The sequence below is a fragment of the Streptomyces sp. D2-8 genome (assembly GCF_023184515.1).
Taxonomy (GTDB): domain Bacteria; phylum Actinomycetota; class Actinomycetes; order Streptomycetales; family Streptomycetaceae; genus Streptomyces.
Map to the genome: position 1 here is coordinate 169,042 of NZ_JAAHBP010000021.1, position 41,860 is coordinate 210,901.

37 protein-coding genes and 5 pseudogenes (1 of these 42 cut by a window edge) are annotated in these 41,860 nt (G+C 73.1%); 23 read left to right on the forward strand and 19 right to left on the reverse strand.

The window, feature by feature from the left end:
• Window positions 1-626, forward strand: partial view of a DUF1918 domain-containing protein gene (locus G3I77_RS31185; protein ID WP_248508892.1) — the 3' portion only. 304 nt of this gene lie to the left of the window's left edge; only the last 626 of its 930 coding nucleotides appear in the window; its start codon lies off the left edge, out of view; its stop codon occupies window positions 624-626.
• A 25-nt stretch (window positions 627-651) separates the two neighbouring features.
• Here G3I77_RS31185 and G3I77_RS31190 read toward each other — a convergent pair whose 3' ends face one another.
• Window positions 652-1,317, reverse strand: a complete 666-nt coding sequence (locus G3I77_RS31190; RefSeq protein WP_248508894.1) for a CBS domain-containing protein — start codon at window positions 1,315-1,317, stop codon at window positions 652-654.
• A gap of 18 nt (window positions 1,318-1,335) precedes the next feature.
• Window positions 1,336-1,797: a Crp/Fnr family transcriptional regulator gene (locus tag G3I77_RS31195; protein WP_248508896.1), complete on the reverse strand. Its 462-nt coding sequence runs from the start codon at window positions 1,795-1,797 to the stop codon at window positions 1,336-1,338.
• Between the two features lie 213 nt (window positions 1,798-2,010).
• On the opposite strand from G3I77_RS31195, the gene G3I77_RS31200 reads away from it, so the two are divergent.
• From G3I77_RS31200 to G3I77_RS31220, 5 genes are all read left to right on the forward strand, one after another.
• Complete coding sequence (locus tag G3I77_RS31200; protein ID WP_248508898.1) at window positions 2,011-2,886, forward strand: universal stress protein; 876 nt, start codon at window positions 2,011-2,013, stop codon at window positions 2,884-2,886.
• A gap of 62 nt (window positions 2,887-2,948) precedes the next feature.
• On the forward strand, window positions 2,949-5,348 hold the full coding sequence (locus tag G3I77_RS31205) for a glycoside hydrolase family 65 protein (protein ID WP_248508900.1): 2,400 nt from the start codon (window positions 2,949-2,951) through the stop codon (window positions 5,346-5,348).
• 65 nt (window positions 5,349-5,413) lie between these two features.
• Window positions 5,414-6,139 (forward strand): hypothetical protein, encoded by a 726-nt coding sequence (locus G3I77_RS31210; RefSeq protein WP_248508901.1) that lies wholly within the window; start codon window positions 5,414-5,416, stop codon window positions 6,137-6,139.
• A gap of 136 nt (window positions 6,140-6,275) precedes the next feature.
• Window positions 6,276-7,193, forward strand: a complete 918-nt coding sequence (locus tag G3I77_RS31215) for a potassium channel family protein (RefSeq protein WP_248508902.1) — start codon at window positions 6,276-6,278, stop codon at window positions 7,191-7,193.
• Window positions 7,193-9,823 carry a cation-translocating P-type ATPase gene (locus G3I77_RS31220; RefSeq protein ID WP_248508906.1) on the forward strand — a complete coding sequence of 877 codons (2,631 nt, stop codon included), beginning with the start codon at window positions 7,193-7,195 and terminating at the stop codon, window positions 9,821-9,823. Before G3I77_RS31215 ends, G3I77_RS31220 begins: the two co-directional genes overlap by 1 nt.
• Window positions 9,824-9,829: 6 nt before the next feature.
• On the opposite strand, the gene G3I77_RS31225 is transcribed toward G3I77_RS31220, so the two are convergent.
• Complete coding sequence (locus G3I77_RS31225; protein ID WP_248508910.1) at window positions 9,830-10,444, reverse strand: CBS domain-containing protein; 615 nt, start codon at window positions 10,442-10,444, stop codon at window positions 9,830-9,832.
• A 441-nt stretch (window positions 10,445-10,885) separates the two neighbouring features.
• Between G3I77_RS31225 and G3I77_RS31230 the strand changes: the two genes are divergently transcribed.
• The 10 genes from G3I77_RS31230 (at window position 10,886) to G3I77_RS31275 (ending at window position 19,228) form a co-directional block, all read left to right on the forward strand.
• Window positions 10,886-11,344, forward strand: a complete 459-nt coding sequence (locus G3I77_RS31230; protein ID WP_248508912.1) for a hypothetical protein — start codon at window positions 10,886-10,888, stop codon at window positions 11,342-11,344.
• The gene (locus G3I77_RS31235) at window positions 11,341-12,273 is read left to right on the forward strand and encodes a V-type ATPase subunit (RefSeq protein ID WP_248508914.1); all 933 of its coding nucleotides are present in this window, start codon (window positions 11,341-11,343) and stop codon (window positions 12,271-12,273) included. The genes G3I77_RS31230 and G3I77_RS31235 overlap by 4 nt, the downstream gene beginning before the upstream one ends.
• On the forward strand, window positions 12,260-13,657 hold the full coding sequence (locus G3I77_RS31240; RefSeq protein WP_248508915.1) for a V-type ATPase 116kDa subunit family protein: 1,398 nt from the start codon (window positions 12,260-12,262) through the stop codon (window positions 13,655-13,657). The genes G3I77_RS31235 and G3I77_RS31240 overlap by 14 nt, the downstream gene beginning before the upstream one ends.
• Complete coding sequence (locus G3I77_RS31245; protein WP_248508916.1) at window positions 13,654-14,079, forward strand: ATP synthase subunit C; 426 nt, start codon at window positions 13,654-13,656, stop codon at window positions 14,077-14,079. Before G3I77_RS31240 ends, G3I77_RS31245 begins: the two co-directional genes overlap by 4 nt.
• A 1-nt stretch (window position 14,080) precedes the next feature.
• The gene (locus tag G3I77_RS31250; RefSeq protein WP_248508918.1) at window positions 14,081-14,302 is read left to right on the forward strand and encodes a V-type ATP synthase subunit F; all 222 of its coding nucleotides are present in this window, start codon (window positions 14,081-14,083) and stop codon (window positions 14,300-14,302) included.
• Entirely contained in the window at window positions 14,299-14,826 is a 528-nt protein-coding gene (locus G3I77_RS31255; RefSeq protein WP_248508921.1) for a V-type ATP synthase subunit E family protein, read from the forward strand. The genes G3I77_RS31250 and G3I77_RS31255 overlap by 4 nt, the downstream gene beginning before the upstream one ends.
• Window positions 14,814-16,550, forward strand: a complete 1,737-nt coding sequence (locus G3I77_RS31260; RefSeq protein WP_248508923.1) for a V-type ATP synthase subunit A — start codon at window positions 14,814-14,816, stop codon at window positions 16,548-16,550. Before G3I77_RS31255 ends, G3I77_RS31260 begins: the two co-directional genes overlap by 13 nt.
• A gap of 36 nt (window positions 16,551-16,586) precedes the next feature.
• Entirely contained in the window at window positions 16,587-18,044 is a 1,458-nt protein-coding gene (locus tag G3I77_RS31265) for a V-type ATP synthase subunit B (protein WP_248508925.1), read from the forward strand.
• Window positions 18,041-18,682, forward strand: a complete 642-nt coding sequence (locus tag G3I77_RS31270) for a V-type ATP synthase subunit D (protein WP_248508927.1) — start codon at window positions 18,041-18,043, stop codon at window positions 18,680-18,682. Before G3I77_RS31265 ends, G3I77_RS31270 begins: the two co-directional genes overlap by 4 nt.
• A 126-nt stretch (window positions 18,683-18,808) precedes the next feature.
• Window positions 18,809-19,228 (forward strand): CBS domain-containing protein, encoded by a 420-nt coding sequence (locus tag G3I77_RS31275; protein ID WP_248508928.1) that lies wholly within the window; start codon window positions 18,809-18,811, stop codon window positions 19,226-19,228.
• Window positions 19,229-19,264: 36 nt separating this feature from the next.
• On the opposite strand, the gene G3I77_RS31280 is transcribed toward G3I77_RS31275, so the two are convergent.
• The 5 genes from G3I77_RS31280 to G3I77_RS31300 are packed head-to-tail and all read right to left on the reverse strand — an operon-like array spanning window position 19,265 to window position 27,785.
• Window positions 19,265-19,921 (reverse strand): TrkA family potassium uptake protein, encoded by a 657-nt coding sequence (locus tag G3I77_RS31280; RefSeq protein ID WP_248508929.1) that lies wholly within the window; start codon window positions 19,919-19,921, stop codon window positions 19,265-19,267.
• Window positions 19,918-20,577, reverse strand: a complete 660-nt coding sequence (locus G3I77_RS31285; protein ID WP_248508930.1) for a TrkA family potassium uptake protein — start codon at window positions 20,575-20,577, stop codon at window positions 19,918-19,920. The genes G3I77_RS31280 and G3I77_RS31285 overlap by 4 nt, the downstream gene beginning before the upstream one ends.
• Window positions 20,574-23,390: a cation-transporting P-type ATPase gene (locus G3I77_RS31290; RefSeq protein WP_248508931.1), complete on the reverse strand. Its 2,817-nt coding sequence runs from the start codon at window positions 23,388-23,390 to the stop codon at window positions 20,574-20,576. Before G3I77_RS31290 ends, G3I77_RS31285 begins: the two co-directional genes overlap by 4 nt.
• Before the next feature lie 25 nt (window positions 23,391-23,415).
• Window positions 23,416-26,103 carry a formate dehydrogenase subunit alpha gene (gene fdhF, locus G3I77_RS31295; RefSeq protein ID WP_248508932.1) on the reverse strand — a complete coding sequence of 896 codons (2,688 nt, stop codon included), beginning with the start codon at window positions 26,101-26,103 and terminating at the stop codon, window positions 23,416-23,418.
• The gene (locus G3I77_RS31300) at window positions 26,100-27,785 is read right to left on the reverse strand and encodes an NAD(P)H-dependent oxidoreductase subunit E (protein ID WP_248508933.1); all 1,686 of its coding nucleotides are present in this window, start codon (window positions 27,783-27,785) and stop codon (window positions 26,100-26,102) included. The genes fdhF and G3I77_RS31300 overlap by 4 nt, the downstream gene beginning before the upstream one ends.
• Before the next feature lie 173 nt (window positions 27,786-27,958).
• Here G3I77_RS31300 and G3I77_RS31305 point away from each other — a divergent pair, with 173 nt between their 5' ends.
• Entirely contained in the window at window positions 27,959-28,099 is a 141-nt protein-coding gene (locus tag G3I77_RS31305; protein WP_248508935.1) for a hypothetical protein, read from the forward strand.
• Window positions 28,100-28,108: 9 nt separating this feature from the next.
• Here the strand turns inward: G3I77_RS31305 and G3I77_RS31310 are convergent, their stop codons facing one another.
• Entirely contained in the window at window positions 28,109-28,483 is a 375-nt protein-coding gene (locus G3I77_RS31310) for a hypothetical protein (protein ID WP_248508937.1), read from the reverse strand.
• 92 nt (window positions 28,484-28,575) lie between these two features.
• Window positions 28,576-28,818 (reverse strand): annotated as a pseudogene (locus tag G3I77_RS31315) (cbb3-type cytochrome c oxidase subunit I); the annotation flags it as partial.
• Between the two features lie 530 nt (window positions 28,819-29,348).
• Here G3I77_RS31315 and G3I77_RS31320 point away from each other — a divergent pair.
• The 3 genes from G3I77_RS31320 (at window position 29,349) to G3I77_RS31330 (ending at window position 32,513) form a co-directional block, all read left to right on the forward strand.
• Window positions 29,349-30,443, forward strand: coding sequence for a glutamate--cysteine ligase (locus tag G3I77_RS31320; protein ID WP_248508939.1), 1,095 nt, complete (start codon window positions 29,349-29,351; stop codon window positions 30,441-30,443).
• A 274-nt stretch (window positions 30,444-30,717) separates the two neighbouring features.
• On the forward strand, window positions 30,718-31,818 hold the full coding sequence (locus G3I77_RS31325) for a winged helix DNA-binding domain-containing protein (protein WP_248508941.1): 1,101 nt from the start codon (window positions 30,718-30,720) through the stop codon (window positions 31,816-31,818).
• A 113-nt stretch (window positions 31,819-31,931) separates the two neighbouring features.
• Entirely contained in the window at window positions 31,932-32,513 is a 582-nt protein-coding gene (locus G3I77_RS31330) for a hypothetical protein (RefSeq protein ID WP_248508942.1), read from the forward strand.
• Window positions 32,514-32,709: 196 nt separating this feature from the next.
• Here the strand turns inward: G3I77_RS31330 and G3I77_RS31335 are convergent, their stop codons facing one another.
• From G3I77_RS31335 to G3I77_RS31365, 7 genes and pseudogenes are all read right to left on the reverse strand, one after another.
• Window positions 32,710-33,165 (reverse strand): hypothetical protein, encoded by a 456-nt coding sequence (locus G3I77_RS31335; RefSeq protein ID WP_248508943.1) that lies wholly within the window; start codon window positions 33,163-33,165, stop codon window positions 32,710-32,712.
• 169 nt (window positions 33,166-33,334) lie between these two features.
• A pseudogene (locus G3I77_RS31340) lies at window positions 33,335-33,819 on the reverse strand (allantoin permease); the annotation flags it as partial.
• Window positions 33,820-33,873: 54 nt separating this feature from the next.
• Complete coding sequence (locus G3I77_RS31345) at window positions 33,874-35,169, reverse strand: hypothetical protein (RefSeq protein ID WP_248508944.1); 1,296 nt, start codon at window positions 35,167-35,169, stop codon at window positions 33,874-33,876.
• Window positions 35,166-36,440: a bifunctional glycosyltransferase family 2/GtrA family protein gene (locus tag G3I77_RS31350; protein ID WP_248508945.1), complete on the reverse strand. Its 1,275-nt coding sequence runs from the start codon at window positions 36,438-36,440 to the stop codon at window positions 35,166-35,168. The genes G3I77_RS31345 and G3I77_RS31350 overlap by 4 nt, the downstream gene beginning before the upstream one ends.
• Window positions 36,441-36,577: 137 nt before the next feature.
• The gene (locus G3I77_RS31355) at window positions 36,578-37,102 is read right to left on the reverse strand and encodes a cellulase (protein WP_248508946.1); all 525 of its coding nucleotides are present in this window, start codon (window positions 37,100-37,102) and stop codon (window positions 36,578-36,580) included.
• Window positions 37,103-37,113: 11 nt separating this feature from the next.
• Window positions 37,114-37,620, reverse strand: coding sequence for a SigE family RNA polymerase sigma factor (locus G3I77_RS31360; protein ID WP_248508948.1), 507 nt, complete (start codon window positions 37,618-37,620; stop codon window positions 37,114-37,116).
• Window positions 37,621-37,812: 192 nt separating this feature from the next.
• A complete protein-coding gene (locus G3I77_RS31365; protein ID WP_248508950.1) occupies window positions 37,813-38,175 on the reverse strand; it encodes a DUF6479 family protein in 363 nt (120 codons plus the stop codon).
• Window positions 38,176-38,294: 119 nt separating this feature from the next.
• On the opposite strand from G3I77_RS31365, the gene G3I77_RS31370 reads away from it, so the two are divergent.
• Window positions 38,295-38,669 carry a ferredoxin gene (locus tag G3I77_RS31370; protein WP_246111694.1) on the forward strand — a complete coding sequence of 125 codons (375 nt, stop codon included), beginning with the start codon at window positions 38,295-38,297 and terminating at the stop codon, window positions 38,667-38,669.
• A gap of 135 nt (window positions 38,670-38,804) precedes the next feature.
• Window positions 38,805-39,983 (forward strand): acyl-CoA dehydrogenase family protein, encoded by a 1,179-nt coding sequence (locus tag G3I77_RS31375; RefSeq protein ID WP_248508951.1) that lies wholly within the window; start codon window positions 38,805-38,807, stop codon window positions 39,981-39,983.
• A gap of 41 nt (window positions 39,984-40,024) precedes the next feature.
• Here the strand turns inward: G3I77_RS31375 and G3I77_RS31380 are convergent.
• Window positions 40,025-41,034 (reverse strand): annotated as a pseudogene (locus G3I77_RS31380) (2-hydroxyacid dehydrogenase).
• Window positions 41,035-41,233: 199 nt separating this feature from the next.
• On the opposite strand from G3I77_RS31380, the pseudogene G3I77_RS31385 reads away from it, so the two are divergent.
• Window positions 41,234-41,643: pseudogene (locus G3I77_RS31385) on the forward strand (GAF domain-containing protein); the annotation flags it as partial.
• Window positions 41,644-41,728: 85 nt separating this feature from the next.
• Here the strand turns inward: G3I77_RS31385 and G3I77_RS31390 are convergent.
• A pseudogene (locus G3I77_RS31390) lies at window positions 41,729-41,860 on the reverse strand (IS481 family transposase); the annotation flags it as partial.

The following is a 41,860-nucleotide window of genomic DNA, read 5'->3' on the forward strand; positions in this document are numbered from 1 at the left end:
GACGTCGCGTCGCCACCGAACGCGCACGTCAGGGACTGACCCGCGAGGAGACGGCCCGCCGCGCCGGAATGGCGCCGGAATACCTGGCCTATCTCGAGGAGCAGCCGGCCGACCCGACCGTGGCCAGTCTTGTCCGCCTGGCCGACGCGCTGGGTACCACCAGCGGCGCTCTGCGCGGCGGCGGTGTCGACCTGCCGCCCGGCCGGGGCCAGGCACTCCCGCACCCCCGGCTGGTGGAACTGGGCCGTGACGCATGCCGCGCCCTGCTCTCCACGCACGGCGTGGGGCGCGTCTCGGTGTCGACACCCGACGGGCCGGCGGTGGTGCCGGTGAACTACGAGGTCGTCGACGACGCGATCGCGTTCCGGACCGCGCCGGCCCTGGTCCCGGCGATGGCCGTGGGATCGGACGTCGCCTTCGAGGTCGACCAGGTCGACACGGCCATGAGCCAGGGCTGGAGTGTGCTGGTCGTCGGGCCCGCGCGGGAGGTCACCGACCCCGCGGAGGAGGAAAGGCTGGCCGGACGCGCCCACACCGGGCCGTGGCCGGGAGGTGAACGCGCGATGTGGGTGTCGATCCGGCCCACGCGCATCACAGGGCGCCGTATCACGCCGGCCGAGCACTAGGCCGTGTCCGCCCCTGCCGACGCACCTACTGCGGAGGTTCCGAGTCCGACTCGCCCGTGAGATGGGGATCGACGTCCACGACGCCCTCCACGGCGCGGATGAGCCGTACGGCGACCGAGATCAGCGAGGTGTCGCGGATGTGGCCGCGGAGGGTGACGACTCCCTCGTGCACATTCACGTGGATGCCGTGGCTGAAGCCCGGGAACAGGTAGGACACCACGGTGCGCCGTACCTCCTCCTCGATCTCCTCGTCCGGCCGCAGGAAGACCTTCAGCAGATCGGCACGGCTGACGATGCCCTGGAGCATGTCGACTTCGTCGACCACGGGCAGCCGTTTGACGTGCTTGACGGCCATGATCCTGGCCGCCTCGGCCAGCGTGGCGCCGGGGTGGACCGTGATCGCGGGTGTGCTCATGAGCTCCTCGGCCGTCACGGCCCCTGCCTTGGCGATGTCGGCCAGGCGCCGGCGCTGCTCCACGAGGCCGGGGTCGCTGTCGTGGAACTCCTCCTTGGCCAGCAGGTCGGCCTCGGAGACGACCCCGATGACACGCCCTTCTCCCTCCAGCACCGGCATGGCGCTGACCTTCCACTGCTCCATGGTCCGGACGATCTCCTTGAACGGAGCGTCACGTCCGACCGCCACGACCGTCTGCGTCATCACATCGCTCACGATGTGAGGGGTCTCGGGCACTTGGGCCTCCTCGCCTCGTCAGGGCACCTCGCCCGCGCCGTAGGGCGCGTACAGGTCGAGCAGCCGCACCCGGGCGGACCTGAGCCGGCGTGCCAGCACACCGAGGACGTAGGTCGTGAGTTCGTGATCCAGCTCCGGGTCGGCGGCGCACAGCTCACGGACCGCAGCCGCGTCGAACTCGTAGGCCCGCACCGGGCTGCCGGCCTCGGCACCCAGATGCCACTGGTGGGGAGGCAGCAGCCAGGACCAGCCGAGCAGCCGTCCGGCGCCCAGGGTCTCGATGACCGCCGCCTGCCTGCCGGGCACGTGAAGGTCGAGGGACACCGTGCCCGTGTGGATGATCCAGAAGCGGTCGGCCTTGCCGCCCTCCTCGAAGATGCGCTCGCCCATCGCGAACGACACCTCGCGAGCGAGGGTCATGAGCCGCTCACGATGCTCCTTGGTCATGGCGCCGAAGACGCCGGTCCTCGCAACCACCATGGACTTCCCTTCGCCATGACCTCGAAGCGGAGGCGGGCTCGTGTCCGGTCACGGACGGCCGCATGACTCCACGATCGTCGCAATTCGGCACGGTGCAACCCGGGCCGAGATCTCCGACCGGGTCCCGCCCACGTGTCGCGACAGGCCCGGGGCGGTGCGACCGTGTTCACAGGGGGTTCTCAGCAGTGGCCAGGCAGGAAGGCGGTGGAAACCATGGAGCTGCCACTGGTCGTGGGCGTCGACGGATCGGATTCCAGCCTGGAGGCGGTGGACTGGGCGGTGGACGAGGCGGCGCGCCACGGGCTGTCCCTGCGGCTCGTCTTCGCCTCGCTGTGGGAGCGCTACGAGGGAGCCCGCCCGTCCTTCAGCACCGACCGCGCGGCCGACAAGGTCATGGCCGAGCACATCACGGCGTCCTGCGCGGAACGTGCCCGGCTGCGCGACCCCGAGGTGAAGGTGTCGAGCGAGGTACTGCCCGACGACGCCGCGTCCGCGCTGCTGCACGCGGCTCATGAATCCTTCGCCCTGGTCACGGGTTCCCGCGGTCGCGGCGAGATCGCCGGGTTGCTGCTGGGATCGGTCGGCCTCACCGTGGCCGCCCGTGCCGTGTGCCCGGTCGTCGTGGTCCGCGGTGGGAGGCGGAACCAGCAGGGTTCCTACGGCCGCGTGGTGGTCGGCGTCGGTGACGCCTCCGACGGCTCGGCCGCCGTGCGCTTCGCCCTCCGCGAGGCCGAGGCACGCGGCTGCGCCCTGCACGCCGTACGGGCCTGGCGCCGCCCCGCACATGAGCACGCGGACAGTCCCTTGATCGTGGACGACGCCGCCGGTTCACAGGAAGAACGGGCATCCGCTCTCCTCACCGAGGCACTGCGCGACGCCGCGGAGGACGACCCGCAGGTGGAAGTGGAGCGCCAAGCCGTCGAAGGCCCCGCCCACAAGGTCCTCCTGGACGCCTCGGCCGATGCCGACCTGGTGGTCGTGGGTGCCCAGCGGCGGCACGGTCACTTCGGCCTGCAACTCGGCAGGACCGCCCATGCTCTGCTGCATCACGCCGCATGCCCGGTCGCCGTCGTCCCGCAGCGAGACTGAGCGCCGCCACACGGGCTCACGCTCCCGCACCATGCGTGAGGGGAGAAGGCGAGGGGCGACGGATGCCGGAGTGGATCTGGGAGTACGAGGGATACGACCCTGATGCCGAGCGGTTGCGCGAGTCGTTGTGCACGCTCGGCAACGGCTACGTCGCCACCCGCGGCGCCGTGCCGGAGAGCAGGGCGGGCCTGGTGCACTACCCGGCCACCTACGCCGCCGGGGTCTACAACCGCCTGGAGTCGACCGTCGCGGGACGCCGCGTCGTCAACGAGGACCTCGTGAATCTTCCCAACTGGCTGCTCCTGCGGTTCCGTCTCCGCTCCGCCGACGGATCGGCGGGCCCCTGGTTCTCGCCCGACACTCACCGGTTGTCCGACTACCGGCACACCCTGGATCTGCGCCGAGCCACACTGACGCGTACCTTCCGGTACCGGGACGACGAGGCGGGCATGCTGGGCGTGGAGCAGAGTCGCCTGGTGGACATGGCGGACCCCCACCTGTGCGCGCTGCGGACCGTCCTCACGGCCGAGGAGTGGTCGGGCGAGGTCGAGGTCGAATCCGTCCTCGACGGCGATGCGACCAACAGCAACGTCCACCGCTACCGGTCGCTCAACGGAGATCACCTGACCCGGATACGGACGGGAGAGGCGGGCACCGACACGACGTGGCTGCGGTGCCGGACCAGCAGCTCCGACATCGGTATCAGCATGGCGGCGCGCACGGTCGTCGTCGGGCAGTCGCCCACGTCGTCCGAGCTTCGCCCGTCCCGTCACCGAGCCGTCCACCGACTGGTGATCCCGATCGCTCCGGGACGGCCCGCCGTGGTCGAGAAGACCGCGGCCCTGTTCACCTCACGCGACCCGGCGATCGGTGACCCGCTCGCCGCGGCGCTCGACCGCGTGACCACAGCCGGGGACTTCCCGGCGATTCTCGCCTCCCACGTCGCGGCGTGGGCGCGGTTGTGGCGCCGCGCGGACCTCCAGGTACCCGGAGACGCGGGCCGTGTCCTGCGCCTGCACCTGTTCCACGTGTTGCAGACACTGTCGCCGCACACCGCGGAACTGGACGTGGGCGTGCCGGCCCGCGGACTGCACGGCGAGGCGTACCGGGGCCACGTCTTCTGGGACGAGCTGTTCGTCCTGCCGTATCTGAACCTGCACCTCCCGGAGGTCTCGCGGGCCCTGCTGAACTACCGTCACCGGCGCCTTCCCCAGGCCTGCCGAGCCGCTCACGCGGCAGGCCGGAGCGGGGCCATGTACCCGTGGCAGAGCGGCAGCGACGGCCGTGAGGAAACCCAGCAGCTGCACCTCAACCCCCGTTCGGGCCGCTGGCTGCCCGACAACTCCCGGCTCCAGCACCACGTCGGCTCCGCCGTCGCCTACAACGTGTGGCAGTACTGCGAAGCCACCGGCGACACCGAGTACCTGCACACCAAGGGCGCGGAGATGCTGTTGCAGATCGCCCGCTTCTGGGCGGACAGCGCCGAGTTCGCGCCCGAGGACGGCCGCTACCGCATCCGCGGCGTGGTCGGCCCCGACGAGTACCACGACAGCTACCCCGACGCCGCCCGGCCGGGACTGGACGACAACGCGTACACCAACGTCACCGCCGCCTGGGTCCTCGGCCGCGCCCTCGACCTCGTACAGCGCCTGCCCGCATGGCGCCGAGAGGAACTGTTCGAGCGCATCGGGCTGGACGGCGGCGAACTCCCCGCATGGGACGAGATCTCCCGGCGGTTGCGGGTTCCGTTCCACCGGGGCGTCATCAGCCAGTTCGACGGGTACGGCGATCTCGCCGAGCTGGACTGGGAGGCGTACCGGGCGCGCTACCACAGCATCCGGCGGCTGGACCGGATCCTCGAGGCCGAGGGCGACACCGTCAACCGGTACCAAGCCTCCAAGCAGGCCGACGTGCTGATGCTCGGTTACCTCTTCTCGGCCGCCGAGCTGCGGGACCTGTTCCGCCGCCTCGGCTACGCCATGGACGACGCGATCTGGCGCAGGACCGTCGACTACTACCTCAGGCGCACGAGCCACGGATCCACTCTCAGCGGCCTCGTCCACGCCTGGGTCCTCGCGCGGGCCAGACAGGCCGAAGCCTGGAGGTACTGCCGGGAAGCCCTGGAACAGGATGTCGCCGACCTCCAGGGCGGCACGACCGGTGAAGGCATCCACCTCGGTGCCATGGCCGGCACCCTGGACCTGGTGCAGCGCGGCCTGACCGGACTGGAGCCCCGCGAGGACGCCCTCCGGCTGGACCCGGTGCCCCTTCCGGCGCTGTCCGAGTACGGGTTCTCGCTGCGCTACCGAGGCCACTGGGGCGTGAGCGTACGGCTGCAGCGCGGACAGCTGCGGCTCGGCGTGCCCGACTCGGAGGAATCACCGATCCGTGTGGTGCTGCCCGACCGTGCCGTGACCGTCGCGCCGGGAGAGGCCTGCACGCTCCAGCTTCCGCAGGACTGATCCGTCCGGTACGCCGATGGGTGCGTCCTGATGCCGCGGCGTGAGACCTGTTGCACACTTTCGGCATGCCCGAGGAGCAGTCGCAGCCGCCCCCTCCCGAGTCACTGCTGCAGGTGATCGACAACCTCGCCCGGTTCCACCGAGAGCATGAGGAGTACTACTCACAGGCCCCGTTGCGGCAGGCCGGCGAACTGCAAGCGCGATCCCGGGCGCTGAAGGCCCTGGCCGACCGGTGGAGCGTGGTCGAGGCCGGTGAGCAGACCTCGGCGATCCCGTTCGCGGGGGCGGAGGATCTGAACGCTCCGGGGCTCGTGGCGGAGTCGGGGATTCTCTTCATGGAAGGGGAGAACGAGCCCGCCGAGCTCCGGAGGCTGAAGCGCGAAGTCGGACTGGTCGCCGACGAGACCGCGCACGGCGGTGTCTGGCTGGCCCGGGCGATGGAGCAGGCCTGGGAGATCGCGGGTGGTCTGGCCGCTCACCCGGCGCTTGCGGACCTGCTGGGGGAGCGGCACCGGATCATCGCCAATGACTGGCAGGCGGCCGGCCTGCAGGCTCTGGTGGCGCGGCTGCTGCGCCGCGCACTCGACCTGCTGACCCAGGTCGACTTCTCTCCGGCGGCGCTTCGAGCCGACCTGCGAAGCGGGCGGAAGGCCCCCGCCTACCTCTATTCGGCTTCCGAGCTGCTCGACCGGGCTGCCGACCTGATGGCGGAGTCGGCGACGCTGGTGCACGAGAACGAAAGGCGCTGGCGCATGTTCCGTGCGCGAGTTCACGAGTTGCAGGCCGGGTGAGCCGGCGGACACCGGAGTGGTCTCGTCGCGAGAGATCCGGGTTCGGCGAGCAGGGTCGGCACGGGTGGCAGGGCGGCGGCCTTCGCCGTCGGCGCCGCGGCGGTCCGATCCGCGCCACAGGCCGTGGGAGACGCGCATGGAGTGGTTGGTCTCACTGGCGGGAGCCGGGCTGGTCATGGCCGCTCTGCGAGACCTGTTCCATACCCTCTGGCACCCCACACGGCACGGCGGCCTGAGCCGACTCGTCATGACCGCGCTGTGGAGACTCTCCCATCATGTGCGGGCGCGCAGGCGCGTGGCCGGACTCGTCGGCCCGCTCGCCATGGTGACGGTGGTCGGTATGTGGGCCACCACGATCATCCTGGGCTGGGCCATCGTCTACTGGCCCCACATGCCCGAGGCGTTCACCTTCACCGGCGGCTCACGGCCCGCGCAACAGGTGGACCTGCTCGACGCTCTCTACCTGTCGCTCGTCACCGTGGCCACTCTCGGACTCGGGGACGTCGTGCCGGCCGAGGGCTGGCTCCGCGTCGCAGCGCCGTTGGAAGCGCTCGTCGGGTTCGCCCTCCTGACCGCCACCGTCTCCTGGGTCCTCGAGATCTATCCGGCCCTGACCCGCAGAAGAGTCCTGGCGGTCCGTCTGGCTCTCCTGCGCGGCTCGGACCCGGCAACGGAGCAACTCGACTGCGCTGTGGGGGCTCTGCTGCTGGACGGCCTCGCCACCGAGGTCGTGCGGGTCCGCATCGACTTCACCCAGTACGCGGAGGCGTACTACTTCCATGACGGTGAGGACCACGCCTCACTGGCGGCCATGGTCGGCTACGCCTTGGACCTCGCCCGGCGCGGGCAGGCCGCCAGGCGGCCGGACGTGCGTCTCACCGGCGACGTGCTGGCCGGCGCCCTCGACGACCTCGCCGACGTCCTGGACCAGCGCTTTCTGCACACCGGTGGCACCCCGACGGACGTCTTCGCCGCGTACGCCGCCGACCACGGGCGCAGTCTCACACCCCCTGAACGCCGCAACGGTGGTTCCCTGCACGGCGGGAGCCGTTGATGGCGGGCGAAGCCCGGGACACGACACGTTCCGCTGCGGGACTGCCGTCGGCCGAGGCCGCGCGCCGGCTGACGCGCCACGGGCCCAACGAGATCCCGTCGGAGCCTCGCGCGCCGGTGTGGCGGCGTGTTCTGCAGCAGTTGCGCGACCCGTTGATCCTGGTGCTCCTGGTGGCCGCCGCTCTGACGATCGCCACCGGTGATCTCTCCGATGCCGCCGTGATCCTGCTCGTGATCACGGTGAACACCGTGGTCGGTGTGGTGCAGGAGGTGCGGGCGGAGCAGGCGGTCATGGCCCTGTCCGCGATGAGCGCCCCCGCGGCCAGGGTGGTGCGGGACGGCGAGGAACGCTCGATCCCGGCTGCCGAGGTGGTGCCGGGTGATCTGGTGCTGGTGGCCGAAGGCGACATCGTGCCCGCCGACGGATACGTCCTGGCAGGCGCGTCGCTGCTGGCGGACGAGTCCTCGCTGACGGGTGAGTCCGTACCGGTGGAGAAGGCCCCGGACCCCGACGTGACGCGGGGCACGGTGTCGGCGGGCACGGTCGTCGTCCGGGGACGCGGCCGCGTCGTGGTCACCGCCACCGGGGCGCAAAGCGCCCTCGGACGGATCGCGTCGCTGATGGGCGCCGCGCCCGGTCTGACGCCGTTGCAGCGCCGGCTGGCGAGGTTCGGCCGGGTTCTGGCGGCCGTCATCGTGGTGCTGTGCGCCGTCGTCCTCGCTCTCGGGCTGGTGCGCGGGCAACCCGTGGAGCTGATGATCGTGGCGGCCATCAGCCTCGCCGTCGCGGCCGTACCCGAGTCGCTGCCCGCCGTGGTGACGCTCGCTCTCGCGCTGGGCGCCCGGCGGATGGCCGACCGGTCCGCCATCGTCCGCAGGTTGCCCGCGGTGGAGACCCTCGGCTCCGTGACCGTGATCGCCACCGACAAGACCGGCACCCTGACCGAGGGCCGGATGGCGGCCGAGCGGTTGTGGACGCCGCGCGGGGAGGCCGCGGTCGTGGGTACGGGCTACGAACCCGGGGGCCGGGTCGTCCGCGACGGCGAGACGGTCACCGTGGGTGACGCGCCTGATCTGGCGGAGCTGCTCCGTGCCGCGATGCTGTGCAACGACGCGGCGCTGGAGCCCCCGCCGGACGGTTCCACGGAGTGGCGAGCGCTGGGCGATCCCACGGAGGCCGCCCTCCTCGCGGCCGGGGCCCGCCTCGGGCTGGACCGGACGGCGCTCGACAGCGAACTGCCGCGAGTCGAGGAGATCCCGTTCGACAGCGGCCGCAAGCGCATGACGACCGTGCATCACAGGCCCGAGGGCGGCCTGCGAGTCGCCTGCAAAGGGGCACCGGAGGCGCTGCTCCGGCCGCGGGTACTGGCCGACGGTCCGGACGTACTCGCCCGGGCGGCGGCCCAGGCGGCGACGCTGGCACGAGGCGGGTACCGGGTGCTCGCCGTCGCCTCGGCCGACCACGAGGAGGGGGAAAAGCCGCCGGGGACGTGGGAGTCGGGCCTGTCGCTCCTGGGTCTCGTCGGCATCCTCGACCCGCCTCGCAGCGCGTCGGAGGCGACCATCGCCGCCTGCAAAGCGGCCGGCATCGTCCCCGTGCTGATCACCGGCGACCACCCGCTGACCGCACATGCCGTGGCCGGGCGCCTCGGCATCGCCACCCGGGACGAGGAGGTCACCACCGGCGAGCGGATCCGCGAAGGCACGGCGGGCGAACTGACCGGCGTACGCGTCTACGCCCGCACCACACCCGAGCAGAAGCTGGACATCGTCCAGGCGTGGCGCGGTGCGGGGCACGTGGTCGCGATGACCGGAGACGGCGTCAACGACGGCCCGGCACTGCGCCGGGCCGACATCGGCGTCGCCATGGGACGGCGCGGCACCGAGGTGGCACGCCAGGCGGCCGATCTCGTGCTGGCCGACGACAACCCGGCCTCCATCGTGTCGGCCGTCGAGGAGGGGCGCCGGGTCTACGCGAACGTGCGCCGGTTCCTGCTCTACGGGCTCGCCGGTGGAACCGCGGAGATCGTGGTCATGCTCGTCGGGCCCTTCCTGGGGATGCCGCTGCCGCTGCTGCCGGCGCAGATCCTGTGGATCAACCTGCTCACGCACGGGGTGCCCGGTGTCGCGCTCGGCGCGGAGCCCGTCGCTCCGGACGCGATGCGACATCCACCGCGGCCGCCCGAGGAGAGCGTGCTGGGCGCCGGGCTGTGGCCGCGGATCCTGTTCATGGGGGCCTTCGTCGCCGCGGTGACCCTGGTGGCCGGGGTGTGGGCGCGGGAGACGGGACGCCCCTGGCAGTCCATGATCTTCCTGGTTCTCGGCGCGACCCAGCTCGGCGTGGCGCTGGGTTCCCGGGCCCGTCCGGGGAGTCTGGCCAACCCCTTTCTGCTGGTCGCCGTGGGCGCGGCCCTGGCCCTTCAGGCGGCCGGGGTCTATCTGCCCGTCCTGCGGGACTTGCTGGGTACGGAACCGCTGTCGTTCGCCGAATTCGCGATCGCCTGCGCCTTGTCCGGCCTCGGCCATGTGGTCATGCGGGTGCAGACGCGGCTGTGGCCGGAGCGGGTGCCGCGAGCCGCCTCGACCGGACCCGGCGGTCCGGGTGGTCGGCCTCCTCGCTCCGCTCCCTGAGTGCCGTTACTCCGCGTTGAGGTGGTCGACCACGTCGGTGACGTCCTCGATGTCCCGGATCGCCTCGACCAGCTGCGGGACGAGTGCCGTGTCCAGCCTGCCCGCCAGGGTCACGACGCCGTTGTCCACCGCCACCTCGACGACGTCGGACGCCGGGAGGAACTCGCGCCGCAGGATGCGGGACTCGATCTCCTCGCGGATCTCGGCGTCGTCGCGGACGAGCGACCGGAGCAGGTCGCTGCGGCTGACCGCACCGACGAGCCGACCGTGGTGGTCCGTGACGGGCAGCCGCTTGAGTCGTGAGCGAGCGGCGGTCCAGGCGGCGTCGGCCACCGGATCCCCCGGGTGGACGGTGACCGCCGGGTAGGTCATGAGGGTGGCCGCGGTCTCACCCCGGCTCTTCTCGTAGAGGCGGTGTTCCCGGAGCCTGGCGAGGGGACCGGCCCGGTGCGGGACGGCCATGACGGCGGCCTTGGCGAGGAGGTCGGACTCGGACACCACCCCGACCACGTGGTCCTCGGCGTCCACGACCGGAACGGCGCTCAGCCGCTCGCGCGAGAGCGTGCGGGCGACGTCGAGGAACGGAAGGTCGCCGGGGACCGAGACGGCCGGCACGCGCATGACGTCGCGTACGTGCGGCGATTGCGGTGCCCGTCCCCCGGTTCGGTGCCCGGCACGGGTGGGCGGCGTGTCCGCCGGCTCGGCTGCGGGCTCGCCCGCCTCCGTCGCCGCCTCCGCGGCCGCGGCGTGGGCGAGGGCACCGAGATAGCGCTGCAGCAGGTCCTGGCGGTGCTCTTCTTTTGGTGTCCAAGGGCTGTGCGGGGCGGCGCGACGGGCTTCCCGTCCAGCGGCTCGGTGTTCGAAGTCGCTCACGGCAACCTCCCGAAGAGCACGGCCGGTCACCTACCCGGCCAGTGTCCCACCGATCCCGGACGCACGCCCCCGTACGGCCGGGGACCGCGTGCGCGGCGCGGGCCGACGCGACACCTCCGGTCCCGGAGCGGAGACTTGAACCGAGAGCCGACATGAGGGGAGCCCATGGAGGGATTCCGGGATTTCCTGATGCGCTTCCGACCGGCGGGATCGCCCGGCCGGGCGGCGCCCGGGGGCGTGCCCTCGGATCGCTCCGCGCAGCTCTCCGCCGAACTACAGCCGCCACTGGCCCTGTTGGAGCAGGCCGAGGCCGAGGCACGGACCGTACGCGAAGGGGCGGCCCGCCGCGCCGAGCAACTGCGGACCGAGGCCGCACAACAGGCCGGGGAGATCATCGCGCGGGCACGCTCCGGGGCCCACGACGTCCGGGTGGAGGCCGCCGACCGGGTACGCCGCGCCGCCGAGACCGAGGCGGCGGAACTCCTCACCGCCGCCGAGCGGGACGCGGCCGCCGTACGACAGCGGGCCGAGACGCGCATGCCCGCCCTCGTGGACCGGGTGGCGGCGCTCGCGACCGAGGAACTCGTGCAGGCCGGCGCGGCTGTCCAGGGCCCGCGCGGCGAGCCCGGGGGAAGGGGCCCGGGGTGAGCGCCGGATGGGTCGCCGGTGTCACCCGGTCCCGGGCCATGCGGTCGAGGAGTCTCGGCACGGCGGGGGTCCGGGAGGTGGCTTCGGCCCCGACCCTCGACGACGCACTGCGCTACCTGAGCGGCACGGCCTACCGGCGCGACCTCGATCCCGGGGCGTCGCTCGCCGAGGCCCAGCGAACGGTCGGAGCGACGCTGCTGTGGCACCTGCGCGTGCTCGCCGGATGGCAGCCACGCGGTGGTGCGGCGGCGATCCGCGCGCTCGCCGCAGGGTTCGAGATCTCCAACGTCGAGGACCGTCTCCGTGCGTTGTCGGGTGCGGATTCCGCCGGGTCCTTCCGGCCCTACCGGCTCGGCACGCTGGAGACCGTGTGGCCCCGGCTGTCCCGGGCCGGATCGCCGTCCGAGCTCAGGTCCGGGCTGGCCGCGTCCGTGTGGGGCGACCCGGGCGCCGATTCCCCCGCCGCGGTGGCCACGGGGATGCGGGTCTCCGCCGCGGTGCGCACCGCGGCCGCCGTGCCGGAAGCAGTGCGCTGGGCGGCGGGGCGGCTCGCTCTCCTGTTCGCACGCGAGGTGTTCCTCCTCGGCCGCCGGCCGACGGAACCCTCCGTCCGGCGGGCCGCCCGGCTGCTCGGGCAGGACGCGGTGAGCGCGGCCTCGTACTCCGACTTCCGGCAGCACCTGCCCGGCACGGCGCGCTGGGTGGTGGAGGGGCTCGACGCCGCGTCCGACCTGTGGCGGGCGGAGGCCCGCTGGTGGGACCGGGTCGACAGGGACGGCGCCGAGCTGCTGCGCGCCTCCCGCCTCGGCTCCGGGCCGGTGGTGGGCGCCGTCGCGGTGCTGTCCACGGACGCCTGGAGGGTGCGCGGGGCGCTGGAGCTGGCCGCCCGGGGAGGCGGACCGCCGGAGGCCTTCGATGCGCCGGCCTGAGGTGATGGTCCCGGTCCGCATGCGGCGCGTGGCGATCCTCGCCCCGCGCCCGGCCCTGAGGGACACCCTGGTCCGGGTCGCCGAGGCGGGCTGCGTCGAGATCGACCCGGTCGACGGCGGCGCGCGGGGCGCGGCGGCCGGCAGACTGCAGCGCCTGCGTCAGGCGCCTGCCGAAGCCGTCCTCAGCGTCGGGCCGCCCGACCTCGACGCACTGGAACGCGCGGGCCGGGTGGATCTGCTGGCGGGCGAAGCCCAGCTCGAGGAGCGGCTCCGCGGCGTGGTCCAGCGCGGCGGGGTCGGCGCGCTGGCCGGGTGGTGCCCCGCCGCCGAGGTCCCCGCGACCGCCGAGCGCCTCGCCGGTGCGGGGGCGGCGCTGGTGCCGCTGAAGGCACCCCGCGGTGTCGACCCACCGACCCTGCTGCGCACCACCGGCGCGGTACGGCGATCGTTCACGCCGCTGGTCCGCACGTACGGCACGGTGCCCTACGCCGACCTCGACCCCACCCTGCCCGCGGGCATCGTGTACGTGGTGATGTTCGGCGTGATGTTCGGCGACGCCGGACACGGCGCGCTGCTGCTCCTGGCCGGGCTCCTGCTGCGCGCCGGCCGGCCGCGCAGGGCGGCGTCGCTGCACGCGCTGTGGCCGTTCGTGGCCGGGGCGGGGCTGACCAGCACCCTGGCCGGACTGGCCTACGGCGAGTTCTTCGGCCCGACCGGTGTCCTGCCGGTGCTCTGGCTCGACCCGCTGGACGAGCCGATGCGGCTGCTGGCCGCCGCCGTCGCTCTCGGCGCCGCACTCCTGGCGCTGGCGTACGGGGCGGGGATCGTGAACCGCTGGCGGGAGAACGGGCCGTCGAACGCCCTGTACGCGGCGTCCGGCATCGCCGGGGCGGCGCTCTACCTCGGGCTCGTCCTGAGCGTCGGCGCGGGGCTGCTGGGCCGCACCGGCTACGCGTTCGCGGGCGCGGCCGTCGCTGCCACGGGGCTCGTCCTGGCCGGAACCGGGATGTACCTGGCCACCGCGGGCGGCCCGGGCGGCGCCGCCCAGACCGGCATCCAGCTCTTCGACGTGGTGGTACGCATCGGCTCGAACCTCGTGTCCTTCGCACGCCTGGCGGCCTTCGGGCTCACGCATGCCGCACTCGGCGACATCGTGTGGCGCGGCACGACAGCGCTGGCGGGGGCGGGGGCCGCCGCGCTCGTGGCGGCGATCCTGGTCTTCGCCGTCGGCAACGCCCTGGCCTTCGCTCTGGAGGCGCTGGTCGCCGGGGTGCAGGCGTTGCGGCTGGAGTTCTACGAGCTGTTCTCCCGGGTCTTCGAGGCACAGGGCCGTCCCTTCCACCCCTGGCACCTGCCCGTACAACGCACGGAGGCGTCCTCGTGATCACCTGGCTCATCGCCCTTCCCGTCATCGTGGTGGTCTGTCTCGTCACCCGGCTGCTGCTGCGCCGGTCCGGGCGGGCGGCCCTGCGGCTGGTGATCGCCGCCGACGCCCTCCTGTTCGTCGGCGCGTTCGCGCTGCTCGCGGTGGCACTCGGCAGCGGGGACGCACAGGCCGCCGCGACGGCCACGGAGGTCGCGCAGGACTCCGGATCCGGCTCCGCCGCGCTGATCGGCGCCGCGATCTCGGTGGCCGGAGCATCGATCGGGGCGTCGATCGCCGTCGCCTACACAGGTGCCGCGGCCATCGCCGCCCTCAGCGAGCGGCCCGAACTCTTCGGCCGGGCCATGGTGATCGTCGGCCTCGCCGAGGGCATCGCGATCTACGGCCTGGTCGTCGCGATCATCCTCATCGGAAGGGCATGACATGGGACGCGTGGTCGCCATCGGAGAACAGGTGAGGGTGGCGGGATTCGCGCTGGCCGGGGTGCACACGCTCCCCGCAGAGGAGCCGGACGCGGTACGGGAGGCGTGGCGGAACCTGCCGGACGACGTGGAGCTGGTGATCCTCACTCCGGCGGCGGCCGACGCGCTGGGCCCGGCGCCGCGGGAGGCCACCACACCGCTGTCCGCGGTGATGCCGCCATGAGGACGCCCGCCCCGGACGAGGCCGAGGCCGCACTCCAGCCCGTGCGTACCGAGTTGCTGCGGGCTGCCCATGCCGAGGCCGCCGAGCTCCTGGCCCGTGCCGAACGCGATGCGGCGGACCTGCTCGACGACGCCCGCACCGAGGCCCGGAGGATTCTTGACGAAGCCCGCCGTGAGGGCGAGACCCAGGGCGGGACCGCCGGCCGTGACCTGCGCGCGCGGGCCCGACGACAGGCGAGGGCTCATGAACTGGCAGCCCGGCGTGAGGCGTACGAGGAGCTGCGCCGCCGCGTCACCGAGCGTGTCCGGGAACTGCGGCACGCGCCGGACTACGCGTCCGTCCTGGAGCGGCTGACCGGGCACGCGCGCCGGCTTCTCGGACCGGACGCGGAGGTCACCGTGCAGCCCGGCGGGGGCGTGGTCGCCCACGCTCCGGGGCGGCGGGTCGACTGCACCCTGGACGCCCTGGCCGCGCGTGCGCTGGTCCGGGCCGACGTGGAGGCCGAGACGCTGTGGGCGCCGTGAGAGCGAAGGTCTCGTCGCGTGTCCTGCGGGTCGCCGGACCGCTGGTCGAGGTCGCGTACACGGAGGGGGTGGCCATGCACGACCTGGTGTTCCTCGGTGACGCCCGCCTGCCCGGCGAGGTGGTGGCGATCAGCGGCGACATCGTCACCGTCCAGGTGTACGAGTACACCGGAGGGCTCGCACCCGGTGACCCCGCCTACCCCGGAGGGAGACCGCTCTCCGCGCTCCTCGGCCCCGGACTGCTGGGGGGAATCTTCGACGGTCTGCTCCGGCCTCTGGCCGGCGCCGGGGACCGGCTCGTCCCCGGCGCGGCCCAGGCGGCCGGGCAGGACCGGAGCTGGTCGTTCGTCCCGCGGGTGAAGGAGGGCGCACGGGCCTCGGCGGGTGAGGAACTCGGCGAGGTGCGGGGGGCCGGACCGGTAAAGGTGCGTGTGCTCGTACCGCCGGGAGCCGGTGGCGTGGTGGAACGCATCGCGGGCGCGGGCGACTATCCGCAGGATGCCGTCGTGGCCGTGGTGGACGGCACCGACGTGCGGATCGGCGCCACCTGGCCCGTACGCCGGCCGCGTCCGGTACGCGAGCGCGGTGGCGAGCCGCAGGTGCTGAGCACCGGACAGCGCGTGATCGACCTGCTCTTCCCCGTGGCCCACGGCGGCACGGTCGCCGTTCCGGGCGGCTTCGGAACCGGCAAGACCGTGCTGCTGCAACAGATCGCCAAGTGGTGCGACGCCGACGTGATCGTCTACGTCGGCTGCGGCGAGCGGGGCAACGAGATGGCCGATGTCATCGCCGAGTTCTCCGCACTCGAGGACCCCCGTACCGGCGGACGGCTCGCCGAGCGGACCGTGACCGTCGCCAACACCTCCAACATGCCGATGATGGCCCGCGAGGCGAGCATCCACACCGGCGCCACGGTCGCCGAGTACTTCCGCGACATGGGACTCGACGTCGTGGTCATCGCCGACTCGACCTCCCGGTGGGCCGAGGCACTGCGCGAGTTCGCCTCCCGGACCGGCGAGCTGCCGGCGGAGGAGGGCTATCCGGCCTCTCTCGCCTCGGCGATCGCCGCGTTCTACGAGCGGGCGGGAGCCGTGACCACGCTCGGCGGCGAGCGCGGCTCGGTCACCGTGATCGGCGCGGTCTCACCGCCGGGCGGCGACATGACCGAGCCGGTCACCGCGCACACCGAGCGGTTCGTACGCTGCCTGTGGTCGCTGGACCGCGACCTCGCCTACGCCCGGCACTATCCGGCCCTGTCCTGGTCGGGGTCGTTCTCCCGCGACGCGGCGACGCTCGGTGTCCGGCAGGCGGCGGCGGGCGACCCGGCCTGGCCGGCGCGGCGCGCACGTGTCGCGGCCCTGCTGGCCGAGGCGGACCGGCTGGCCGACCTCGTCGACCTGATCGGCATCACGGCGCTGCCCGACCAGGAGCGCGTCAGCGTCCTCGCCGGACGGCTCCTGCGCGAGGGGGTGCTCCAGCAGAGTGCCCTGTCGGACCGGGACGCGTACTGCGGCGCGGACAAGACCGCCGCACTGGTCGACGCCGTGCTCGCGGTCGTCGACCGCTGCCGGGAACTGGTCGACTCGGGTGTACCGGCGGCCGTCGTCGAGGACACGGACTTCGAACCGGTGCTCCGTGCCCGCGAGGCGGTCGGCCCGCACGACGCCGGGGGAGTGGCGGCACGGCGGGACGCCATGCTCGCCCGGCTCCGGGAGGTGCGGTGAGGTGAGCGGTGGCTGCCGCGGGGGAGGCGAACGGCTGTGACCCTGTGGGGCGACGTCGAGTACACGGCGATCCGCGAGCTGCGGGGGCCGCTCGCCGTCGTGGAGGGAGTCACGGGCGTCGGCTGGGACGAGTACGTCCGGATCAGCCTGGAGTCCGGCGAGCAGCGCCATGGTCTCGTCCTGGAGGTGGACCGCGGCCTCGCCGTGGTCCAGGTCCTGGAGGACACCACCGGAATGGACCCCAGAGGCATCCGGGTTGCCTTCACGGGAGGGCCGCTGCGCATCCCCGTGGGCCCCGGCTGGCTGGGCAGGGTCTGCAACGGACGCGGCGAACCCCTCGACGGCGGGCCACCGGTGTTCGGGCACAGCAGCGTCGCGGTCGGCGGCAGCCCCATCAACCCCGTCCGCAGGGAGCCACCCTCCGCGCCGGTCATCACCGGTGTCGGCGCGGTCGACGCACTGACCACCCTGGTGCGCGGGCAGAAGCTGCCGGTGTTCTCCACGGCCGGACTGCCCCATCTCGAGCTGGCCGCCCAGATCGCGGCCCAGTCCACCGTCGGCGGCGAGTCGTTCAGCGTGGTCTTCGCCGGCATGGGCCTCACCCATCCGGACGCCTCCTTCGTCCGCGACGCCCTGGAGGAACGCTCGGCCGCCGGCGAACTGGTCCTGCTGCTCAACACCGCCGACGACCCGGTGATCGAACGCATCCTCACCCCGCGCCTGGCGCTGACGATCGCCGAGGACCTCGCCTTCACCGGCGGACGGCACGTGCTCGTGGTGATGAGCGACATGACCAGCTACGCCGAGGCGCTGCGCGAGGTCTCGGCCGCCCGCGGCGAGATCCCGGCCCGCCGTGCCTACCCCGGATACCTCTACAGCGATCTGGCCTCCCTCTACGAGCGCTGCGGCAGACTCCGCGGACGACCCGGATCCGTCACCGTCCTGCCCGTTCTCACCATGCCCGCGGGAGACATCACCCACCCGGTGCCGGACCTGACCGGCTACATCACCGAGGGCCAGATCGTGCTCTCCCGCCAGACGCACGCCCTGGGCGTGTACCCGCCCGTGGACGCCCTCTCTTCGCTGTCCCGCCTGATGCGCAAGGGCGCGGGCCCGGGCCGCACCCGGGACGACCACCTCGACGTCGCGGCGCAGTCGCTCGCCGCACTCGCCCGGGCCCGGCAGGTCCGCGAACTCGCGGACCTGGTCGGCGAGGGTGCGCTGAGCCCGACCGACCGCCGCCATCTCGTGTACCGAGAGGCCTTCCTCCACCGGTTCGTGAACCAGCGAAGCGACGAAGCGCGGTCCTTGGACCAGACACTGGAAGCCGCCTGGAACGCGCTGCTGACCCTGCCCCGGAGCCAGCTCTCCATGCTGCCCGCCGCTCTGCTCGACGCACACGGCGCCGAGGAGGAACCGGAGGCCGAGGAGGAAAGGGCGGGGGAGAGCAGCCATGGCTCCGGGGAGGACGACGAGAGGGGGACGGCCGAGTGACGACGCCGTCCCGTCTCCCGCCCTCACGCGCCGGCCGACTGCACCTGCGGCACCGTCTGGATGTCGCCGTGCGGGGCGCCGACCTCCTCGAACAGAAGCTGCGCATCCTGCTCTCACGTCACGACCAACTGCGCCGGGCCGAAGAGATCAGCGGCAGCCGATGGCACGACCGGGTGAAGGAAGCCGACACCTGGCTGGTCCGAGCTGTCCTCCTCGGCGGGGAACACGCCCTCGACAGGGCGGCGGCCGGAGTCGGCCCCGCGAGGATCACGGTCGACGAGACGGTCACCATGGGCGTCCGCCATCCGACCGAGGTCACCTGCGTCGTGCCGGACCGCGCTCCCAGCTCGGCCGCACCGGCCAACACCGCCCTGGTGCATGCCGAAGCCGCCTACCGCGAGGCCGTACGCGCAGCCGGCGAGTACGCCGCGGCGCGGGCGGCATCCCGGATCGTCGGAGCGGAGGTGCTGAGCACCCGCCGACGGGTCCGCGCGCTGCGACGCCACTGGATCCCCCGTCTCGAGACGGCACTCGCCCGGGTCGAACTCGCGCTGGAGCAGACCGAGCACGAGGACGCCGTCAGACGCCGCTGGGCGGCCCGAACCCTGGGGAAGGGCACGAGCGGGGCCGACGGTTGAAGCCGCTCTCCCCGCATGCGGATCGATGGCGGAGAAACCACACTGGCCGTAAGGGCAGCAGTCGGGGCGGGCCGGCTCCACGGCGCGTCCCGGCGATGCGGACCGCGAAACCCGAAGGAGACGGCCATGACCACAGCACGGGAGATCATGCACGCCGGTGCCGTCTGTGTGCAGGAGGACGAATCACTGGAGGACGCGGCACGCCGGATGAGCGAGCTGGACGTCGGAGCCCTCCCGGTCTGCGGGCCGGACGACCGGCTGCACGGGATCATCACCGACCGGGACATCGTGGTGAAGGGTCTCGCCAAGGGCAAGGACCCGAGGACCATGAACGCGGGCCTGCTCGCGCAGGGCAAGCCGATCACCGTCGACGCCGGGGCCGACACGGACGAGGTGCTGCGGGCCATGGAGGAGCACAGGATCAGGCGGCTTCCGGTCATCGACGATCACCGGCTGGTCGGCATGATCAGCGAGGCGGACCTCGCACGCCGGCTGCCGGAGGAGAAGGTGGGCCATTTCGTCGAGATGGTCTGCGCGTCCCACTGAGGAGGTCGCCCCTGCCTTCGGCCGGGACGTCGGCCCTCACTGGAATGCGGTGTGGATCTCCTGTTCGGTGGCGGCGTGGGAGACGACGAGCAGTTCGTCGCCGGGCCGGAGCCGCATCCCGGGGGCGGGAACCGTGGGCTGGCCGTCGCGGATCACGGTCGCGATGACGGCGCCCTCGGGAAGGGGGATCTCGACGAGCGTGCGGCCCGCGGCGCGGGACCGCGCCGTGATGGTCGTCTCGATGACGTCGACACCCGCCTTGCTCAGGCGCAGCAGAGCGACGGTGTCGGTGGCGCCGGTGGCTTCCTCGATGAGGGAGATCAGGGGGGTGGCGGCGGGTACCGCGGTGTCGACGCCCCAGTGCTGGTCGAAGAGCCAGGCGTTCTCCGCGTCGTTGACGCGGGCCGCCACACGGGGCACGGCGAACTGCCGCTTGGCGAGGAGGCTGATGACGAGGTTGTCCTCGTCCGTGCCGGTGGTGGCGATGACGAGGTCGGCGGCGAGTGCGCCGGCGTGCTCCAGGAAGGCGGGTTCGCAGGCGTCACCGGCCACGAGGCGTACGGGGAGGTGGCCTTCGAGCTCGGCGATGCGGTCCTCGTCGACGTCGACGAGGGTGACGTCGTTGCGGGCGGCGGCCAGGACCTGGGCGATCTGGGTGCCCAGGCGTCCCGCGCCGGCGATGAGAGCCCTCATGTTCCCAGCTCCTTGTCCAGGAAGCCGCGCAGCCTGCCCAGCGAGGTGGCGGACACGGCGAAGGTGACCAGATCGCCGCGCTCGGCCAGGGTGCTGTGCGCGGGCACGAGCGAGCGGCCCGCGCGGGTGATCTCCACGACGCGGATCTCGCCGTCCACGTCGCACTCGATCAGGCGTCGACCGGTGAGGTAGTCGGGCAGCTGCGAGCGGATCAGCAGGGTCTCGCCGTTGCCGAAGGACAGTTCGGGCGTGAGGTGGCGATGCAGCAGCATCTGGTGGATCCGGTGGACCGTCCAGCGGACGCTGGCGATGGTGGGGATGCCGAGTTCCCGGTAGATGTCGGCGCGGTGGGGATCGTAGATGCGGGCGAGGACGATCGGCACGCGGTAGGTCTCCTTGGCCGTCCGCGCGCTGACGATGTTGCTGTTGTCGCCCGAGGTGACGGCGACGAAGGCGTCCGCGTGCTCGATCCCGGCTGCCTCGAGCACCGCGCGGCTGTACCCGTTGCCCTCGTGGAACCGGCCCGGGAAGCCGGCCGGGAGCCTCCTGCGGGCCCGGCCCGACCGGTCGATGAGCCGCACCTCGTGGCCCTCGGCGACGAGCTGGACCGCGAGTGTGGATCCCACCCGGCCGCAGCCCGCGATGATCACTCTCATCGTGCTTCTCCCTTCGGACTCGTCGGCCGGCGGCGCAGCCACCACTTGCGGGCTTCTTCCGCGGCCAGGAGCAGGGCGCCGAAGGCGGCGAGGACCGCCCAGTCCGTGGCGGCCAGGGGAGCGGTGTTGAAGAGCGCCTGGAGCGGGGGCAGGTAGCTGATCGCCGCCATCAGGGCGATGCCGAAGCCACCGGCGGCCAGCAGCCACGAGTTGGACAGCAGGCCGATGCGGAACACGCTCTGCCGGTCCGTGCGTACCGCCAGGGCGACGAAGAACTGGCTGAGCACGACCCCCGCCTGGACCAGGGTGACCGCTTCCCGGTAGACGATGTCGTCCTCGGTGATGTCCGCGTACGGGATTCCGGAGGCGTGGATGTGCCAGAAGAACACGGCGGTCACACCGAGGGCCTGGATGCCGCCCAGGAAGAGGATGCGCCCCATCACGGCGGACGAGAAGAGCCGTTCGCGCCGGGAGCGGGGCGGGCGGTCCATCACGTCGGGCTCCGGCCGCTCGGCGCCGAGCGCGAGGGCGGGCAGGACGTCGGAGCCGAGGTCGATGGCGAGGATCTGCACGGCGCTGAGGGGAACCAGCGGGAACCCGGCGAAGGTCGCGGCCACGATCGGACCGAGCTCGCCGATGTTGCTGCTGAAGACGTAGACCAGGAACTTGCGGATGTTCTGGTAGACCGACCGGCCGAGCCTGACCGCCGCGGCGATGGAGGCGAACGAGTCGTCCAGCAGCACCATCACCGCCGCCTCCCGGGCGACATCGGTGCCGGAGGCGCCCATCGCGACGCCGATGTCGGCGTGCTTGAGGGCGGGTGCGTCGTTGGCGCCGTCGCCGGTGACCGCGACGACTTCGCCCCGTCGCTGGAGCGCGGTGACGACCCGCATCTTGTGTTCCGGGCCGACCCGGCACAGCAGCAGCTCGTCCGGCGCGGCCAAGAGGGTGTCCAGGCCGTCGTCGTCGAGGGCGTCGAGCCGTGCCCCGGTCACCACGGTGGGCTCGGGCCGGGAGACGATACCCACGCGACGGGCGACGGCCTCGGCCGTCAGCTGGTGGTCCCCGGTGACCATGACGATCCGGATACGGGCCCGTCGGCAGGCGGCGACCGCGTCGCTGACCTCGGGCCGCGGCGGGTCGAGCATGCCGACGAGCCCCAGGAGCGTCAGCTCCGACTCCACTTCGTCCTGGGCGGGGCGGGGATCCGGCACGGGCCGCCGTGCCGCCGCCAGCACGCGCAGCCCCTGCGAGGCCAGCCCGTCGTTGGCGGCGATGACAGCGGCACGCAGCTCCTCGGTCAACGGCAGCCGCTCTCCTCTCCAGTCGATGCGCGTGCAGCGGGCGAGCAGCTCCTGCGGCGCGCCCTTGACGTAGGCGTGGTAGCCGTCGGCGGTGTCACCGTGCACGGTGCTCATCAGCTTGCGGACCGAGTCGAAGGGGTACTCCGCCACGCGCGGCGTCGCCGCTTCCTCGGCGGCACGGTCGATTCCGGCCTTCGCCGCGGCCACGAGCAGGGCGCCTTCAGTGGTGTCGCCGAGCACCCGCCATCCCTGGCGGTCCGACGGAGGCACCAGCCGGGCGTTGGAGCACAGCGCCGCGACCCTCAGCAGTTCCCGCACCGGCCGCGGGTCGGCCACGTCGCCCTCAGGCGCGTACCCCACCCCGGACACGGCGTGCCGCGTGCCGCCCGCCCACACCTGCACGACGGTCATCTCCGCCTGGGTGAGTGTCCCCGTCTTGTCCGTGCACACGACGGTGGTGGACCCCAGTGCCTCCACGGCCAGCAGCTGTTTCACCAGGGCGTGCCGACGGGCCATGCGCCGCACCCCGATCGCCAGCGACACCGACAGCGTCGCGGGCAGGCCCTCGGGGACGAGGGCGACCATGACCCCGAGCGCGAACACGAAGGTCTCGACGAACGGCTGCCCGGTGGGCACGCGCACCGCGAACAGGGCGGCGCCGATCGCCAGCGCGGTTCCCGCGACTCGGCGGGCCATCAGGGCCACCTGGCGCTGCAGCGGAGTCTTCTGTCGCGGCGCCGCGGCAGCGAGCCGGAAGATCCCTCCGAACTCGGTCGCCGCGCCGGTGGCGAACACCACCGCCTTCGCGGAACCCGCCACGACATCGGTGCCCATGAACAGGCAGTTGCGGGCCTGGAGGACCGGTCCGGCCGCCACCGGCTCGGCCGTACGGCCGACGGCGTCGCTCTCCCCGGTCAGCGCCGCGTTGTTGACGGAGACCTCGTGGGCCTCCACGAGGCGGCAGTCCGCCGGTACCGCGTCGCCGGCCTCCAGGACGACCACGTCCCCGGGCACCAGGTCGCGTGCGGGCACCTCCCGCCGCTCCCCGTCGCGGAGCACCCGGCAGGTGTGCGGCACCATGGCCTGCAGCGACTCGGCCGTTCGCTCGGCGGAGTACTCCTGCGCGAAGCCGATGGCCGCGTTCAGCACCACCACGCCGAGGATCGCCACGGCCAGTTGCAGAGTGCCCACGTCCCGGGGCTCCTGAAGCCCGTAGGCCAGGAACGTGATCGCCGACGCGACGAGCAGCACGACGGCGAAGAGGTCGGTGAACTGACCGGCCAGCTCTCGCCACAGTCCCCGTCGCCCGGCGGGCGGGAGTTCGTTGGGGCCGTACCGGTCGCGCCGTGCCGCCGCGTCCGCCGCCGCGAGTCCCCGCGGCGAGGTGTCCACCGCGGCGAAGGCCTCCGTGGTCGTGACCGTCTGCACCGCGGGGCCGCCCGTCCCGCTCAGGGCCGCCGACCCGTGCCCCCCGTCTCCGGGTGTCAGCAGGGGAGTTCGGATACCCATGGCCGAGTGCCTCGGACCGCCGCCGTCACGGCGTGGCCACGCGGACCGCGGTGACCTTGTACTCGGGGCAGGACGTGACGGTGTCCGCGTGGTCGGAGGTGAGCCGGTTCACGCCGCTCGCGGGAAAGTGGAAGGAGCAGAAGACCTGGCCGGGAGCTGTCTGTTCACTGACGCGGGCGATCAGCCGGGCCCGGCCGTGCCGGCTCTCCACCGAGACCTCCTCGCCGCCCCGCAGCCCGTACCGGGCGGCGTCGTCGGGGTGGAGATCGAGGAAGTCGACCGGGTCGAGAGCGAGATTGCCGCCGCGCCGGGTCATGCTGCCGGAGTTGTAGTGCGCCCAGCGCCGCCCGGTGACCAGGACCAGCGGGTAGCCGTCGCCCGGCTGCTCGCCGGGAGGGAGGTAGGGGGCGGCGGCGAGGTGGGCGCGGCCGTCCGGCGTGGCGAACCGCTCCAGGTACAGCTTGGCCTCTCCCGGCTGGTCGGGGGCGCGGCAGGGCCAGGGGACGGCGCCCTCGCGGTCCAGCCGGTCGTGGGAGAGCCCGGCGAAGACGGGCGCGAGTCGGGCGCACTCGGCGAGGGCGCCGGCGGGTGTCGCGCAGCCCAGGTCGACTCCCATCATGGTGGCGAGGGCCCGGACGATGTCGAAGTCGGTCCGGCTCTCTCCCGGCGGGGGAACGGCGGGGCGGACCCGCTGGAACCGGCGGTCGAAGTTGACGAAGGTCCCGTCCTTCTCCAGCCAGGAGGCGACCGGCAGGACGACGTCGGCGTGCCGGGCGGTCTCGGACAGGAACAGTTCGTTGCACACGACGAGCGGGCAGGCGTCCAGGGCCTGGGCCACCCGGTTGGCGTCGGGGTCGGTGGCGCGGACGTCCTCGCCGATGACCCACAGGGCCCGCAGGTCTCCCGCCCGTGCGGCGGCGAACATGTCCGGGATCCGCAGACCGGGCCGTGCCGGGGGCGGTGCGCCCCAGACGTCCTCCACCCGTGAACGGACAGCCGGGTCGGTCACCTTGCCGTACCCGGGCAGCAGGTCCGGCAGGGCGCCCATGTCGGAGGCGCCCTGCACGTTGTTCTGGCCGCGCAGCGGGTTGACCCCGAGGCCCCGGTCGGTTCCCACGGCGCCGCGCAGGATCGCCAGGTTGGCGAGCGACCGCACCCCGTCGGTGCCGTGGAGGTGCTCGGTGACGCCCAGGCCGTAGACGATGGCCGGCCGCTCGGCCCCGCCGTAGAGGCGGGCGGCGGCGACCAGGTCCGAGGCGGGTACGCCGGTGATGTCCGCGACCCGTTCGGGCGGGTAGCCGGCCAGCAGCCCGGTGAGCTCCGGCAGCCCGGTCGCCCGCTCGCGCAGGAACTCCGCGTCGATCAGATCCTCGGCGAGCAGGACGTGGGCCAGTCCGTGGAACAGCGCGACGTTGGTGCCCGGGCGGGGCCGGAGGTGGACGTCGGCGTGCAGGGCGAGCCCGACCGCGCGGGGGTCGGCCACGACCAGCTTCGCTCCGTGCAGCACGCGCCTCAGCAGCCGTGCTCCGACCACCGGGTGGGCCTCGACGGGGTTGGCGCCGACCACCAGCAGACAGTCGGCCTGCTCGACGTCGTCGAAGGTGTCGGTGCCGCCGGAGAGCCCGAAGGACGCCGTCAGGCCGGCGGCGGAGGGGGAGTGGCAGAGGCGGGAGCAGTTGTCGACGTTGTTGGTGCCGATCACGACCCGCATGAACTTCTGGACGAGGTAGTTGTCCTCGTTGGTGGCGCGGGCCGAGGAGATCGCCGCCACGGCGTCCGGGCCGCCGGCGTCGACGGCCGCACGCAGGCCCCGGGCGACATGGCCGAGCGCCTCGTCCCAGCCGGCCGGTTCCAGCGTGCCGCCGCGCCGGAGCAGGGGCCGGGTGAGCCGCTCGGGGGACGTGCGGAATCCGTGGGCGAAGCGGCCCTTCACACACGCGTGCCCCTGGTTGACCGGGCCGTCCCGGGCGGGTAGCACGGTCGCGACGTCACCGTCCTGGGCGACCACGTCCAGGGTGCAACCCACGCCGCAGTAGCCGCAGGTGGTGCGCGTCCGAGCCGCCCCGGGCGGGAACGCGGACGTGATCCCGCGCGCCGGCCCGGGCTGGGTGATCGCGCCCGTGGGGCAGGTGTCGACGCAGCCCCCGCAGGCCACGCAGTCCGACTCGGCCCAGGGCCCGCCGGTGCCCGGGGCCACCACCGTGTCCGCGCCTCTGCCGACCAGAGTGAGGGCGAAGGTCCCCTGCACCTCGGAGCACATCCGCACACACCGGCCGCAGGCGATGCACAGGTCCCGGTCGAGATGGACGTACGGGTGGGAGTCGTCCCCGCCCCGGCCCCCGGAACCCCGCGCCGTCTCAGGACCGATGCCCATCGACCGGCAGGCATGGGCCAGTTCACTGAGACTGCCCTCGGCGAGCGCCCGGGGCGGCAGAGCGGAGACGATGACCCCCACCGCGTCCCTGCGCAGCTGCACAAGATCCTCAGTCGCGGTGTCGATACGGGTGCCGGGGGACGAGGGGGTGACACAGGCCGCCGCGACACGCCCGTCGGCCCGTACCAGGCAGGTACGGCAGGAACCGGCAGGGCTGAGCCGGTCGTCGGAGCAGAGCGCGGGCAGCTCGACCCCGGCCGCCCGCACCGCCGTGAGCAGCGAAGTCCCCTCGGGCACCTCGACGCCGGTCCCGTCGACCTCGACCGCGATGGTGGTCATGGGCCCCACCCCGCCAGTCGGTCCCCGTAGGCGCGGGCGAGACTCCGCACGGCGAGCGGGATCCGCCGTCCGAAGGCACACAGGCTGGCCTCGGCCAGGACACGCGACAGCCGCTCCCACTCCCGGCCCGGCGGAGTCCCGGCGCAGGCCGTCTCCAGGCCGCGGCGCGAGCCGACCCGGCAGGGCGAACACGCCCCGCAGCTCTCGGCCGCGGCGAACTCCCAGACGTGCCGCAACACGTCCTGCGGCGCCACGCGCTGGTCGAAGGCCACCAGACCGGCATGGCCCAGGGCGGCGCCCCGAGCCGACAGGCCGGCCTCCGACAGGGGTACGTCCAGGGCGTCGGCGGCAAGGAAGCCACCCAGGGGCCCGCCGACCTGGAGAGCGGCGAGCTCGGCACCGTCCTTCAGGCCACCGCCCAGTTCCGTCACGATCCGCCGCACGGGCGTGCCGATCTCGACCTCGTGGCAACCCGGCCGGGCGAACCGTTCGGAGAGACACACCAGCTTGGTCCCCGTCTCGGCGGGCGTGCCGCGCCGGGCGTACGCCTCGCCGCCCCGCCGGACGATCCATGGCACGGCCGCCAGGGTCTCCACGTTGTTGACCACGGTCGGCGCGTCCCACAGGCCCCGCTCGGTCGGGTACGGCGGGCGCGGCCCGGCACATCCCCGGCCGCCCTCCAGCCCCGCGATCAGCGCGGTCTCCTCGCCTGCGACGTAGGACCCGGCGCCTTCGACGAGCCGGATGTCGAGCGCGGTGGCCGTACCGTGCACGGACGGGCCGAGATGGCCGTCGGCATAGGCCTGCCCCACGGCTTCCCGCATCCGTGCCAGAGCGGCCGGGTACTCGGAGCGCACCAGCACCACGCCCTGGGGGGCCCCGCAGGCGAAACAGGCCAGGGCCAGTCCCTCCAGCACCCGTGCCGGATCGGCCTCCATCAGCAGTCTGTCGGCGTACGAGCCGGGATCCCCTTCGTCGCCATTGGCCACGACCACCGTGCCGGCGCCGCGGCCGGCCGCCTCCCACTTCGCCGCCACCCGGAACCCCGCGCCGCCACGCCCTCGCAGCCCGGACGCCGCGACCTCGCTGAGGACCTGCGCGGGAGTGCCCGTCGTCACCGACCCCGGCCACACCTGCCAAGGGGGCTCACCGCGGAGCACACCACCCAGCAGAACGGGGTCACCGGTGTCGTCGGCCGCCGGTATCCCCGGTGCTGACGGTGGCTCCCGCCCGGTGAGCTGCATGGCGAGCGTCGGACCGGTGCAGGGCGTGTCGCCGTCGAGCGCGGCGGGTCCCGCGTAGCAGTAGCCCAGACAGCGGACCTCCTGCACCGACACGTCACCGTCCGGCGAGGCCGTGCCGGGGCTGGTGCCCAGCGCGTCCTCGACGTCTGCGAGGTGCCGTCCGGCTCGCGCCGCGAAGCAGGCAGTGGCGGCGCACACCCGGACATGGCGGGGGCTGTGGGGGGTGGCGAGATCCGCGTAGTAGCTGGCCGGTCCCAGCGCGGCGGCGGCAGGCAATCCGACTCGGGCGGCGACGTCCGGAGCCCAGCTCCCGGGACCGTCCGCCCTGCCCGCTCCGGCCTCGGCCAGCGACTCGATCAACCGGTCTCCAGGCCGCCCGCGCCGGCCGGCGAGGGCACGGAAGGCGTCGAAACGGTCGGCGGGACCGACGGCAACCATGTCTTCATCGTGGCGGCAGCGGGACGAGGCCGCATCCCGGCGCCGATCACCGTACGACCTCGGGTCGATTCCACGGTCCCCGCCTGCCGGCGGAGCGCCCGCTCGTGGGCCGGACCATGCGGCATCGAGTCCTTCGAAGTCCGAGGGCAGAACTCGAAGGGGAGCAGCGGTCCTTGACCGGTGCCGGCGAAGCCGCCGCGCGTCCGAGCGCCCGCGCCGCCGCCACGCGGCCGGTGCCCTGGCGGCCCGGAACGGCCCTGGGCCGCCGTACCGACGCCGGGCCGCTGCCCCGCGAGGACGGCCACGGCCGATGATCCGGACCCTCAGCGGGTGAGTACACCGGCCAGTGCGCTCACCCCGGCGGCACAGGCCAGGACGGCGCAGGCACCGGCCGCGTGGCGGCGGAGCAGGGCGCGCCGGAGGCCCGCGTAGCGGCTCTCGTACTCCTGCCGCAGCTCCTCGGCTCGTCGCACGGTGCCGAGCATCAGCTGCCGGGTGACATCGAGACGCCGGCGGACGTAGTGGCCGGTGAGCTCCTCGGCTTGGGCGGTCGTCAGCCACGCCATCCGTGCGCAGAGATCCTCCGCCTCGCGCTGGGCCTGGTCGCGCTGGGCATGGGCGAGGAGATAGCCCTCGGTCTCGTCGGCCAGGACGCTGCGCTGCTCGCCGGCGGGCGTCTCGTGCCTGCCGCGTCTCACGGCCGCTCGCTCACGTGCCCGTCGGCGTCGAGCACATCGGGCTGCCCGGTGTTCGCCGCCTGGTCCAGGCTCGCCGGCAGGGTCGACAGGCCGAGCATCGTGCCCGTCATCTGCGGCCACCAGAAGCCGAATCCGCCGAACATCGCGAAGACGACGGTGCCGAACACGGCGTAGTGGAAGTGGGCGACCACGAAGTAGCTGTCGGTGACGTGCCCGTCGAGCGGCGGGGAGCCCAGGATCGCACCGGTCAGGCCGCCGAAGAGGAAGGTGACCAGGAAGCCCAGCGCCCAGAGCATGGGTGGTTCGAACGAGAGCGAACCCCGCCACATCGCCCCGGCCGGGCCGGCTCCGCCCGGATGGGCATCGCCAGCGCCCCGGCGGCCAGGAAGAATCCGAACGACGTGATCAGGTACAGGTGCCCGATCTTCTTGTGATCGGTGGTCGTCAGCCAGGAGACGACCGCCTTCCCCCGGCCGCGGCGCTCGACCGCGGGTGCCGGGGCCACCGGTTCAGTGTGTGTCGCCATCAGTCCCTCGATCGGCAGCAACGGTGCACGGACGGTCATCCGACCCGTCCAGGAACCTATTCCGTCCGGTTCGTCACCCGTGTCTGCCGCCGAGTGTCCCTGAGCCGAATGGCGGAATGATCCATTCGACCGAGCGGCGGGCTCCGGCCGCTGGGGAACACCGCGCCGTTGCCTTTCCCGGCGCAAGCGGTTTCTGCCTCTGCGTCATGTTTTGTTACGCCGTGAGCGCGGCACTCGGTAACCCGCGAGCGTGCCCCGAGAGGTGACCATCGCTGCGTGAATGGCGCCTGACGCGCGCCGGAATCCGGCCCGGCCGCCGGGCGGAACAGAGGGTGGTCGATGACGACGATCGGCGTGGAAGAGGAGTACCTGCTGCTCGACCCGGTCACGGGCCTGCCGGTACCTCAGGCGGACAAAGTGCGCGCCGCGGCGGGCGTGGGGCATCTGGTGACCGACCAGGAGGTGCAGTACGAGCTGCTCCAGGCGCAGGTCGAGGTGGCCACCCCGGTCTGCGAAACCCTGGAGGAGGTAGGAGGCCATCTGCTGCGCCTGCGGCACGCCGTCGGCGTCGCCGCCGAGGAGTACGGCTGCCGGATCGGGGTGTGCGGGACACCGCCACTGCGGCACGGCCGCCCCATCGCCGTCACCGACCAGGCCCGCTACCGGGCCATGGTCACCCAGGCGCCGCAGCTGGTGGCGGAGCAGCTGGTCAACGGCACGCACGTGCACGTCGCCGTGCCCGACCGGGACGCGGGCGTGCAGGTTCTGAACCGGATCCGCTCCCGACTGCCGACGCTGACCGCCATGGCGGCGAACTCCCCGCTCTGGGACGGCCACGACACGGGCTTCGCGAGCTGGCGCACGGTGATCTTCAGCAGGTGGCCGGTCAGCGGCATGCCCCCGCACTTCCAGGACGCCGCGGACTACGACCGTCGCGTGGACCGGCTGCTGGATTCCGGCCTGATCTCCGACACCGGGCAGCTCTACTGGCAGGCCCGCCTGTCGGCCACCTACCCGACCATCGAGGTGCGGTGCCTGGACGTCCAACTGCGCGCGGACGAGGCGGTCATGCTCGCCGCGATCATCCGGGCCCTGGTGGAGACCGCCCTGGCGGAAGCGGCCGCCGACGCGCCCCTGCCCGACTACGCTCCGGAACTGCTCCAGGCCGCCATGTGGCACGCCGCCCGGCACGGGCTCGGCGACACCCTGGTCGACCCCGGCGGCACACCGCACCGCGCCGGCGACGTGCTCTACGAGTTCCTGCGGCACGTCGCTCCCGCCCTCGACGCGTCGGGCGACTCCCGACAGGTCACGTCCCTGATCCACCGGCTGCTGCAGGACGGCACGGGCGCGGACCGGCAGCGCGCCGCCCTCGCCCACGGCGGTCTCCGCGCGGTCACCGAACTCGTCAGTGCCCAGAGCACGATGCCGTGACGCCGTGACGCCGTGACGAACGGACGTCGCCTTGCCTCGCCAGCAGTCGCGCCGCCGTGTCGTCCGTCTCCCAGAGCCGGCGGGCGAGGTCCTGCTGTGTCAGCCGTGCGGGATCGTCCCCGCGCCCCGCCTCGTGACACGGAGCACTCCGGCTGAGCCGCGCCGACGCCGGATGCGGTCACGATCTGACCGCATCCCGTGCGACCGTGAGCGCGCAAGCCGCCCGGACGTCTGGACCACGGGTCGGCACACGACTCGAAGGCCAGGTGCTGCGATGACCGTTCTCGACGTCCGGGCGCTCAATCGCGCCACCCTCGCCCGGCAGTTGCTCCTCGACCGCGCCGACCTGCCGGTCCTCGACACCGTCGCGCACCTGTGCGGTCTCCAGGCGCAGGAACCGCAGGAGCCGTTCGCCGGGCTCTGGTCGCGGCTGCGGGCGTTCGACCCGGCGGAGCTGTCGGACCTGCTGACCGGGCGGCGTGTCGTGCGCACCCACCTCATGCGCCGCACCGTCCATCTCGTCACCGCCGACGACGTCGTGGCCTGGCGCGCCCGCCACGACGGCATGCTGCGCCAGCGGGTCCTCGGGGTCTACCGGCGCGAACTCGACGGGGTCGATCCCGGCGAACTCGCCGCGGCGGGGCGGAAGGTCATGGCCGACGGTGAACCCCGCTCCATGTCCGACGTCGCGCGAGCCGTCGCCGACCGCTGGCCAGCGGCCGGTCCACGGCCCCTGGGAGAAATGCTGGTCGCCGCCCTCCTCCCGACGGTGCAACTGCCGCCGCGCGGTCTGTGGCGCACGAAGGCGGGAGTGCGCTACGCGCTGATCTCCTCCTGGCTGGGACGCGAGATCGACCCACCCGCCCCCGACGGCCCAGACCCCGTCGGCCGGGCGCTGGTACGGCGCTACCTGGCCGCCTTCGGCCCCGCCGCCTCAGCCGACCTGCGCGCCTGGTGCGGGCTCGCCGGACTGCCCGCCGCGGTCTCCGCCCTGCGCGAGGAACTGGTCGCCTTCCGCGACGCACGCGGCCGCGAGCTGCTCGACCTCCCCGACGCGCCCCGCCCCGACCCCGACACCCCGGCACCCGTGCGGTTCCTGCCGGCGTTCGACAACGCGATCCTCGGCTACCACGACCGCAGCCGGATCATCGACGACGCGCACCGCCATCTGTCCGTCGCCGGCGAACGCGTCGTCCTGGTCGACGGCAGGGTCGCCGCGACCTGGACCGTCGAGGCGGACACCGTGCTCGTCACCCCGCTGCGCCGCTTCTCCCGGGCCGACCGCACCACGGTCGCCGAGGAGGGGCGGGCGATGGCCTCCTTCCTCTCCGGCGACGAGAGCGACCGGGTACGGATCGCGGCGTCCCCCGGCTGAACCACGCCCTCGCGCCCTCGGGGCAAGCCGCCCGGCACTGATCGGCGAGCGTTCGCCGCTGTCAGGCGCACACTGGAAGGGTGCTGCCGGTGCTCACGAGGGGGTGTCGGCCGATGGAAGCGTCAGAGTGCACGACCGTGCGGTGGTGGCGGTGGCGACGCAACGCGCTCAAGCGGCGCGTCGACGTCGTCGAAGCCTGGGTCGTGCTCGCCGGCTGGGTGCTCGCCCTGCTGGTCGGGCTGGTCGCGGGGCTGATGGCGGCGGGCACGGTCGAGCGGGCCGTCGATCGGCAGCGGGCCGAGAGCCGCCAGGTTCCGGCGGTGCTCGTCAAGGACGCGCCCGGCCCGTCACCGGCCCGCGAGGCCAGTGACCAACGGGTGTGGGGCAAGGTGCGGTGGACCGCGGCCGACGGCTCGGCCCACCGGGAGGAAGCCCGGGTACCGCCCAGGGCGCCGGCCGGGAGCACCGTCTCCGTGTGGGTGAACCGGAGCGGTGACATCACGACCCCACCGGTGTCCGGCGGCGAGGCCTGGCTGCACATCGCCGTGGGCGGCGCGCTCGCAGGGGCGTTCGCGGGCTGTGCGGTACTGGGAGTCACATGGGTGACCCACCTGGCCCTGGACCGGCGGCGGATGGCCCAGTGGGACGCGGAGTGGGAGCGGATCGACACACGGAGGGGCTGGAAGACGGGCTGACGTGGCGGTACCGCGGCTGTTCCGCCGCCGTACTCACCGGCTGCCCCGGCGGCACGGTCAGGTGTGGCCGACCGTGTCCTGGCCGTCGACCGGGCCGCTGACCGCCCGCTGGACCTGAGCAGCCGCTGACCGGACCCCTGCGCCGGGGGACGGCCGAAGCGGGCCCGGGGCCGGACCCGTACCCGTCCTGCGTGGGCTATCGGGACGGCTGCGGGACGGCGGATGCGGACGGGAGGGGCGTGGCTGTGGGCAGCCGCGCGGTCGCGCCCTCGACCTGCCGCACCGTGTTCTCGCCGGGCCGGTGGCCCGCTCCCGCGCCGGTGGACAGCTGGGACCAGGCACCCAGAGCCAGGGCGACGGCGGCCGCGGTGGCGACGACCCGTCCCGCGCGCCGGACCTTGGCCCGGCCGTCCAGGTCCCGCCACGCCACGCGGACCCACAGGTCCTCCGGCTGCCACAGGTCACCGACGGCGTGCGGGGGTTGGAGCTGCCGCCCCGCCGCCCGCTCCTCGGCGGAGGGCTCCCTGGGAGCGGAGACGCGTATGGCGGACTCGCTGTCCGTGAGGAACCTCAGCCACACCTCGTCGGGGGCCGGGGGAACGCCGGGCGGCTCGTGGGGAGTCCCCCGCCCGTCCGGCTCATCGGTGGTCACGTCCCGTCGTCCCCTCTTTGACCGTCGGCCTGATCACTGCGCAGTGCAAGATCAGTATGCCGCCCGGGCCCCGGAGCCGCCGCCCCGTCCGGGCCCGCACCGCGCGTCCGAGACCGAGTTGGAACGTGCCGTACGGCGGGAGCGCCCGACCGCGCTCCCGCCGTACGGGTCAGACCCCGGCCGGCAGGACGTGGTCGCCGACCTTGTCGGTGCTCAGGCACAGCGAGCAGACGACCGCGTCGTGCGTGCGGCAGGCCGCCACGTCCGGGCGCTCGAACTGCTGCCGGCACACATGGCACTCGTAGGTGACGGCACTGGGGTTGCCGTCCTTGTCGAACAGCGGCTCGGTGATGCCGTCGTCGGTGCGGCGCAGGTAGTACTTGCCCTGGGTGACCACGGCCATGAGCGGCGTGAGGACGAAGGCGATGACGGCCGCGGCGACGGGGGAGTACGGCTGGAGTGCGTCACCGAGGGCGTGGAAGTACAGGGCGATGGACAGCCCCGAGGCGGCGACGAAGGGACGACCCCGACCGGGTTGACGGCGTAGAGCATGCCGCGGCGGAACTCGGGGGCGTGCGGGGACAGCTTCAGCACGTACTTGTTGATGCCGATGTCGGTGGCCACGGTCACCACCCAGGCGATCGCGCAGTTCGACTTCCTGGGTGAAGGGAGTGTTTCGGAGCCGACTCCCCGGGCGCCGACGGCGGTTTACGGCACCCCCAGCTCGAACAGCACGTATCCCGCATACGACCCGGACGCCAGCGCGGCCGTGCCGAGCACCGCGGCCAGGGACGGCCATCGGAGCCGGCGCATGGCGAGAGCGAGCGGGACGAACAGCGGGAAGAGCGGGAGCAGATAGCGCGAGACGTTGCCGAAGTACTGCTGGGTGGTCATCACCATGAGGTAGGAGAGGACGGTGTAGACGACGAGCACGGCAGGCGGTCGCAGCCGTATCAGCAGCACGGTCAGCACCGGCACCATCAGCACCACGCAGACGCCGATGACGTCCTCGAAGGGCATCGCGAAGAGATAGTCGAAGTGACCGACCGGGATGGACGTCAGCACGTTGAACGTGTGGACTCCCCAGTCGAACTTGTGGGCCCAGGCGCCGTCCTGGAGCTTGGAGTAGCCGTTGACGTCGCCCATGCGGTAGTTGACCCAGGCGAGGTAGCCGAACAGGCCCAGCGGCGCGATCGCCACGGCGGCGAGCGGGCGGCGGACGCCCGGGCGCGGGCCGTCCGGGTGCCAGGCCCCCTTCTTCCCGCGTCGGCGCAGGGTCAGTACCGCGGCGACGGCGAGGGCGGCGACGAGCGCGACGGCGGTGGGTCGGCAGAGCCCGGCCGCGCAGGTCAGCAGGCCGGCGGTGAGCCAGCGGCGGGTCATGACGGCGTGACAGGACCACGCGGCGAGGGCCGTGTAGAGGGATTCCGAGTAGCCCGACCACTCCGTGCCCGAGCCGGGCCAGACCGCCCACAGACCGGCCGCGACCAGTCCGGCCCGGGGGCCGCCCGGGCGGGTCGTCACGGCGTGGATGCCGAGCGCGGCGGCGAACGAGGCGATGACGGAGACCGTCATGCCGGCGCCGTACAGGCCGAGTCCGGTGCACTCCGAGACCAGCCGCATCAGCGTCGGGTACAGCGGGAAGAACGCCGCCGAGTTGCCCTCCAGGGTGATCAGGCCCGTCGCGCCCGGGACCGGTTGCAGGGCGGGGTCGTACCCGTGCTGGGCGATCTGCTGGTACCACCAGCCGTCCCAGCTGGCCAGGACGTCCCAGGCGTGTTCGCCGCCGCCGAAGCGCGGGTTCTTCTTCCGGAAGTCGCCCGCGGAGTCCAGCAGATACATGAAGACGGCGAAGCCGGCCAGCTTCAGCACGCCGTATGTCAGCAGCACGGGCCCGTGGCGCACCGCCGCGGCGCGCAGTCGTGGCCACAACTCCCGGGAGCCGCGGGGGGCTTCGGGGTGGTCGAGGCCGGAGGGCGGGCGACGCAACTGGAGGGTGCTCATGGGGCGGAGGGTCCTGTCGTACGGCGGGCCGGGAACACCCAGGCCCGGAAGAGGAGGAAGCGCAGCAGCGTCGCGGCCAGGTTGGCGCCGACCAGCGTCACCAGCTCCACCCGGTGGCCGGCCCCGGGCGCGGTGTGGTGGAGGACGGCCAGCGAACCGCTGGTCAGGACCAGCCCGACCAGGAAGGCGGCGAGGCCCTTGAGGTGATGGCGGAGCAGGCCGCCACGGCCCCGCACCCCGAAGGTGAGCCGCCGGTTGGCCGCCGTGTTGGCGATCGCGCTGGCGAGCAGGGCGAGCGCGTTGGCGGCCTGCGCTCCCGTCGCCGGTCTCAGCACGGTGTACAGCAGCAGGTAGCACAGGGTGCTGGCGGCACCGACGGCGGCGAACCGCACCACCTGCCGGGCCAGACCCGCGGGCAGATCCCCGGCGAGATCGCCGCCGTTGCGGCGCAGCTCGGTCAGCGGCAGCCGGCCGCCGGCCAGGGCCCGGCCGAGCCTGGCCATGCCCCGCAGATCTGCCACCGCCGTGGAGAGGAGGTGGACCCGGCTGTCCGGGTCGTCCACCCAGTCCACCGGCACCTCGTGGATCCGCAGCCCCGCACGCTCGGCGATGACCAGCAACTCGGTGTCGAAGAACCACTCGCGGTCCTCCACCAGCGGCAGCAGCCGCTCGGCGACGTCCCGCCGCACCGCCTTGAACCCGCACTGCGCGTCGGAGAACCCCACGGCGAGCGTGGAGCGCAGCAGCCCGTTGTAGCAGCGGGAGATGATCTCCCGTTTCGGTCCGCGCACCACCCGCGAGCCACGGGCCAGCCGGGTACCGATGGCGATGTCCGAGTGGCCCGAGATCAGCGGCGCGACCAGCGGCAGCAGCGCGGCGAGGTCGGTGGACAGGTCCACGTCCAGATACGCCAGCACCGGGGCGCGGGAGCGTGACCAGGCGGTGTGCAGCGCACGGCCCCGACCCTTCTCGGCCAGCCGGAGGAAGTCCGTGCCGGGCAGTTCCGCGGCCAGCCGTGCGGCGATCCGCGGGGTCCCGTCGGTGCTGGCGTTGTCGGCGATGGTGATGCGGAAGGCGTAGGGGAAGGTCTCGCCCAGGTGCGCGTGCAGGCGCCGGACGCACGGCTCCAGGTCGTTCTCCTCGTTGTACACGGGAACGACCACGTCGAGGACGGGGTCCGGGTGGTGCGCGGGCAGGGGAGCCCGGCGCGGCAACGCGGACGGCTCGGGTATCGGGCGCTCGATCAGGGCCGACCGCCGTACGGTTCGCATGGCTGTCTCACGGTCTCTTTCTGGCGCAGGGCATGCCCGCGCGCCGGTTCCGGGCACGCCGAAGGCGCCCGTGGCGGGTGGTGCGCCGAGGAGGTTCGGGGCGCGTGCGCCCCTGACGGGGAGGGCCGCTCAGGCGGCTACTCGGGGTGCACCGATGCGGAGGGTTCCTCGGAGTCCAGAGGGGACGGAGGGGCCGTCGTCGGAGTGGGGGAGGGCGGAGGAGCGGGCGGCGTCGAGCCGGTCCGGCTCTCGGAGGCCGTGGCCGGCGGCGTGGGGTCGGTCGGCTCGCTCGTCGTCCCGGACGGCGTGCTGCCGCCGGTCGTGGTCGCCGGCAGGGACGTCTCGGGCTGCCGGGTCGGAGTCGGGCTCGTCGCCGACGGCTCGGTCGTCGGCGTGCTGTCCGGCGAGGCCGTCGGGCTCGTCGCCGGCTGCGGCCGGTGATCGGCGGGGGGCTGGGCCCGGGTGAGCAGGCCGGGCAGCAGGGCCAGCCCGACGCTGAGCCCGGCCACCGCCACGGCGGAGCCGCCGGCCTTCCACAGCAACCGCGACCGGCGGCGGGCCCGGATGCCCGCGTGCAGCCGCCGCCGGTGCGCGGGCTCGTAAGGGGTGTGCTGCCGGGTGTCGCGCATCAGCCGCGACAGGTCCCGCTCGAAGTCGTCCATCGGTTCTCCTTTCACCCCACGGGCCTGACGGCGTCGGACAGGATCTGGCGGAGCCGCGCGACTCCGCGTGAGGCATGGGACCGGGCAGTGCCCACCGGGCAGCCCAGGGCCTGGGCGACCTGGGCCTCGGGCAGGTCCTCGTAGTAGCGCAGCACCACCGCGGCCCGCTGCTTCGGCGACAGCAGGGCCAGCGCCGCCTCCAGCCGCGAACGCTCCGCGACGGCGGACGACAGGTCGCCGGGGCCGGCCCGGTCGGGCAGCTGCTCCACCGGGCGCTCCCCCCACCAGCGGCGCCGCGCCGAGCGGGCCGCCAGCCGCACCAGCACCGTGCGGACGTACGCCTCCGGAGCCTGCTCGGCGACCTTCGGCCAGGCGAACCACAACTTGACCAAGGCCTCCTGCACCAGATCCTCGGCACGCTGCCGGTCACCCCCCGTGAGCAGACGCGCGACATGGAGCAGCGCCGACCAACGGGCGGCCGCGAACTCGTCGAAGCCGTCCGCCCGAACCTGCTCCATCCTCACCGTCCTGCGTCTCAGTGGCCCCCTACACCTCTCAAAAGACGCCGGCCCCCACGGCACGATGCACTCGAAACCTGTGATCCACCTCACCCTCGTGGTGCCGACCCCGGGCATGCGGAAGGGCCCGTGCACAGGCACGGGCCCTTCTGTCAGGACTGCGCGGCTGCCCCGAGCCACCGCCCCGGGGGGTCAGCCGCCCGGGCCGCCGCTGCCGAACGAACCGCTGCCGCCCTCGTTCCAGCGCGGGCGCTCCTGCGACGCGCTCGTCCGGTCGCTCATGGTGCCGTGACCCTTCAGCTGGTGCGGGGTCAGGCGTTCCTCGCTCCGGGGGACCTCCTCGGGCTCCCGGCGCTCACTCGTCTCGCGGACCGGGCCCCCTTCGGGCAGCCGCGGCTGCTCGTCCGGGCGCGGTGTGGGCAGCTCCTTGCGCTTGACACGAACGCCGAGGACGAAGGCCCCCAGCAGCAGGGCCACGACCACCACACCCGCCACGATCAGCCCGATGCCGACGGCGCCACTGCCCGCGGCCATCTCCATCCATGCGCTATTCATGGCACGCGGGTACCCCTGGTCCACTTCGTGAACCTGCTGGGCACAGGCGAGGGCCGCATCGCGCGGAACCCTTGGGAACACCGGGTTTGACCGGCGTCGGCCGGGGCTACCCGCGCTGTGTGACTTCGACGACATCCCAGCAGGAGCTGTTCCGGTTCCTGGAGGACCGCTTCGCCTGTGCGCAGGCATGCACCGAGTGCGCGCGGGCGTGCGCGCTGCGCGCGAGCCTCGTGGATCCCGACGGCACCGAGAACCAGGAACTCGTACGGCGCAAGGGCATCATGTGCGCGGAGGTCTGCGACGCGACGTGCCGTGTGCTGTCCGAGCAGAACCAGGTGGATGAGTCCAGCATCCGCATCCAGGTGGAGTGGTGCCGGACCGTGTGCCTGGAGGCCGCCCACGTCTTCGACCGGCAACCGGGAGCGGAGGACTCGGCGGCGGCGTGCCGCGCATGCGCACGGGCGTGCACGGACTTCCTCGCCACGCTGAACTGACAACACTGACAACACTGACAACACTGACCACGCTGACAGCACCGACAACGCCGAACCGACAACGCCATTCCCTATTTCTGGAACACGTTCTACGGTGTGCGCCGACAGGACCGGCCTTGGGAGCCTGGAGGCGCCGTGCACCTCGAATACACGCCCGAGCAGCAGCGGCTGCGCACCGAACTGCGGTCCTACTTCGCCGAACTGGTCCCGGACCACATGTACGCCCGGCACGGCGAGCCGGCCGCCCAGAAGCGGTTCTACCGCGAGACCATCCGGCGGCTCGGCACGGACGGCTGGCTCGGCGTCGGCTGGCCGAGGGAGTACGGCGGGCGCGGCCTGACGGCGATGGAGCAGTTCATCTTCTTCGACGAGGCCGCCCAGGCCGGCGTTCCGCTGCCGCTCATGGCGCTCAACACCGTCGGCCCCACGATCATGCGGTACGGCACCGACGAGCAGAAGGCGTACTTCCTGCCGAAGATCCTCGCCGGCGAGATCGACTTCGCCATCGGCTACAGCGAGCCCGGCGCGGGCACCGACCTCGCGTCGCTGCGCACCAGGGCGGTGCGGGACGGCGACCACTACGTCGTCGACGGCCAGAAGATCTGGACGACCAACGGCGACACGGCCGACTGGGTGTGGCTGGCGGTCCGCACCGACCCGGACGCCCCGCCGCACAAGGGCATCACCATGCTCCTGGTGCCGACCTCCGACCCCGGCTACTCCTGCACCCTGATCAACACCCTCGCCTCGCACGACACCACCGCGAGCTACTACGAGAACGTACGCGTCCCCGTCTCCCGCCGGGTCGGCGCCGAGAACCAGGGCTGGCGGCTCATCACCAACCAGCTCAACCACGAACGCGTGACCCTGGCCGCCCACGGCACCATGGCGATCCGCGCCCTGCACGACGTGCGGCGCTGGACGACGGAGACCAAGCTCGCCGACGGCCGCCGGGTCGCCGACCTGCCGTGGGTGCGCCGCCTCCTGGCCCGCACCCACGCCCGGCTGGACGCGCTCAAACTGCTCAACTGGCAGATGGTCGGCGCGGTCCAGGACGGCACCCTCACCCCGCAGGACGCCTCCGCCGTCAAGGTGTACGGCTCGGAGGCCCGGCGCGACGCCTACGCCTGGCTCATGGAGATCGTCGCGGCCCTCGGCGCCCTGAAGGAGGGCTCGGCCGGCGCGGCCCTGCACGGCGAACTGGAACGCGGTTACCGCTCGGCGGTCATCTTCACCTTCGGCGGGGGCAACAACGAGATCCAGCGGGAGATCATCTCGTGGATCGGGCTGGGGATGCCGAGGGTGCGGCGCTGACGGGGCCTGCGTGAGCGGCTGCCGGGCCGTGCGACCGCTCGTCAGGAGCCGGGACTGGTCAGGACGTTGTCGCTCGCGCGGCCCGCGGCCCAGTCCTCGATGTTGCGCATGGTCGTCTCGGCGATCTGACCCACGGCGTCGCGGGTGAAGTACGCCTGGTGCGAGGTGACCAGCACGTTGGGGAACGTCATCAGCCGCGCCAGGCGCTCGTCGGTCATCACCTCCAGGGACTTGTCGAGGAAGAACACCCCGGCCTCCTCCTCGTAGACGTCCAGACCGACACCGGCGAGCCGGCCGGAGCGCAGTGTGGTCAGCAGGGCGTCGGTGTCGACCAGTCCGCCGCGGCTCGAGTTGACCAGGACGGCGTCCGGCTTCATCAGGTCCAGCATCCGGGCGTCCACCAGGTGGTGGGTGTCCGGCACCAGCGGTACGTGCAGGCTGACCAGTCGGACTCGGCGAACAGCCGCTCGCGCGGGACGTACTCCATCCCGAGCGCGAGGCACTCGGGGTTCTCGGCGATGTCCCAGCCGAGCAGGCGCATGCCGAAGCCGTGCGCGATCCGGGCGAACGCGGTGCCGATCTTGCCGGTGCCCACCACGCCCACGGTGCGGCCGTGCAGGTCGCGGCCGAGCAGACCGTCGAGGCGGAAGTCGAACTCGCGCGTGCGGTGCGCGGCGCGGACGATGCGCCTGCCGACGGCCAGCGCGAGCGCCCAGGCGAACTCGGCGACCGAGTACGGCGAGTAGAACGAGACCCGGGCCACCGTCAGACCGAGGTCCTGGGCCGCCGTCAGGTCGATGTTGTTGTAGCCCGTGGCCCGCTGGGCGATCAGCTTGGCGCCGCCCTTGGAGAGGTCCCGCAGCACCGCGGCGTCGAGGGTGTCGTTCACGCTGCTGAGCACGATCTCGTGACCGGCCGCGGTGGGGGCGGTGTCCCGGTTGAGGAACAGCTGCAGGCAGCGCAGCTCGTGGCGGTCGCCGAACGCCCGGTCGAGGGCCGCCTGGAGCAGAGGCCGCTCGTCGGTGAGGACTCCGTACGCGATGATCTTCACGTCATTCCGCTCCCGCTTCATGAGGGGCCAGTCCCAGCAGCGACCCTAGGCGGCTTCCCGTGCCCGCGCACCGGGCCGTCCGGCCCGGTGCGCGGGGGCCGCCCGGCCCTGTCCGCCGCCTGGCCGGAAACCCGTCCGGCCAGGCGGCGACCCACTATCGTGAGGCGAAGAAGGCGCCCTCGCGGGTGCGCCGCGGCGCATGGACGAACTGCTGGGCGAACTCCAGGCGCGGATTGACGCGGCCCGGGGCACCCAGGAACGGTTGCACAGCCTGCTCGAAGCGGTGCTGTAGGTGGGCGGGAGCTGGATCTGCCGCAGGTGCTCCGGCACATCGTCGAGGCGGCCGTGGTGCTCGTGGACGCCGAGTACGGGGCGCTGGGCGTCATCGGCGACGACCGCATGCTCTCCGAGTTCCACACCGTCGGCATCGGCGACGAGTAGCGGGCCGGGATCGGCGACCCGCCCAGCGGGCACGGCATCCTGGGCGAGCTGATCCGGCACCCGGAGCCGCTGCGGCTGGCGGAGATCTCCGAGCACGCGTCGTCGTACGGCTTCCCTCCCCATCACCCGCCGATGCACTCGTTCCTGGGAGTGCCCATCCGGGGCCGGCAGCCGCCCGACGGCACGCCGCGCACGGCCGGTCGTCCGTTTCACCGACTGCCGGCATCACCGGCGCGCCGCTCCGGCTGCCGCACTAGGTGTATTGACCTGAAGCGTTGTTCACACGGCTGATCGGTGGGTGGCCGCCGAGTGCGGTGTGGCAGCGGTGGTGGTTGTAGGTGTGGAGGAAGTCTGCCAGGGCCTCGGTGCGTTCGGTGTTGCTGGT

What these genes read in the sequence shown, in the direction of transcription:
- G3I77_RS31325 (WP_248508941.1), top strand. Translation starts at nt 30,718, where the DNA reads ATGACCGTTCTCGACGTCCGGGCGCTCAATCGCGCCACCCTCGCCCGG.
- G3I77_RS31225 (WP_248508910.1), bottom strand. Translation starts at nt 10,444, where the DNA reads ATGCGCGTGCCGGCCGTCTCGGTCCCCGGCGACCTTCCGTTCCTCGAC.
- G3I77_RS31360 (WP_248508948.1), bottom strand. Translation starts at nt 37,620, where the DNA reads ATGGAGCAGGTTCGGGCGGACGGCTTCGACGAGTTCGCGGCCGCCCGT.
- G3I77_RS31365 (WP_248508950.1), bottom strand. Translation starts at nt 38,175, where the DNA reads ATGAATAGCGCATGGATGGAGATGGCCGCGGGCAGTGGCGCCGTCGGC.
- G3I77_RS31355 (WP_248508946.1), bottom strand. Translation starts at nt 37,102, where the DNA reads ATGGACGACTTCGAGCGGGACCTGTCGCGGCTGATGCGCGACACCCGG.
- G3I77_RS31200 (WP_248508898.1), top strand. Translation starts at nt 2,011, where the DNA reads ATGGAGCTGCCACTGGTCGTGGGCGTCGACGGATCGGATTCCAGCCTG.
- G3I77_RS31255 (WP_248508921.1), top strand. Translation starts at nt 14,299, where the DNA reads ATGAGGACGCCCGCCCCGGACGAGGCCGAGGCCGCACTCCAGCCCGTG.
- fdhF (WP_248508932.1), bottom strand. Translation starts at nt 26,103, where the DNA reads ATGACCACCATCGCGGTCGAGGTCGACGGGACCGGCGTCGAGGTGCCC.
- G3I77_RS31250 (WP_248508918.1), top strand. Translation starts at nt 14,081, where the DNA reads ATGGGACGCGTGGTCGCCATCGGAGAACAGGTGAGGGTGGCGGGATTC.
- G3I77_RS31345 (WP_248508944.1), bottom strand. Translation starts at nt 35,169, where the DNA reads ATGAGCACCCTCCAGTTGCGTCGCCCGCCCTCCGGCCTCGACCACCCC.
- G3I77_RS31290 (WP_248508931.1), bottom strand. Translation starts at nt 23,390, where the DNA reads ATGGGTATCCGAACTCCCCTGCTGACACCCGGAGACGGGGGGCACGGG.
- G3I77_RS31240 (WP_248508915.1), top strand. Translation starts at nt 12,260, where the DNA reads ATGCGCCGGCCTGAGGTGATGGTCCCGGTCCGCATGCGGCGCGTGGCG.
- G3I77_RS31280 (WP_248508929.1), bottom strand. Translation starts at nt 19,921, where the DNA reads ATGAGGGCTCTCATCGCCGGCGCGGGACGCCTGGGCACCCAGATCGCC.
- G3I77_RS31320 (WP_248508939.1), top strand. Translation starts at nt 29,349, where the DNA reads ATGACGACGATCGGCGTGGAAGAGGAGTACCTGCTGCTCGACCCGGTC.
- G3I77_RS31275 (WP_248508928.1), top strand. Translation starts at nt 18,809, where the DNA reads ATGACCACAGCACGGGAGATCATGCACGCCGGTGCCGTCTGTGTGCAG.
- G3I77_RS31210 (WP_248508901.1), top strand. Translation starts at nt 5,414, where the DNA reads ATGCCCGAGGAGCAGTCGCAGCCGCCCCCTCCCGAGTCACTGCTGCAG.
- G3I77_RS31205 (WP_248508900.1), top strand. Translation starts at nt 2,949, where the DNA reads ATGCCGGAGTGGATCTGGGAGTACGAGGGATACGACCCTGATGCCGAG.
- G3I77_RS31350 (WP_248508945.1), bottom strand. Translation starts at nt 36,440, where the DNA reads ATGCGAACCGTACGGCGGTCGGCCCTGATCGAGCGCCCGATACCCGAG.
- G3I77_RS31330 (WP_248508942.1), top strand. Translation starts at nt 31,932, where the DNA reads ATGGAAGCGTCAGAGTGCACGACCGTGCGGTGGTGGCGGTGGCGACGC.
- G3I77_RS31230 (WP_248508912.1), top strand. Translation starts at nt 10,886, where the DNA reads ATGCGCTTCCGACCGGCGGGATCGCCCGGCCGGGCGGCGCCCGGGGGC.
- G3I77_RS31300 (WP_248508933.1), bottom strand. Translation starts at nt 27,785, where the DNA reads ATGGTTGCCGTCGGTCCCGCCGACCGTTTCGACGCCTTCCGTGCCCTC.
- G3I77_RS31285 (WP_248508930.1), bottom strand. Translation starts at nt 20,577, where the DNA reads ATGAGAGTGATCATCGCGGGCTGCGGCCGGGTGGGATCCACACTCGCG.
- G3I77_RS31215 (WP_248508902.1), top strand. Translation starts at nt 6,276, where the DNA reads ATGGAGTGGTTGGTCTCACTGGCGGGAGCCGGGCTGGTCATGGCCGCT.
- G3I77_RS31220 (WP_248508906.1), top strand. Translation starts at nt 7,193, where the DNA reads ATGGCGGGCGAAGCCCGGGACACGACACGTTCCGCTGCGGGACTGCCG.
- G3I77_RS31195 (WP_248508896.1), bottom strand. Translation starts at nt 1,797, where the DNA reads ATGGTGGTTGCGAGGACCGGCGTCTTCGGCGCCATGACCAAGGAGCAT.